Origin of the sequence: Sphingobium xenophagum (assembly GCF_002288285.1) — a bacterium.
In the GTDB taxonomy this organism is placed as follows: Bacteria; Pseudomonadota; Alphaproteobacteria; order Sphingomonadales; family Sphingomonadaceae; genus Sphingobium; species Sphingobium xenophagum.
Genome location: NZ_CP022748.1, coordinates 166,066 through 223,736 on the forward strand (window position 1 = coordinate 166,066; position 57,671 = coordinate 223,736).

40 protein-coding genes and 9 pseudogenes (2 of these 49 only partly in view) are annotated in these 57,671 nt (G+C 62.8%); 20 read left to right on the forward strand and 29 right to left on the reverse strand.

Annotated features, from left to right (window positions below):
• Together CJD35_RS23240 and CJD35_RS23245 are read left to right on the forward strand one after the other, a co-directional pair.
• Positions 1-145, forward strand: partial view of a YncE family protein gene (locus CJD35_RS23240; RefSeq protein ID WP_244917321.1) — the end only. The gene continues 512 nt to the left of window position 1, outside the view; the window shows 145 of its 657 coding nt (coding positions 513-657); its start codon lies off the left edge, out of view; it ends in the stop codon at positions 143-145.
• On the forward strand, positions 121-501 hold the full coding sequence (locus CJD35_RS23245; protein ID WP_244917322.1) for a hypothetical protein: 381 nt from the start codon (positions 121-123) through the stop codon (positions 499-501). Before CJD35_RS23240 ends, CJD35_RS23245 begins: the two co-directional genes overlap by 25 nt.
• A 66-nt stretch (positions 502-567) precedes the next feature.
• On the opposite strand, the gene CJD35_RS20325 is transcribed toward CJD35_RS23245, so the two are convergent.
• Positions 568-1,626 carry a deazapurine DNA modification protein DpdA family protein gene (locus CJD35_RS20325; RefSeq protein WP_095687545.1) on the reverse strand — a complete coding sequence of 353 codons (1,059 nt, stop codon included), beginning with the start codon at positions 1,624-1,626 and terminating at the stop codon, positions 568-570.
• A gap of 28 nt (positions 1,627-1,654) precedes the next feature.
• On the opposite strand from CJD35_RS20325, the gene CJD35_RS20330 reads away from it, so the two are divergent.
• A complete protein-coding gene (locus CJD35_RS20330) occupies positions 1,655-2,149 on the forward strand; it encodes a hypothetical protein (RefSeq protein ID WP_017183276.1) in 495 nt (164 codons plus the stop codon).
• Between the two features lie 272 nt (positions 2,150-2,421).
• Here the strand turns inward: CJD35_RS20330 and CJD35_RS20340 are convergent, their stop codons facing one another.
• From CJD35_RS20340 to CJD35_RS20435, 20 genes and pseudogenes are all read right to left on the reverse strand, one after another.
• Complete coding sequence (locus CJD35_RS20340) at positions 2,422-2,928, reverse strand: thermonuclease family protein (RefSeq protein WP_017183278.1); 507 nt, start codon at positions 2,926-2,928, stop codon at positions 2,422-2,424.
• Positions 2,925-3,131, reverse strand: a complete 207-nt coding sequence (locus CJD35_RS20345; RefSeq protein WP_017183279.1) for a hypothetical protein — start codon at positions 3,129-3,131, stop codon at positions 2,925-2,927. Before CJD35_RS20345 ends, CJD35_RS20340 begins: the two co-directional genes overlap by 4 nt.
• A gap of 40 nt (positions 3,132-3,171) precedes the next feature.
• Positions 3,172-3,783 (reverse strand): DUF6927 domain-containing protein, encoded by a 612-nt coding sequence (locus tag CJD35_RS20350; protein ID WP_017183280.1) that lies wholly within the window; start codon positions 3,781-3,783, stop codon positions 3,172-3,174.
• 53 nt (positions 3,784-3,836) lie between these two features.
• Positions 3,837-4,073 (reverse strand): annotated as a pseudogene (locus tag CJD35_RS20355) (zincin-like metallopeptidase domain-containing protein); the annotation flags it as partial.
• A gap of 56 nt (positions 4,074-4,129) precedes the next feature.
• On the reverse strand, positions 4,130-5,032 hold the full coding sequence (locus CJD35_RS20360) for an ArdC family protein (RefSeq protein ID WP_095687529.1): 903 nt from the start codon (positions 5,030-5,032) through the stop codon (positions 4,130-4,132).
• Between the two features lie 44 nt (positions 5,033-5,076).
• A pseudogene (locus CJD35_RS20365) lies at positions 5,077-7,301 on the reverse strand (site-specific integrase).
• Complete coding sequence (locus CJD35_RS20370) at positions 7,298-9,088, reverse strand: hypothetical protein (protein ID WP_095687530.1); 1,791 nt, start codon at positions 9,086-9,088, stop codon at positions 7,298-7,300. The pseudogene CJD35_RS20365 and the gene CJD35_RS20370 overlap by 4 nt, the downstream one beginning before the upstream one ends.
• The gene (locus CJD35_RS20375; RefSeq protein WP_244917351.1) at positions 9,085-10,476 is read right to left on the reverse strand and encodes a tyrosine-type recombinase/integrase; all 1,392 of its coding nucleotides are present in this window, start codon (positions 10,474-10,476) and stop codon (positions 9,085-9,087) included. Before CJD35_RS20375 ends, CJD35_RS20370 begins: the two co-directional genes overlap by 4 nt.
• Before the next feature lie 160 nt (positions 10,477-10,636).
• Positions 10,637-11,380: pseudogene (locus CJD35_RS20380) on the reverse strand (ArdC family protein); the annotation flags it as partial.
• An 84-nt stretch (positions 11,381-11,464) separates the two neighbouring features.
• Entirely contained in the window at positions 11,465-13,543 is a 2,079-nt protein-coding gene (locus CJD35_RS20385) for a ParB/RepB/Spo0J family partition protein (RefSeq protein WP_017183287.1), read from the reverse strand.
• 214 nt (positions 13,544-13,757) lie between these two features.
• The gene (locus CJD35_RS20390) at positions 13,758-15,449 is read right to left on the reverse strand and encodes a strawberry notch C-terminal domain-containing protein (RefSeq protein ID WP_349304025.1); all 1,692 of its coding nucleotides are present in this window, start codon (positions 15,447-15,449) and stop codon (positions 13,758-13,760) included.
• Between the two features lie 203 nt (positions 15,450-15,652).
• The gene (locus tag CJD35_RS20395) at positions 15,653-16,657 is read right to left on the reverse strand and encodes a tyrosine-type recombinase/integrase (RefSeq protein WP_093067947.1); all 1,005 of its coding nucleotides are present in this window, start codon (positions 16,655-16,657) and stop codon (positions 15,653-15,655) included.
• Positions 16,654-17,568 carry a tyrosine-type recombinase/integrase gene (locus CJD35_RS20400; RefSeq protein ID WP_095687466.1) on the reverse strand — a complete coding sequence of 305 codons (915 nt, stop codon included), beginning with the start codon at positions 17,566-17,568 and terminating at the stop codon, positions 16,654-16,656. Before CJD35_RS20400 ends, CJD35_RS20395 begins: the two co-directional genes overlap by 4 nt.
• On the reverse strand, positions 17,562-19,109 hold the full coding sequence (locus tag CJD35_RS20405) for a tyrosine-type recombinase/integrase (protein WP_095687465.1): 1,548 nt from the start codon (positions 19,107-19,109) through the stop codon (positions 17,562-17,564). Before CJD35_RS20405 ends, CJD35_RS20400 begins: the two co-directional genes overlap by 7 nt.
• A 145-nt stretch (positions 19,110-19,254) precedes the next feature.
• A complete protein-coding gene (locus CJD35_RS20410) occupies positions 19,255-19,536 on the reverse strand; it encodes a methylase (protein WP_262503706.1) in 282 nt (93 codons plus the stop codon).
• Positions 19,537-19,665: 129 nt separating this feature from the next.
• Positions 19,666-20,670: a site-specific integrase gene (locus tag CJD35_RS20415; RefSeq protein WP_095687245.1), complete on the reverse strand. Its 1,005-nt coding sequence runs from the start codon at positions 20,668-20,670 to the stop codon at positions 19,666-19,668.
• Positions 20,667-22,022, reverse strand: coding sequence for a tyrosine-type recombinase/integrase (locus tag CJD35_RS20420; RefSeq protein ID WP_008832422.1), 1,356 nt, complete (start codon positions 22,020-22,022; stop codon positions 20,667-20,669). Before CJD35_RS20420 ends, CJD35_RS20415 begins: the two co-directional genes overlap by 4 nt.
• Positions 22,019-23,251, reverse strand: a complete 1,233-nt coding sequence (locus tag CJD35_RS20425; protein ID WP_008832423.1) for a site-specific integrase — start codon at positions 23,249-23,251, stop codon at positions 22,019-22,021. Before CJD35_RS20425 ends, CJD35_RS20420 begins: the two co-directional genes overlap by 4 nt.
• 104 nt (positions 23,252-23,355) lie before the next feature.
• Positions 23,356-25,536, reverse strand: coding sequence for a strawberry notch-like NTP hydrolase domain-containing protein (locus CJD35_RS20430; RefSeq protein ID WP_338057792.1), 2,181 nt, complete (start codon positions 25,534-25,536; stop codon positions 23,356-23,358).
• Positions 25,537-26,169: 633 nt separating this feature from the next.
• Positions 26,170-27,015: a DUF7146 domain-containing protein gene (locus CJD35_RS20435; RefSeq protein WP_026002420.1), complete on the reverse strand. Its 846-nt coding sequence runs from the start codon at positions 27,013-27,015 to the stop codon at positions 26,170-26,172.
• A 541-nt stretch (positions 27,016-27,556) separates the two neighbouring features.
• On the opposite strand from CJD35_RS20435, the gene CJD35_RS20440 reads away from it, so the two are divergent.
• From CJD35_RS20440 to CJD35_RS22805, 4 genes are all read left to right on the forward strand, one after another.
• Positions 27,557-28,753, forward strand: coding sequence for an AAA family ATPase (locus CJD35_RS20440; protein WP_017183333.1), 1,197 nt, complete (start codon positions 27,557-27,559; stop codon positions 28,751-28,753).
• Positions 28,750-29,817 carry a ParB/RepB/Spo0J family partition protein gene (locus CJD35_RS20445; protein WP_017183332.1) on the forward strand — a complete coding sequence of 356 codons (1,068 nt, stop codon included), beginning with the start codon at positions 28,750-28,752 and terminating at the stop codon, positions 29,815-29,817. The genes CJD35_RS20440 and CJD35_RS20445 overlap by 4 nt, the downstream gene beginning before the upstream one ends.
• Positions 29,818-29,900: 83 nt before the next feature.
• Positions 29,901-31,019 (forward strand): replication initiator protein A, encoded by a 1,119-nt coding sequence (locus tag CJD35_RS20450; protein ID WP_017183331.1) that lies wholly within the window; start codon positions 29,901-29,903, stop codon positions 31,017-31,019.
• 1,255 nt (positions 31,020-32,274) lie between these two features.
• Positions 32,275-32,598 carry a hypothetical protein gene (locus tag CJD35_RS22805; RefSeq protein ID WP_017183330.1) on the forward strand — a complete coding sequence of 108 codons (324 nt, stop codon included), beginning with the start codon at positions 32,275-32,277 and terminating at the stop codon, positions 32,596-32,598.
• Between the two features lie 338 nt (positions 32,599-32,936).
• On the opposite strand, the gene CJD35_RS20460 is transcribed toward CJD35_RS22805, so the two are convergent.
• Entirely contained in the window at positions 32,937-34,145 is a 1,209-nt protein-coding gene (locus CJD35_RS20460; protein WP_017183329.1) for a hypothetical protein, read from the reverse strand.
• A 467-nt stretch (positions 34,146-34,612) separates the two neighbouring features.
• Here CJD35_RS20460 and CJD35_RS20465 point away from each other — a divergent pair, with 467 nt between their 5' ends.
• Positions 34,613-35,530 carry a recombinase family protein gene (locus CJD35_RS20465; protein WP_095687534.1) on the forward strand — a complete coding sequence of 306 codons (918 nt, stop codon included), beginning with the start codon at positions 34,613-34,615 and terminating at the stop codon, positions 35,528-35,530.
• Positions 35,531-35,806: 276 nt separating this feature from the next.
• Here the strand turns inward: CJD35_RS20465 and CJD35_RS20470 are convergent, their stop codons facing one another.
• Positions 35,807-36,409 carry a TetR/AcrR family transcriptional regulator gene (locus tag CJD35_RS20470; protein ID WP_095687535.1) on the reverse strand — a complete coding sequence of 201 codons (603 nt, stop codon included), beginning with the start codon at positions 36,407-36,409 and terminating at the stop codon, positions 35,807-35,809.
• Between the two features lie 266 nt (positions 36,410-36,675).
• Here CJD35_RS20470 and CJD35_RS23255 point away from each other — a divergent pair.
• From CJD35_RS23255 to CJD35_RS20480, 3 genes and pseudogenes are all read left to right on the forward strand, one after another.
• Positions 36,676-37,152 (forward strand): annotated as a pseudogene (locus CJD35_RS23255) (TonB-dependent receptor plug domain-containing protein); the annotation flags it as partial.
• A gap of 285 nt (positions 37,153-37,437) precedes the next feature.
• On the forward strand, positions 37,438-38,202 hold the full coding sequence (locus tag CJD35_RS23260; RefSeq protein ID WP_001389365.1) for an IS6-like element IS6100 family transposase: 765 nt from the start codon (positions 37,438-37,440) through the stop codon (positions 38,200-38,202).
• Positions 38,203-38,499: 297 nt separating this feature from the next.
• Positions 38,500-40,902, forward strand: a complete 2,403-nt coding sequence (locus CJD35_RS20480) for a TonB-dependent receptor (protein ID WP_095687537.1) — start codon at positions 38,500-38,502, stop codon at positions 40,900-40,902.
• Positions 40,903-41,137: 235 nt separating this feature from the next.
• Here CJD35_RS20480 and CJD35_RS20485 read toward each other — a convergent pair whose 3' ends face one another.
• Positions 41,138-43,873, reverse strand: coding sequence for a winged helix-turn-helix domain-containing protein (locus CJD35_RS20485; protein ID WP_095687538.1), 2,736 nt, complete (start codon positions 43,871-43,873; stop codon positions 41,138-41,140).
• Between the two features lie 250 nt (positions 43,874-44,123).
• Here CJD35_RS20485 and CJD35_RS20490 point away from each other — a divergent pair, with 250 nt between their 5' ends.
• From CJD35_RS20490 to CJD35_RS20495, 3 genes are all read left to right on the forward strand, one after another.
• Positions 44,124-45,491 (forward strand): aromatic ring-hydroxylating dioxygenase subunit alpha, encoded by a 1,368-nt coding sequence (locus tag CJD35_RS20490; RefSeq protein WP_095687539.1) that lies wholly within the window; start codon positions 44,124-44,126, stop codon positions 45,489-45,491.
• Between the two features lie 45 nt (positions 45,492-45,536).
• Positions 45,537-45,707, forward strand: coding sequence for a nuclear transport factor 2 family protein (locus CJD35_RS22545; protein WP_157742349.1), 171 nt, complete (start codon positions 45,537-45,539; stop codon positions 45,705-45,707).
• Between the two features lie 121 nt (positions 45,708-45,828).
• Entirely contained in the window at positions 45,829-46,650 is an 822-nt protein-coding gene (locus tag CJD35_RS20495) for an IS5 family transposase (protein WP_043153120.1), read from the forward strand.
• 84 nt (positions 46,651-46,734) lie between these two features.
• Here CJD35_RS20495 and CJD35_RS20500 read toward each other — a convergent pair whose 3' ends face one another.
• Complete coding sequence (locus CJD35_RS20500) at positions 46,735-47,274, reverse strand: hypothetical protein (RefSeq protein ID WP_053556452.1); 540 nt, start codon at positions 47,272-47,274, stop codon at positions 46,735-46,737.
• Entirely contained in the window at positions 47,271-47,900 is a 630-nt protein-coding gene (locus CJD35_RS20505) for a recombinase family protein (RefSeq protein WP_053556453.1), read from the reverse strand. The genes CJD35_RS20500 and CJD35_RS20505 overlap by 4 nt, the downstream gene beginning before the upstream one ends.
• Positions 47,901-47,995: 95 nt before the next feature.
• Here CJD35_RS20505 and CJD35_RS20510 point away from each other — a divergent pair.
• The 5 genes and pseudogenes from CJD35_RS20510 to CJD35_RS23265 all read left to right on the forward strand — a co-directional run bounded on the left by CJD35_RS20510 (position 47,996) and on the right by CJD35_RS23265 (position 53,652).
• Positions 47,996-50,892 (forward strand): annotated as a pseudogene (locus CJD35_RS20510) (Tn3 family transposase).
• Between the two features lie 33 nt (positions 50,893-50,925).
• Positions 50,926-51,228, forward strand: a pseudogene (locus tag CJD35_RS20515) (TrbG/VirB9 family P-type conjugative transfer protein); the annotation flags it as partial.
• A 1-nt stretch (position 51,229) separates the two neighbouring features.
• On the forward strand, positions 51,230-52,111 hold the full coding sequence (locus CJD35_RS20520; protein WP_244917352.1) for a TrbI/VirB10 family protein: 882 nt from the start codon (positions 51,230-51,232) through the stop codon (positions 52,109-52,111).
• A gap of 11 nt (positions 52,112-52,122) precedes the next feature.
• The gene (locus CJD35_RS20525; protein ID WP_004213228.1) at positions 52,123-53,301 is read left to right on the forward strand and encodes an LPD7 domain-containing protein; all 1,179 of its coding nucleotides are present in this window, start codon (positions 52,123-52,125) and stop codon (positions 53,299-53,301) included.
• Positions 53,302-53,340: 39 nt separating this feature from the next.
• Positions 53,341-53,652, forward strand: coding sequence for a hypothetical protein (locus CJD35_RS23265; protein WP_244917359.1), 312 nt, complete (start codon positions 53,341-53,343; stop codon positions 53,650-53,652).
• Here CJD35_RS23265 and CJD35_RS23270 read toward each other — a convergent pair.
• A pseudogene (locus tag CJD35_RS23270) lies at positions 53,598-53,825 on the reverse strand (Tn3 family transposase); the annotation flags it as partial. The gene CJD35_RS23265 and the pseudogene CJD35_RS23270 sit on opposite strands and share 55 nt — an antisense overlap.
• Between CJD35_RS23270 and CJD35_RS20540 the strand changes: the two are divergent.
• Positions 53,824-56,115, forward strand: a pseudogene (locus CJD35_RS20540) (Tn3 family transposase); the annotation flags it as partial. The pseudogenes CJD35_RS23270 and CJD35_RS20540 overlap by 2 nt on opposite strands.
• Here the strand turns inward: CJD35_RS20540 and CJD35_RS23595 are convergent.
• Together CJD35_RS23595 and merA are read right to left on the reverse strand one after the other, a co-directional pair.
• Positions 56,112-56,264: pseudogene (locus CJD35_RS23595) on the reverse strand (DUF4158 domain-containing protein); the annotation flags it as partial. The pseudogenes CJD35_RS20540 and CJD35_RS23595 overlap by 4 nt on opposite strands.
• Positions 56,265-56,355: 91 nt before the next feature.
• On the reverse strand, positions 56,356-57,671 hold the 3' portion of the coding sequence (gene merA, locus CJD35_RS20550) for a mercury(II) reductase (RefSeq protein WP_046765853.1). Its footprint extends 103 nt past the window's final position; only the last 1,316 of its 1,419 coding nucleotides appear in the window; the start codon falls outside the window, past its right edge; its stop codon occupies positions 56,356-56,358.

The following is a 57,671-nucleotide window of genomic DNA, read 5'->3' on the forward strand; positions in this document are numbered from 1 at the left end:
GGTATCGCTCGCCGGCCACCCCGAGGAATTCCGGCTGCGGGCCTCCCGTGCCTGGATCAACATCCCCGATCGTGGAGCGATCGTGGTGGCTGACGTCGATTCAGGCGCTGTCCTTTCGTCATGGCCGACGGGATGCACCGCCTGAACTTTCCGCTGGCGGTCGAACCGTCCGGTCGCGAGGTGGTCGTTGGCTACCGATTACCCGCTGCGCTTCAGCGCCGAGATGCCGTTACGGGAGCCGTCATCGATACGCTGCCCGCCTGCGGCGACGCCGACGATCTCTTCCTCGATGGCGACCGTCAATATCTCGTCTGCGGTGCTGGCCACATCGACGTTTCGATGCACTCACAGCCTGGGGGAACGGGCCTGCGAGTTATTACCGCGCCGGGCGCTCGAACGGGCCTGTTTTCACCTGAGCTCGCGAAGCTGTTCGTGGCGGTGCCTGCCAGAGGCAGGCCTGCGGCGATCTGGGTACTGGATACGGCAATCGCGCGTCATTGAGCGGGACCACAGGTTTCGATGACGTAGTAATTGGCCAAGGATTTCGATGCACCGCGTAGAGAGGGATCAGGCCGACCACCGCCAGCTCTTTGGGTTAGCGCGGCGGTCGGCCTGATCCCTCTCAATGGACGCCGCTAAAAGGGCAATCTGATCCGCAGGACCTAAGAGATCACCAAATTCGATCAGTTCGCGGATTTGCTGCCGCGCTTCCGCGATGGCCGCCTCCCATGGGTCGTCGGGTCGCGCGGGTTCAGCTACAGGCACCTGCATCGGAAGCTGGCGCTGCGCTTGGCGCATGCGCGCATGCTGGGAGCAGACCCAGAGTTCCATATGGTCCGCCACGATGGCGTCGCTCTTCGCAATGCCGCCGCGTCGCGCCGCATTCCTGGCCGCTACGCCGTAGGCTTGGCTGTCGATCGAGGCGATCCGATGCGCGAAGACCGTAAGATAAGGGATGGCCTCGCCCTTCACGCCGAAGAGGTGGAGCCGGATGCCCGGCGGTAGCACGCGATCGAGATGATCGACGACCGCCATCAGGCCTTCGGGCCCGTGGATCGGGCGCCGGCACATCGACCCGACACCGACCAGTCCGGCCCGTTCGATCGTGCCTGAAAGCGCGTCGGCGCAGCGCTCGTAGTCGAACGGCAGTCGTCCCTGGATCACCGGCATGAAATTGGTCAGGATGCCTTGATCTTCAGCGCGCAGGCGACACTCGACATTGGCGCGAATGGTGCGCGAGATCCGGTCGAGCACCTCGTCGCGGTCGCCCGCGACCTGATGCTCGACGCAGTAGTCCAGACTCGCCCACCACTGGAAGGGAAAGGCCGCGGCGAGGCGAATGTAATCGTCGATTGTCCACGGATAGCCGCCATAGGTCACCATGGCGCTGAAGCCGGCGCTGTCGAGGCTAAGGCTCTTGAGGCCGGTGGCGTTGGCGAGCGCGCTGATCCGCCAACCCGCCCACTTGCGCCAGCCGCGCTCCTTCGTCCAGCGCGAGAGCGCGTTCGCCGAGATGAGGACCGGCTGCTGCAACCGCCTGGCACGCTCGAGCAGCTTGCCGTCGGCGAGGTGTGGCAGACCCACCATGACCGTGATTGATCTTTTCTTTGGGAGCGGATCGTTCATATAATGTTCCTCATGAAGGAGAATCACCGTGTCCGCTTCGACCGCCCGCTATCTTGACCATTTCGATCTGGACGTGACGCTGCGCGATGCGGCGATCGACGAGCAGAACCGCCCGACGCGCCGGATGATCGCCAATGCGGCCATCGGCATGCATATCGAGGACGCTTTCTATTCGGTCCGCGAGCTCCGCGAGGCGGTGAGCTGGATTCACGAGGGCGAGCCGGGCGGCAAGCGCAAGCTGGCCTCGATCCTCAGCAATCCGGTGGGCGACGACTTCCAGCGCTGCATTTATTATTGCCTCGCGGGCCGCGGTGTCGTCGAGATGATCGACGATCTCATGTGGCTCGAGGAGCTGCTGGAGGCGCGCGGCCGGATCGCCGGCGACATCCATCGGCGCCGCATTAAGGCGCGGCCGCTCGTCTCGCCCTATGTCGCGGACGAGCCCGATGGGCCGATGGTGTCGGCAGCGGACGATTTCCGGCAGGGGCGTTCGTGGTGGGCGGATCCGGAGCTCGGTGTCTGAACCCGGGCTTGCCTCGCTAGATCGAGGCTTGGCTTGACCCATCGGACCGGGTCGGGTGGATAATGAGCTACGTCAGTCGAATCGAGGTTGGCCCATGGCCGGTGATTGCTGCGGAGGCGGATGCGGCGAGGAGCGTTCGCGGGACGAGAGGTGAGAACGCGTCCTGCTGATCGCCCTCGGGCTCAATGCCGGCATGTTCGCGGTCGAGATGATCGCGGGCGTCTCGGCGCAGGCGGCTTCCCTGATGGCCGACGCGCTCGATTTCCTCGTCGCTATCGCTCGCAGGTGAGACGACGCCCACGTCGCCACTGGGTGGGTTCGATCCATTCGCCCCCGAAGGCTCCGGCGCCGCGGCGCTTGGCATCCGCGAAGACTGCCGCATAGCGCGCGGCACGATCGGGATCGGCCTTGAGGAACTGGGGCTGGGGAATGGCGAGTCCCGAGCCGATCATGACTTCGCCGAGATCGCGACCGTTGACCGTGACGACGGCCACCGGCCGTCCGTAGCTTGATGGCGAGGACAGGCGGATATTGGCATCGCCGCCATGCAAGGTGCGGGCGGCAAGATCCTGCGCCGCCTTCCCGCACTCCCAGCACGCGCCCGCCTTCTGGCAAAGTTGCCGTCGCTCGAAGGCGTCAACGCCGAGAAGCCGGAAATCGGCCGCGACCGTATCGCCATCAAGCGCCCGCGCGGTAGCATTGAAGGAGGTGTCCTCGGCGGCATCGCTCGGCGTGCAGGCGGCGATAAGCAGGAGAGCCAGGGTCGGAACGCGCGTCATGCGACCATTTCAAGGACGACGAAACCCGGCGCCGACGGATCGGTGGATACGCGAAAGGGCTGGAGCGGGTCCGCCGTGCGCAAAATGCTCACTTTCCTTGGGTAATGATCGAAGATGCGCCCAGCGACGCGCATGGCGTTCTCGCGGCTGCAGAGCAGCGCGCGTTTGGGAGAGAGGCCGTCCCTGTCGATGCTGATGGTCATAAAATGATCCCCTTCGTCACGAGGATATATCGATTGAGGTTCAGGCGAACACCGTCTTGTGGACCTTGGTGACGGGCACGACCGACCAGGCGCGCTCCATGAGGCGGCTGATCCGGTAGAAACTACCGTTGGTGGGATCGCGAAGGAGGAGCTTTCGCCTGCGCTTGGACACCACGAACTCCTGCCCGACGTGACCGTCCGAGAAAGTCACCGGCGCCTCGAGCCGGATGCGATCACCGTCCGACAGTTTGCGTCCACGCCTCGCGAGATTGGCCCGGCAACGCTCCCGCCAGTCGAGAGCGTATTTGTTGTCGGTCGCCGTCAGGAGATCCAGGATATGCGCGGGACATCCATCCTCACAGGGACCCATGGATTCCTCCATATCCTTGTATCCGAGGATCATTCCCTCCTTGTCGCGAGGGTTCCATCGGACGAGGCAGACGATCGCGAAGATTTCGCCGCCGACACCGTTCGTCATCACCTGGGTCGCGGCGTAATAGACCCGGTTTCCGGGGCAGGCCGAAGCCAGGACCTTGAGCCCGCGCGAGCCGCCCTCCTCCTGCGGGCGTTCATGGGTGAACTGAGCGTCGAGATAGGATTTCGCGGATGCGTGTCCGCCGAGCGATTGGCGAGGCATGTAGAGCCAGCCCATGGTGGTGCTCCTTCGCGATATGAGTGGAATGGAAAATCGATCGGACGTGGCGATCAGGCGGCGAGAGCTGCCGCCGCCGTTGGCTCGTCCCGAACGCTGTCGTCGGCTGCGCCACCAAAGCTCTTCAGGTAAGCAAAGGCCTGCTCGGCCTTGGCGGCCGCGTGGATGATGGCGGTCTTGTCCCCGCGAAGGATGCCGAGCCAGTGTCCGACATAGCTTGCGTGGCTGTCGTGTAGGATATTCGGGAGATCCAGATCGGCGCAGCACAGCCCTGCCCCGATTTCCGCGACATATCCTGACAGTCCAGCGCTAATGTGAATTCCAGCGCCATTTTTGCGAACCTGTTTCACGCCGCCATCTCCTCAGCCTGAGGCTGCTGGGCATGCATCCAGTCGGCTGCGGCCTGGGCCTTGCTGGCAGCTGTGAAAATCGCACGTGGGTCATCCTTGAACACGCGCAGCCAGGACGCGACGTAGGCGGCGTGATCGGGCCGTGGGTGATGGGCGATACCGAGATCCGCGAGGACGAACGATGCGGTAAGTTCGGCGCAAATTTCCTCGATCGCGAGGCTGTCGCGCTTGAACCGTTCGGCGAAGTTGCGGTCGAGCCGGTGCTTTGCGCCAGTGGCGTGACCACATTCGTGCAGCAATGTGCCCATGTGGGCCGACGCGTCGCGGAATGTGGCAAAGGTCGGCATGAAAATCTGGTCGAGATCGATCCGGTAATGCGCGTCGTATGCCCCCTCGGTGACCGGAATCTTCAATGCAGAAACGAACGCCTCGGCGTGCGCGAACCGTTCGCTCTCGGGCAAGACCGCGACCGGTGCAGGCTCGTAGCCTTCCACCTGAGCGAGGTTGAACACGGTGAACGCGCGGGCGAACATGCGCCCGGGGCCGGCTTCGCCCTCATCATGATCATCGGCGGCGCGCGATGTAGCCTGCTTCCAGAATACGACCGTGGTGCCGTGCTCCCCTTTGCGAACCTGCGCACCGAGAGCCGCCCACTGACGGTAGGTGCCCCACAGACCGCTGGAATAAGCAGCCGCTTCGGCAGCAATCCAGAGCGCCAGCACGTTGACGCCCCGATAGCGCCGACGAGAGGTGACATTCTGCGGCCGGGTGGTGGCCGCGCAGTCGTGATGCCACGGCATGCGCCAGTCACCGGCACCGGCTTCGATGGCATCAACGATCTCGGCGGTGATGCGTGAATAGACGTCGGCGCGCGCCGATGCTGGGTGGGATCGGGTCATGGCAGGTCTCCACGACGGTCGGAGGGAAACTCTCTCCCCCTCCTTCAGTCCGTCACCCCAAAACCGGCCTCCTCTTCCTCTCCCGCCACACCGGCATGCGGTGTGGCGGTACCGGGCACGATCTGAGCGAGAACTGTCTCGATCCTTGCGACTTCGGCCTGAAGCGTGATCCGCTGCGGCTCAGGGAGCCGCTTCTCGCGCAGCAGCAGGCGCGCTTCGTCGGCCCCGCGCTGCCAGGACGCGCGATGCCGCGCGGTGACGCAGGCGTTGGGGCAGCGGAGCGGTTCGCACATCGAAATCATCGGTGCTGGCGGGCCGGGCTGTGTGATCCGGTTGAGACACAGGGCCGTTGCAGGATCGAAAAAGCAGTCGGCCAGCGGGCCAACATGCAGTGTTCGCGCGAGACTGGCGAGCATGGTGCGCAAACGCGGTCGGTCGGCGATCATGGCGGGCAGCGGCGCCAGCTCGCTTGCAACGACATCGAGCCCGGTCCCGACGCGGTTCGCGGCAGGGCCACCCAAGCGGGCACCAGCTTGCCGCTCGTCGAAATAGGCGAGGATGTCGTCGATCTGGCCGAGCGCGCGCTGCGCTTCGATCTCGCCGCGGAATCCCGACCGGCTGCTTCCGGCATAGCCTTCGAAGGCGGCAACACTGGCGTGCTTGTACTGGATCATGCCGGCGATCGTCCCGAATGGCCGGTTGGCAATATGCCAGGCAATCGTGCGGCGGAACTGACGGGTGGTCAGCCGCCAGGGTGCGCCATCGGGTCGTGAAGGAATGACCGGCGCATCAGGCGATCCGAACTGCTGGTTGAGATGGTCACGAAACCGGTTGATCTGGCGGACGATCTCGGCAGAGACATGAGTCTTGGTGTTGGCGCGAAGTGACAGCACAGGCCAAAGCGTCGTAGTGCCCCGCGCTCGTCCGGCCCGCTCGGACAGCTGCTCGAGCACGGCGATCGCGTCGGCAACGGGCGCGATCGTAACCCACTCCGCTTGTTCTCCGCCTCCGCGCTTGCCCTTGTACGCGACCGACTTGATGCGGTGACGCAATATAACGCCGTCTTCGTCTCTGACGATGGACAGGCAACCACGCTTCATTGCCTGGATCTCGCTGTCGCGCATACCCGACAGATAGGCGCAAACAATGTAGGCGGCGGCCTGTAGCATGACCTCTTCCAGGGCCAACGCCTTGACATCGAACCGGCTGCGCCAGGGTTGGAGGGTCCCGGGATCCACGGCAATCGGTGTATCCATCCCCCGACTTCGGTGCCGAGTTCCGTGATGGCGGCAGCGATCAGGTCTGGTGCACCGGTCGTCAGACTGAGGTGCATGGCGGGCTCTGCCTGCGCATCGACGCCGGCGTGGAGATGAAGGAGATGGTAGTTGATCGGTGGCAGCTGCTCGCCGGTCAACGGATCGGTGCGGACAGCAGCGTTGTACAAGCCGGTCCAGATGGGAACGCCGCGGCCCTGCCGCCGCAAGCCCGTGAGGTATGCGGTCAGCCGTTGCCGTTGCCGCGCGCGGCGTTCGGCCTGATCGAGATGAGCCTCGCGCGCAATCAATCGGCTGCGCCTGGCTTCGAGACGCTCAAGCTCCCGGCGCGCAGCGAAAATGTCGGGCGCGAAGTGGGTCACATAGCGCAGCGACCATGCCAGCAGCGGCGTCATGATCTCTTCGGGAATGCGCGGCGTCCGGTTCTCGCCAGGGATGTACCGGGCACCGGCAACCGAGAACGGGCTGCGCCCGGGCCACGGATCGATACGAAGACGAGCCGTTGGAAGGTGGCGGCGCAACTCGTGAAGGTCGAAGATGACGCGCAGCAATACTGCGACCGCAACCGGACGTAGCCCCTCACGGCGCTTCGAACGGGCAAAGCGGTCAAGCAGAGACTGATCGACCCGCTCAAGATCGAAGCGCCCAAGGTCGGCCTTCACGAAGTTGAAGAAAAGCAGAGCCCGGTTGGCCTCACCCCGCACCGCTGCCGGCTGAAGCCGGGGGCGATGGCCCGGCAGATCGACATTGAGCCGCGCATGGAGAAACTGGCGCAGGGCATCGGCAATGGCTGGGCCTTCGATGCTGCTAAAATGCACGGTGACATGGCAGCGCCTGGCGTTATCGCGAAAGACGCCCGGCGACAGATCCCAGGTCTGATCGCCGTAACGCGAGAGATCGGCGCGGTTGTAGCCAGGCCGCAACGGAACCGACATGAGTACGGGAAGCGTCTCGCGCGCCCCGTCGTCATGGGCCGGCAAGGATACGGCAGTCATGCCCGGGCCTCGGGCGGCAGATAGACAATGGGATGCTGGGCGGCGAGCCGCGCGCGAGCCTGAGCCACCGCGTCATCGCCAAAGGCAGGCAGGATCTGGCGGACGATGCGTTCACGGCCGTGACCAAACTTGGCCGCCCACTCGTTCGTGTTCATGCCTGCGCGCTGCTCATCGATAAAGGTGAGAAACGCGAGGATCGCTGGCAACTTGCGCGCAGTGATCACCGCGTTTTTGCAATCGAGGCAGCCCCAGAACGGCGTGGGACATGGAGAGCCGACAGCTGCGGCAAAAGGGCTTGCGTAGAAGCCGCCGCAGCTCGCCAGCCATACGTCCTGTTCTCCGTCGAGCACGGCAACCGATGGCGCATCGGCAATCTGGTCCGCGCTTGCGGCTCGACTGCGCAGATGATCTTCCTCGGAGGGAGGAATGACTCGGGGACCGGCGACTGCCTCCTCGAGGGCGTCGGCGACGGTCTGCTCATGCAGGGGTCTGAGCGAGGGAACATCGGCATAGTGCCGCGCTGCGATCTCGATCGTGTGGCCGACGGCGAACCGTGCCATGTGCCCTTCGGTCTTGAGATACCAGAGCGCCTTGTGAGTTTTGCGGAGCCGGGACAGGCGCAGATACAGCGGTCTGCCCGCGTCATCGGCAATGGCGTGGCGCGTGGTCCATGCATCGATGGTCGAGCGCGGATGGCGAATGCCGTGGACGATCTCACCGGTCTGGTAATAGACCCACAGGCAATCGCTGGAATTATGGGCCCGCGCGCTTGCCGAGAGTGCGATGATGCGCCGGATCAGCCCTCCCGGCGTCGACGAGGCACCGTCTCGCACCCTGATGGTCTTGTGTTCGGCGCCATGTGCGCGAAGCTTGGTGTAAGCGATCTCCACCGTACCGCCCGAGGCGTTGCGCAAACAATCGACGGTCAGCGTTTTGCAGCACTCGAGCTCAAGCCCGGTCTCCAGCGAAAGCAGGACCAGCAGCGGCACGATATCGACGGACGTCAGGTAATGAGCGCTGTGCAGCGTCATGCTGAAATCCGCGTTCCAGAGGCCGCGCTTCCAACGCCTGGCATAGAGTGCCATCCACTCAGGGTCGCGATGCCTGAGGACCCCACGCGCCTCTATCGCGGCGTGCGCCTTGCGGGCAGTTGCCTCGATCTCCCGGATCTCGCCAAAGCATGGGCCAGCCCGCAATCTGGCCTCGATCGCGACCAGATCGATGCGGGCCGCGTCACGGAGCTGGCGGGCAATGAACGGGCTGTAGGCGTCGCGTGGGCGTGGCGGGGCGTAAGGTTGCGAGCTGACGTAGCGAAGCCGCTCACGCAAGCCCGCCTCGATGACATCAGGCTGATCGGAAGCGATCCGGCGAAGCACGGAAACGACCTTGGCGACAAAGGTCGGCGCGTGGCCCCGCGACTTGCCCTGAGCTTCGAGCCACGCTTCGTATCCATCGATGTGGCTGGCTCGCAGGTCGGCCGGCCCGGAGATCCGATCACCAGTCCCGGCAAGATAGGCAAAGAAGCTCGGCAGCTGGGTCATGTATGTCTTGATGGAGGAGCGAACCGCTACGGGCCCGCGTGGAGCGACCAGCATGAACAGGCCTCGGGCAAAGGCGAGTGCCAGTCCCCGTGGGTGCAGTCTGGTGAAATCGACAAGAACCTCGCCCCCATACGGCGGGGCGATCGTGAAGCGCAGCGTGCTGATCTGCAGCCATGGGTCGGGCTCGGGCTCTGTGGTCTGGCCCTCGAACCCGACCTTGCGACCTTTACGAGGAGCGGCGGTCATGGCCGGAGATAGCCCGGCACACGCGCAAGCAACTCTTCCACCGCCGCATCGACGGTATCGGCACGAGTGGCAATGTGATCGAGATAGATCGACGTGGTGGCAAGGCTGGAATGGCCGAGCAGGCGTTGCACCTGCTGCAGCGGATCACCGAGCAACTGGCGATAGCCGTCCATGGCGCCTGCCGGTGCAGCAACTTCGCCGAGGCGCCGCTGGATCAGCATCGCCAGCATGTGCACGGCGAACGAATGCCTGAGCTGATGGGGGCTGACGCGAACGGAAATACCGGCATCCGTGCATCGACGGCTCGCCCGGGCAAAGATCGCTTCCCACGAGTTGGGCAGCACCGGTTGCCCGACCTCGGTGAGCCAGAGGACTGCCCCCTCACCTGGCGTGCCATCGTCGGCACAAATCACGAGCCTGGCCCGTTCATCCGGTGTGACGACTTCCATATCCATCATGCCGCCACCCACGAGGTGCAAAGCGGTCGGTGCGGTGGGTGGGCGGTGTATGAAGATCGGGCGGTCGATGGCCTCCCAACCTCGACGTGAGGCGAACTTGGCCACCGCCGATGCGCGCTCGACCGCAATGTATGCATCGAATGCGGGCAGCAGGCGACGCGGTAGCAGCATGGTCCGGCCCCGGTCGCCCTTGGTCAGGGCCGCCGGCAGTTCTACCCGGCGTTGGCGCTCTACACGAACATCGCTGCCGGGAATCTCCGCTGCGAGAAGGAAGGATGCTTCCTCGAGACGCAAACCGGTGGTGACCAGCAGGTCAGCGAACAGCGCGTTGCGTGCACCATTGCGGTCGCGCGCTCCCGGGCGCTCAGCTCCCTCGACGGTCAGGCCGCGCAGGCCGACGTCTCGGAATACATGGTAGGCGGGAAGATCGACGAAGCGCACATCGGACCGGCGCGCAGCCCGCTCATAAGCTTCGTTATGCCCGGCGATGGCAGCGCGCCGACCGCCGTGCGATCTTCGCCAGATCTGCCGATGGGTGAATGGCGTACGCTCGACCAGGCCCTCGCGCTCGGCCCATCGATAGAGCTTGTCCAGCGATGCAACCGCCCGGTTCCACGACGAGGCTGATATCCGGAACTCGGCGTCACTACGCCGGCGTGCCCGATGATACGCACCGACATCATCGGTATCGGCTTGCCAGACGGTCTTGCGGCGAGCCGAACCCAGAAACCGCAACCAAACCAGGACATCGTAGCCGTGTGCCCGCAGCGAGTGGCGCGAACGCGCGCCGTTGAGCGGCAGATCGAGGAAGTAGCGATCGAGATCAGGATCATAGATCGTACCATCGCGCAGGATGATCGGAATGTGGGCGTCCAGTCCATCTGCTTCGCGGCGTTCCTGGATGGAGATCGGTTCTTCTGAAATATCCACAGCTTGCCAGTCCCTCCCCCGGACCCCCTCCCGAATCCAGAACGCACCCATTGCGCGCCTGCGGGACGGTGGTCATCAGGCCGGACTACGCCAGCTTATTGGGAGCGCTTCATCCGGCCTGATGCCCCCCTGCGTCGCGCCCGGACGATACCCTTCAATGAAGCGTCAGGCACGGTGCAGACTGTCCAGATAAGGCGACAAGCTCTTCAAATGCATAGGCTTTGTCGCCGAAGCGCTTGCCGAAGGTGCGAGCGAGTCTGTCGGCATGGCCCGACCAGTGGACTGTCTCATGGCACCTTGTCGATGCGTACAGATCCATGCTGCGGAACGATGTCCGATTTGGCATCTGGATATAATCAAAGGTCGGCGTGAAGTAGGCTTGGTTGCCGCCATGGCGCACATCGGCGGGGATGCCGGCGAAGAAAGCATCGATTGCCGCCTGGCGGAGGGAGGGCGCCACCGGCATCTGCGGCTCGTCTGGCGCATAGAAATAGGCGGGCAGCGCATCGATCTGGTCGGCGTTGAAGACGATGTAATGGCGAAGGAAGCGGATGTTGCGCTCCACCTCCTTGCCCGTTTCGGGATGCTCCTCCAGCTTCTTGAACGAGGAATAGTAGACCGAGATTGCGCCGGTTTCGCCGCGCCGAACATTGGCCCCGAGCGCCTCGGCCTGGCGATAGGTCATCCAGAACCGGGAACGATATCCCATCGCGTCTCCGAGCGCCCATAAATAGAGCGTGTTGATCCCCGTGTACGGAGTCCCGCAATGACGGAGCGGCCGACCGCCGCCGCCGCTTATGCGCCACGGCCTCGACCACGGTGGGACGCCTTCCTCGAGCTTGCGGATGATGAGGTCCGTGATTTCCGCGGCAACATCGCGGCTGGATCGCCGAGAGACTGGCATGGCGGGGACTCCCGAGTGGAGAGGAAAAGGAACCGCCGACGCGGGAAAGCACGCCGGCGGTCAGGACATCCAGAAGGCGAGGCTTCAGGCCGCGAGCGCGCCTTGTTCGTCAGCGTGCGGTTCGAGCCCCGTTTCGCTCGCTTCAACCGCGTCGACGGTCTCGGCATCGTCCGGCTGTTCGCCGGCACCCTCCTCGAGGTCGAGATCGTCGACGTCCACCTGGTCGCGGAACCTCATCGCGTTCGGTACCCAAGCGAGCGCCGTATCCCGAACTTCCGGCTCGACGATCGCCTCACCTGCGAAGAGCTTCGCGCAGGACTGCGAGATCTCCGTCTTCTTCATGGTGGCGTGACGGGCGGTCAGCGCGGCGCCGCCGACTTCGGCGAGCAAGGTCAGGATCGAGCCCTTGCTGACGCGGTCGAAGAAGTTCTCCGAGGTCGGCCGCCACCAGCTTGCGACGTCGACTCCCATGATCGTCGCGAGACGGTTCTGAAGCGGGCACTGATCGGCACGGTAGCTCGGCGCTTCGAGCGACATCGCGACGATATAGGCGAGCCAAGCCGCCTTGCCGTCGTCGTCAAGCGCCCGGAACGCCTCGAACCGCTCGACTTCGCTGCTGTGCTCCGTCCAGACCGCGTCGAGCCCGTCATGGGCTTCGGCCAAATAGGCTCGGGCCCGCGTCGACGGCAGCTCGCCCGATACCGGATCCTGAGGGGAGCGGGCGCGAATGGTCGAGCCGTAGGCGGCGGAGCTGCTCATGCGGTCGTCGATCATGACGAACAGCGCATAGTCGAGCGCGAGCGCCGGATGGCTGAGCAGCGTCGCGGCCAAGACGTCGCGGCGCTGCATGGCGAGCTCATCGTAGAGGCGCGCGCTGAGCGGCTTGCCTCCGGGGGCCACGGCCTCGGGACGAGGGACTGGAGCGGCGCCTTCCCGGCCTCCCCCGGTGGGACGACCGATCGTGACGCTATCCTCGCCTTCCTTCGCCTCGTCCTCGGTGCCGCCGACCCGCACCGGCTCCTCGCTATAATATTCCGTGTCGAGTACCATTGCGCCCTTGGGCGTGAGCTTGAGGAAAGCGCCGACTTGCGGCCGCAGCTCATCGGGCAACGTGGGCGCCACGTTCCGGATCGCATAATCCTCGTCGGTGAGCGCGTCATATTCCTGGTCGAGGGCCTTGCAGGCATCCTCACCGATGGAATCGTCGGCCATCTCCTCGGAAATGGCCTGTTGCCGCGCCGAGATTTCTTCGAGCCGGGTCTCCTGCTCCTCGGTGAGTTCGGGTGCAGGCAGGATGACGCGATAAAGACCAGCGGCGGCGCTGTGCGTGAAGTTGGACGCGATCGGGCGGATCCATCCAAGGCCGAGTTCCTCGCCGACGCGCTTGGCTTCCGCCTCCATGATGTCCGCGGCGAGCCGCTGCGCGATCTCGGGATTGACCCACTTGTCGCCGCTGTCGCTGAAGAGATCGCGATCGACCTTGCCGCCGGCTTCCGCGTAGCGGTCTTCGCCCACCAGGATGGCGACGGGATCGGTCGAATTCATCGTCTCGTTGGCGATGACGCGGCGGATGGTGTCCGCGTTCGAATAGCTGCTGCCGTAGCTGCTCCAGACGAGGAGCTGTTTCTCCTGGTTCTCGGTCGATGCATAGGCCTTGGCGACGTCGAGCGTGATTGAGCCCTCGCTCAGCGCTTCGAAGATCGGCTCGGCCAGGGTCGCGAGGCGCAGGCGACCTTCGACGAACCGGCGGGTCAGGCCGAAGCGCTTGGCAACGCCGTCGATGTCGCCCTTGAGGCCGATGAAATACTGGAACGCGCGGCATTCCTCGGCCGGCGTCATCTTCAGCTGATGAAAGTTCGCCGCGGTCGAGGTCTCCGACAGCGTGGCTTCGTCGCCGACCAGGACCTTGACGGGAACATCGTAAGTCTCGGGGTCGATGACGCCGCGCTCGACGAGCATCCGCAGACCGCGCAAGCGGCGCCCGCCGTCGAACACCTCGAAGGTACCGCGCGGCTTCTTCAGCGGCGTGACCAGCAGGTTCTGCAGGACACCCCGCGCCTCGATATCGGCCGCCATCTGGGGGATTTCGAGCAGGTCGTCGGGCCGCTTGCGGACATTGATGGGCGAGAGCGTGAGCTTCGCGAGCTTAACGGAAGTGGTCATGGGAAGAGCTCCATCTGGCGTCCGGATCAGCCCGAACACCAGCTTCGCTTCCCCCTTCCCTCTCTCGAGCTTCAGGACTCCAACGACCCGGACACGGCCGGGAGCCGAGCGTCCGTTTGACGCTGATGCCAGGTACGACCAGACAAGGGCATCCCCCTAGCCAACTCGGATCGGCTCGACACCGTTCGTCGAGGATTCAAAGGGCGCGTAGTAGTCATCCGGGCTCGGCGAAAATCTGGGCCAGAAGCGTCTCAGCCGAGGCCATCGGCACGAAGATGCGGGTGCGGTACTGGATCACTTCGGTGAAGCAACCGATGGATTTGAGCCAGGCCAAGCGGTCATATGGGCAACCGACGAGCTCAATTCGCGGTGAACCGTTGACGACCGACCGCTTGATCGTGAGCGGAAACGGATGGGAGACGTCGATGCTGCGCCCGGCCGTCACCGCCCTGACCACGGCATCGGCCGGCAGTGTTTCGGACCGATCGATGCCCAGCTTGGTGAAAAGCTGGGGCACATGATCGTCGAACACCAGGCGCCCGAGCCAGGACCGCCCTTCCCCGTCGACGATGCGGTTGACTGCCATGTGATCGCTCGGCAGCGCCGACCAGATCGGCAGGAGCAGGCCCGTTGCGAGGCGGATGGTCTCACTGTCGACGGTCTCGCGTGCGATCTCGACTTCCGCTGACCATTCGGTGCAAAAGGCTTCGCGGTCGACCTCCTCCCAGGAGGATTCGTAGAGATCATCCTCGCGCATATATTCGTTGCGCGTCGGCCGCATCATCTCGACGCGCGGGATCGGCGTGCCCTCCTTCTCCTCCATGAGCGATCGCGCCCGCATCCGCAGCGCCGCCTTGCCCGACTTGCGGTTGATCATGAAGCCGGCGCTTCCGTCGCCATCGGCGATCCGCAGGATGCGCTCGAGCGAGACGGGATTTCGGCGCCGCGCGATCTCGATGGTGAGCAGATGCGAGGTGGCGCCGGTGCGCGCGTCTGTGCGCAACACCACGTCATCGATCAGCGTCGCCTTGTCGACCAGGATCGTTTCGACGCCGACATCGAGGCGCCCCGCTTCGCGCGCGGCAGACACGCGCGTTTCAATCAGGGAAAGGAACTCGTCGAAGATGCTGTTCTGGAGCGCGATCGGCAGCGCGAGGATGCGATTGAGCCAGCGCTGGATCGGTGGCATCTCGTCCTTGAGGACACCGTCCTCGTTGGCCAGTTCAAGGCCGGTGCGATGCTGGAAATCGTCGAGTGTGGTGCTGGAGAGCTTGCCCGCAGCCAGCAGGTCGAACCAGGAGAGAAGCGCGGCGCAGGCATATTCGCTTTCGAGGTTGTCGGCGGGATCGAACAGGCCCTGCCCGCCGGTCTGGCGCTGGCCGCGCGTGAGCGCCCCGAGGCTGTCGAGACGCCGTGCGATCGTACTGGTGAAGCGCAGCTCGCCCTTGCAGTCGGTGGTCACCGGGCGAAACAGCGGCGTGGTGGCCTGATGCGTGCGATGGGTCCGGCCTAGCCCCTGGATCGCGCGGTCGGCGCGCCAGCCCGGCTCCAGCAGCAGATGCACGCGCTGCTCCTGGTTCGCCACGTCGAGCGAGGCATGGTAGCTGCGCCCGGTGCCGCCGGCGTCGGAAAAGACGAGCATCCGCTTCTTGCCCGCCATGAACGCCGCGGCTTCGGCTTGGCTCGTGCGGGCCGACCGGTTCTCCAGTTTCTGCCGTCCATCGCTCGCGGTGATGAGCCTTTTGGTTCGGCCAGTGACCTCCGCGACATTGTCGTGCCCGAAATGCTCGAGCAGCGCGTCGAGCGCCGACTTGATTGGCGGCATCGCGCAGAGCTTCTCGATAAGCGCGTCGCGCGCTGCCTGCGCCTCGGGATTGTAGACCGGATGGCCGTCCTCACTCACCATCGGCAGCGATCGCGGCGTGCCGGTGTCGTCCTTGAAAACGCGCATCTGGCGGGTCGGAAAGGCGCGTTCGAGGTAGTCGATTATGTATTCTTTGCAGTCGCAGTTTATGTCGAGCGTGGCGGCAGGAGGCGCAGGTTTCCTTCGGTTTTCCATGATTTCACTCCAGATAATATATGAGGATCAGGGGAATGTCTGGGGACGGGTCAGGCCAGTCTTCGAACGTCGGTAAGCATGGTGATCAGAGCGTCGGATGGCGGCTTGAAGCGTCCGGGCATGATGGCGGGGGCGCCGTGGGCCGCGAGAATCTGCAGCTTCTCCTCGGGATCGGCGCGCAGATAGGCCTCGGTACTTTGGATGCTGGCGTGGCCGAGCCACAGCGCGACTTTGCGAATGTCACCTGTCGCCGCCAACGTGTGCATGGCGCAGGAATGGCGCAGCACGTGCGGCGTGACCCGTTTTCCGAGGATCGAAGGCTGCTTGATTCCGGCAATCTTAACGTGTTCGGCCAGTCGGAATGCGAACCCGTCACGCGTCATGGGCTGCCCGTTCGCGTTGAGAAATATCTCGGAAACCTGCGCTTCGGGGCGGATCGCAAGCCATGCGCGCAATGCGATCTGGGTCTCTTTCCAGAGCGGCAAGACCCGTTCGCGGCGGCCCTTTCCCATGATGTGCATGGTGGACAGCGAACGGTCCGGGAAATCGCGCTGTTGCAGCGATACGAGTTCCGACACCCTGAGCCCGCCAGCATAGGCCAGGTGCAACATAGCGCGGTCACGAGTGCCGAGGCGGGTCCGGGGATCAGGTGCATCAAGCAAAGCCTTGATCTCTGCCCGGTCGAGGTAGTCGATCAGTGCCTTGTCGGTCTTCTTGGTTGGAATCGCACGAATGCGCAGGGCCTGATCGAGACAGGCAGGCACGCGATACTCGATGTACCGGAAGAATGATCGGATCGCTGCCAATCGGCCATTGCGGGTCCTCACGCAGCTGCCGCGTCCGTTCTCAACATGGTGGAGGAAGGCCAGGATGAGGTCCGTGCCGAGATCCTCGACCTCAAGATCGGTTGGCCGACGCTTCAACCGGTCGGCAGCGAACCGGACCAGCAGCACGAAGCAGTTGGCGTAGGTCTTCACCGTGTGCGGGCTGACGGCGCGGTCGCGCGGAAGATGTTCGCGCAGGTACGCCGAGAGATAAGGGGCGAGTGCCGTCATGCCGCTTCTCCCAGGTAAAGGTGTTCGCTGGCGACCGCGATGTCGCGCAGCAACACCGGGGTGGCCTCGACATACCAGTAGGTGTTGGCGACCGACGCGTGTCCCAGATAGACGCTGAGGCCGGCCATGTGATGTGCCACGGCCTCCCTGTCCGGCGGACAGGACTCCAGCGAGCGCACGGCGAAGGTATGGCGCAAATCGTGCATCCGCATACCCGCTGTTCCGGTCGGTCCGCGGTATCCAAGCTGTCGTGCCAACCGGACGAACACGATGTGGGCGCGAACCTTGTGGGGTGCCCGTCCTCGGATGGTGACGAACAGGTCATTGCCCGTGGCGCCGAGCCTCGCTCGGGTCGCGAGATATGCTTCGAGCGCCTGCCGGGTCGACGGTTGCAACGCGACGAGGCGCTGCTTGCCGAACTTGCCATTGCGAATGATCAACCCGTCTTCGCCCAGATCGTCACACTGTAGCGCGAGGGCTTCGGAAATCCTCAGGCCAGTCGCTGCCAGCAATCCGAACAGGCAATGGTAGGTGTGGGGGCTGATTGTGCCTTTGGGCGGCAGGTCCAGCGCCGCGGCCATGATGGCGCGGATCTGTTCGGGCTCGATGATATACGGGGTCGGGCGTGGACGCTTACCCCGGCCGAAGACGCCAGCAGGAGGCACTTCGTGGGCGGGTTCCTCGGCATGGGCGAAAAGGCTGAAGTTGCGAACGGTGTCGAAGCGGGTCTGTGCCACATATTGCGAGCTCGCCGTGTGGCACCAGTCGTAGATGCGCTGGACCTGGGTGTGTTGGTCACCGAAATGCCCTGCGTAGGCTGCATAGAGGCGGAGCAGCCGATCCTGTTCGTCATACTTCCGGCCAAGACTGCGGTGCAGTGCAACGTAGCGGGAAATGTGCGTGTTCAGCATGACGGTTCTCCTGGCCATGGCTGGGCGATCTTCATGAGCATCGGCAGATCGACCTTGGCGTAGATGGCGGTGGTCTCGGGTGAGCTGTGGCGCAGGATGGTCCCGACGGACTCCAGCCCCGCGCCTGCGCGCAGCAAGTTGGTGGCAAGCGAATGCCGGAAGATGTGCGATCCGGTCGGCACGCCCTGGATCCCGCCGCGTTCACGCGTGCGCGCAACTATGCCGGCAATCTCGGCGGACGAACGGAATGGCCGGAACGGGGCTTGCGCGCGTACGAACAAGTGCGGATCGGCGGCCTTGGGACGGGCCGTGGCAATGTAGTCCAGGATCGCGTCGCCAACATCCTGGGGTAACGGCAGCCGGTCTGGCCGTCTGGTCTTGCCCTTGACCGTCAGATGACCGGACCGCCAGTCGATGTCTTCGAGGTGCATATCCTGAATATCGCCGGCACGCAGGCCGAGCCTGGCGAGCAGAAGAATGATGGCCTTGTCCCGAACTTCCACTGGGCGGCCTGTCGGACAGGCGTCGATGATCTGCTCGACCGTTGCCGGGTCGACGTGGCGGGGCAGCGTCGACAGGCGGTATCGCTGGACCGAAGGGATCGCGTGCAACAGTGCCGGTCGACACTCGCCTTGCCCAATCAAAAAGCGGATGTAGCTCCGCATGATCGTGACGATCAGCGAGACGGATCCCGGCGTCTCCTTGCTTCGTCGTTCAAACGCCCGCCTGAGCGCCGCCGCATCCCATTGCGAAGGCTCGCCCAGCATGGGCATGAGCCGACGAATGTCGGCCCGGTAGCGGCGGATCGTCTCTTCGGTGGCGCCGCGATGTTGCCGAAGCCAGGCAAGGTAAGCCGCCATGTGCGGGTCAGCATCCGCCACCGGTTCGACTGGTGGGATGGCACCCTGCCGCCGCAGAAACTCGACGAAGTGCCGAGCGCACCGCCGTCGACGCTTCGCACCTGATGCAACGAGCTTGCCTCGCTTGCGCCAGACCGGACAGCGACAAACATGCGCGCCGTACTGGTCGATGATCGTGTCGTCGATATCGGCCCACCGCCGCCGCACAATGCGAAGCCAGGCCGCGAAATGCTCGGCCTCGGATCGATAGGACTGGGCCGGTCCTTGCGCGAGTTGCAAGCGATCGATCCCATCGAAATAGTCGGCGAGGTACCGTGGCAGATCGTCCATCCCGTCGTCGACATCGACGTAGCCTTGATCTTCCAGGAAGCGGACGAAGCGCCTGACCCGCGCTGCAATGTCCGCCTTATAAACTGGCTGCTGCGCCGAATACCGGTGGCAACGGCACCGATGCTTCTCGAACCGCCGAACGGTCCGATCGTCGATCGTGCGGATCGCGATCCCGTGCAGTTCCATCCAATGCAGGAAATGACGGGCCGCAGCGCCAAACAGAACCGCACTGCCTGACCTCTCGTCGAGCGACAGAGAGGAGAGGAATGCGGTGAGTAGAGCGTCGTGACTGGGCGGGTCGTCGACCCGGAGCGGGGCCGCTCGAAACGGCAATGATGATCTTGATCGCATGTTGGTTCCTTCGACTTGTTGAGGTCGAGGGAACCGTAATTATCTGGAGTGAAATCATGGAAAACCGAAGGAAACCTGCGCCTCCTGCCGCCACGCTCGACATAAACTGCGACTGCAAAGAAGCGATCTAATGTTGAGCTCAACATTACACGTACTCCCGAGGACTCAGATCAATTTCCAAGTTCGCGCGCTCATCCGGCGAGAGCTCGCCCAGCCGCCGGTCGAGGATCGATTCCGCGGTCGTCACCAGCTGGAGAACGACCGATTGTCCACCGGCCAGGTGCGCCTTCACCGCAGCGATCACGGTCGGAAGCTTCATGCTGAGGAGAAGCTGGCCGAAGAAGCGCTGCTTGGTGGATTCGAAGCGAGATCGCGCCGACGCCTTGGCCCCGCTGTTGAGGGTCGCATTTTCGATCCCGTCGACCACGGCCGTCAGTTCGAGCGCATGTTCCATGTTGCGGTGAATGATGCCTTATCGCGAGGTCGCGATAATGCGCAGGAACGTGGCGAAGGCCCGCAAAGCTGCTGAGCATTTCGCCACGTCCTTCACATTATTTCACAAGGCATCGAGCCACTCCATCAGGCTGGCTTCTCGTTTCCACGAAGGTGGCACGTTGCTCGCCGCCGGCGCCCCTACCTGCTCGAGCGCCTTTCGTTTGGTCTCCAGATTGGCCTGTGCGTAGTGGTTGGTTGTATCGAGGCTGACGTGTCCCAGCCAACTGCGGATGACGGTGATGTCGACCCCGGCAGCGACAAGGTGAACGGCAGTCGCGTGCCGGAAGCTGTGCGGCGTCACATTTTTGGACCGAAGCGACGGCACGGTTTCTGACGCCTTTCCTACATAGGAGGCGAGTTTGAACCGCACTCCCGAGGCGCCCAGCGGCTCACCATATCGATTGACGAAGATCCGCTGATCTGGCGCGCGCGGGTGACGTTCCAACAACTTCCTGAGCAACGTCACGGTTTCCGGCCAGAGTGGACAGATACGTTCCTTGCGACCCTTGCCGTAAAGACGCACGAAGTTCGGTGCGTCGAACCGGATCGCCTCGGGACAGAGGTCGAGGGCCTCCTGGATGCGCGCGCCGCTGTTATATAGGAACGAGAGTAGCACGTGGTCGCGCATTCCCTCGATTGTCGACCGGTCGGGCTGAGCAAGGATCGCTTCGACCTCCTCCGGCTCGAGATAGCAGGGTGCAACGGTAGGCTCCCGCTTGAGCGGGACGGTCAGGATCTCGGCGCATTGCGCGATGTATTCGGGATCCTTGTCAGCCACGAAGCTGAAGAAGCTGCGGATCGCGGCGAGCCGGCAGTTGCGTGTACCGATCGTGCCCCTGCGCCCATGCTCGGTGTGGTGGAGGAACGCGCGAACCTCTCCGGCCGAGACGTCGGCCAGCATGATCCGCGCGACCCCGCCGCCCTTTCGCTCCGCGATGAACCGAAGCAACAACCGCCAGGTGTCGCGGTAAGACCGGATCGTATGGACAGATGCACTGCGTTGCTCAGCCAACCATTCCTGAAAGAACGCCCGCAACAATGCGGGGAAGAGATTGCCCTTCGTCATGACCGCGCCTCCATCGTGAGGCATCGGGCGCCGACGGTCCGGAACCGCTCGCTTGCTTCCTGCAGCAGGTCCTGCGTGACGGTGATGTAGACCAGCGTGGAGTTGATGTCCCGGTGGCCCATGTAGGTGGAGAGGAAGCGCAGTTTGTCCTGCGGATTGACGCCGGATCGATACCATTGAAGGATCCGGTTCACGACCATCGAGTGGCGCAGGTCATGAACACGCGGCCCTGTCCGCCCGGTCGGGGCCTTGAACCCGGCACGGCGCATGACGTTGGTGATCATCGTTGAGACCGTCACCGGGGTATAGCGATCATTGAAGTGCTCGTGCCAGAAGAGCCCGGACCGAGGATCCTGTGGGGCGCCAGCGCGCCGCCTTGCATCGATATAGGCCCGTAATTCGGCCATGACGCTGCCGGTTAGCGGCAATATCCTGGTCTTGTAGAACTTCGTTTCCCGCACTGTGATCGTGTCTGATTGAAGATCGACGTCACCCAGATCGAGCCCGGCGAGTTCACTACGGCGCAGTCCGGCACAATAGGCCAGAACCACCATGGTGTAGAGAACCATCGGCCGCAGCGGCGCGTCCGGCGACGGATAGGAGCGGGCAACGTCGAGCATCTGCCGAACGTCGGCCGGGCTGAAGATGTGCGGTCGTCGATGCTCTCGTGCCACTTCCCGCTCGGGACGGGCGTTGAAGCGTTTCGGTGGGATGCTGGGATCAAGGCGATACCGCGCCTTAGTCAGGAGGCGCCCGAGCTTCTGGCATTCAGCCGCGTGATTGCGGGTCAGCTTGGCAGTTGCCCAGCGCGCCAGCATCGTCTCAAGCGATGCCCCTGTCAGTTCCGGGGTCGCCTGGAGGAACCGATCGAACCGCAATAACCAGTGAGCCTGAGTCTCATACTGATACCCCCGGCTCCGCATCAACGCGACATGCTCACGCATGAAGTCCCCCAGCGAGCTGCCGAAGGGCGCGGGGCGTCGCAATGCGGCCAAGGCTCCGTCGGGATTTGCGGAAGCCAGCGCTCGCCAGATCGGCTTGCTTTGTTTGACGTTGTATTGACGGCGAAGCACGGCAACGGGATTATCTGCGATCAGCCCGATTTCGACGAGGTGGTCGAGGAAGCGATCGACAATGCAGACCTGGTTGAGCAGCGTCGGCATTCGCCAACGTTTTTCCATTTCCTTCAGCCAGACTTCGAGCATCTGCCGGTCGACCGCCGGATGACGCTGGGCTACATTCTCGAAGCTGCGAAGGAACCAGCGATAAGTCGGCCTGCTTCCCTGCCGGAACTGCGATTTTTCCAGGAAGGCGTCGATGACCGTGCGATCGGGATCGTGCCAGGCGCTCATGGCAGCACCTCCGATCCGGGCACGTCGAGCGCCACGGCTCGGAGATCATCTGTCGCCAGCTTGAGATAGGCGTTGGTGGATTCGGTGGATCGATGTCCGAGCACGTCGCCGATGATCTTTTGCGGGACCGACGCCCGCAGCATTTCGACCGCCCGCGCGTGGCGAAAGACATGCGCTCCTCGCTTTCCCGGCGGCTCGACGCCAGCGGCTGACAACCGCCCGCGGATCATGCCATACAGGTTTGTCATTGCGATATAGGGCGCGCAGGACCGGATGAAGATTTCCCGCCCCTCAACCTGGGGGCGCCCATTACGCAGATAGTCGAGGAGCGCCTCACCAACGGGCGCCAATAGCGGCAAGTAGGAGTACGCATTGGTCTTGGTGTGACGGATACGCAGGGCTTCTCCGCGCCAGTTCACGTCTTCAAGCCGAAGGCGACAGATCTCACCTTCGCGCAACCCATATGTGGCAAGCAGTTGAAGTACCGCAAAATCGCGCAGTCCCCGCGGCGATCCATCCTTCTTCGTCGCCGCCAGCACCGCGGCGATTTGGCGCCTGTCCAGCGTCGAGGGCACGTCTTCATAGGCGTAGAGCATGGGGCCGATGATGTGCGGCGTGAGATCCATCGGGATGCGCCTCGTCCGATGCAGATACCGCACCACCGACCGGAGCCGCTCAGCGACATCGGCCAATGATTTGCGCCGTAATCCAGGGGCGCGCATGTCCATGTAGAGATCGACCTCCCCGATGCTCAAGGTGTCGAGGCTGGCCGCCCCGCCCCGTTCGAACTGCCATCGCAGGAAGTTCCGTGCCTCCCACAGAAGCGCCGAGATGGAAGCGCTTGCCAGACCGCGCTCGTCGCGCAGCCATGCCTCGTATTCGCAGCAGATCGCCTGCCGATACGCGGTTTCCGGTTCGGTCATCTCTGGCTCGGGCGGCCATTTGCCTTGGGCAAGCCGGAGCAGTTTGTTGATCGATGTGCGGGGCAACATCTGCCAGCGCGCACAGGGAGGCCGCCCGTACTGGGCTTCGAAATCCTGAACTGCATAGGCAAGATACTGATCGACCTGCGCCAGCGTCACAGTTTCCACCTGCACGCCGCACTCGGCCAGATAATCGAGAAACGCGCGGGCGTACAGGCGATGGTTCGCTACGACCACCGGGTTATAATTCTGCGTCGTGAGCAAATTCGAGAGTTCGGCGATCAACTCGTCGTGCAATTTCAACATGCTTTTATCCTCAGCTGGTCCAGAGACCGCCGAGGTTCGCAATCAAAATAATGCGCAGCAACATCGCCCCGCATTAGGAGAATCCACGTCGCTGCCGCGTTCCTTCACATTATCGCGACCTCGTGATAAGCAATCTTATGCGCAGCTGCGCATAAGATCGCCCAGGCGTCGGCATAGGCATCGTAGATCGCGATCTGCTCGGAACTGAGCTCGTGGCGCAGAATCTCATATTCGACGCCGGCGAAGCTGAGCGCCCTCGCCGTGTAGAGTCCGAGCGCCTTGAGGTCGCGCGCGACCAGCTCCATCGCCGCAATGCCACCCTTGCGGATGCCCGAGATGAACTGCTCGCGATTGCTGAAGGCCGTTTCCGGGCCCCAGAGGCCCAGCCGCACCGCATAGGCGAGATTGTTGACGTCGGACGCCCCCGTCGCCGACGCATAGAGGACGCGCGCGCCGGGAAGATGGTTCTGGAGCAGCACGCCGCAGATTCCCTGCTGCGAGCCTTCCTTCTTGCCCAGCGCGCCCTCGCCACCGGCGACCCCGCCCATCTCATGGGCTTCGTCGAAGCCGATCACGCCCTCGAAGTCCTCTCCCGCCCAGTCGATGATCTGCTGCAGCCGGCTATGATCGCCACGCGCCGAGCGGAGCGTCGGGTAGGTGACGAAGAGCACGCCCTGTTCGAGCGGGATCGCCTGATCGATCTTCCAGTTGGCGAGAGGCTGGATGTCGGCGGCGAGGCCGCCCAGCGCGGTCCAGTCGCGGCGCGCGTCTTCGAGCAGCGCCTCGTTCTTCGAGATCCAGATGTTGCGCCGGCGTCCGGCGAGCCAGCTGTCGAGAATACAGGCCGCGACCTGCCGCCCCTTCCCCGCCCCGGTGCCATCACCCAGGAAATAACCTTTGCGATAGGCGCGGCCGTCCTCGGCATCTTCGAGCCCGACGCCCTCTTTGGCGGGCCTGAACTTGCCCGGCAGGAACTGATCCCAGGCGTGGCCGGCATAGACCACGGTCTCAAGCTGCGAGGCTGAGAGCAGGCGCTCCGATACGGTTCGTTCGGGAAGATTGGGGACATAGGCCGGGATAGGTGCCGCGATCGAGCCCATCGCGACGGATTCGACCAGCGCGGTCGGATGCTCGCCGGCGGCATCGAAAGCGATGCGGCTCGGACGATAGGGAAGATAGACGCCCACCTGTTCGAGCAGCGGCGCAGGCGTGTCGAGCGGCATATAGTCGACCGGCAGCACGTTGTTGCGCACGGGAGCATGATACGGACGGGGCTGAGCGCGGCCGCTTTTCATCGCTCGGAACAGCGAAGGACTGCTCGACCGCTTTGGTGCCGGTGCCGAGGGTGCGCCAAGGGGCCCGCGTTCGTGGATGGTGAGAGCGCTGATGAGCTCGCGGATGGAGCTGCGCTGGATCGTTGCGGGGATGGCTGTGCCGGGCATCTTGTCGATGACAAAGAGCCTGACGGCGATCGACGTGCCATGCTTGAGATAGCATTTCTCGAGACGCACGGATGTCCGGACGCTGACGTCGCGCAATGTCGTCTCGAAGAGATCGCGCATCCGCGCATTGGGCCCGAACCAGTCGGGCATGATCGCGACCAGCCGTCCGCCGATCTGCAGCCGCCGCAGCGCCGCCTGGAGATGGCGCACCGCGGCGTGGGCGTCCGCGCCCAGTCCTACCGAGCGGGAAAAGGGCGGGTTCATCAGGATGAGGTTGGGGCGCGGCGCATCGGCGAGGGTCGAGTTGATCGTGGCGCCGTCATGTCCGGTGACGACCGCGTCGGGAAAGACGTCGGCGAGCCGCGCGCGGCGGGCGGGCGCATATTCGTTGAGCTGGAGCGCGGAGAAGTCGCGGCAGTGTGCTACGAGGAGACCGTTGCCGGCGCTGGGTTCGAGAATGACATCGCCGGTCTGGACATTGGCGAGCAGGACCGCGACCGCGGCGAGATCGACGGGCGTCGAGAATTGCTGCCATTCGATCTGGTCCTCGCTGCGCACGGTCTGGGTGGGCAACCGGTCGAGCAGGTCGCACGCCGCCGCGACATCGCTCAGCGAGCCGAGCGGATAGGGCCTGAATTGGAGGTAATGCGCGAGAACGTGCTCCAGGATTTCGAAGCTGTCGCGCTGGGTCCAGAGGCCATCGGCATCCGTTCCGCCATAGCCCTCGACCATCGCGGCGTTGAGGTCGGCGCGGGTGATCGGCTCGGTCGAACGCAGACGATCGACGAGAATCGTGGCCGCGCGGCGCTCGGCCGCGGTGGTGGTATCGAAGAGATCGGACATGGTGGGGTCTCCGGACTGGCTGCCCCATCGGCAGCATCAATCCTTCGCTCCCCCTTCCCTTTGACTTCTCCGCCGCGGTGCCCGACCGCGCCGGCTGCACCCATAGGGTGGCAGACGCCCTGCCGAACAGCGCGCCGCGTCAAGGTTATTGATGTTTCAAACATCAAAACTCGCATCTTAACGATGCAGGCAAGCGTTTCGTATAAGGATAGGGCCAAACGATGGATCATGCCGATCGGACGGCAGTCCTGTGGGAGTTCGCCTTGCCTGGCCGGTTCGCGTCACCGTTCGATCCCCAATCTCTCGATAAAGAGGAGCGGAGCAGCGATGACACCGACACGCGCGCTCCGCGTGCTGGTGTCGGGATCCTACGCCGGCTGCGCTGGCCACGTCGATCGGGCGGGCGCCGCGCGGCCTGATGAGCACACCATCACACGCCTGCATTCCCACGCGTTCCGCAAGAAGGTAATCATGGTCATTTTCGCGATCATCGTCGTCTCGATCCTGCTGCTGATCCTGTGTTTCGCGGTCACTGTCGCTGGGGACGCGCGCATGACCGGCAAAACGCGCGCCGGAAAAACGATGACAGATAGCGGCAGCCTGCTTGCCAACCGGGCATTCGTTCAGAGCGCGTTAGAGGGATGTGCTCAGCTCGAGTACGCGTGCCCAATCCTTGATGCGGGGCGGCGGCGGCATCCGCTCGATCACGAGACCGGCCCTTGCATAGGCGTCTTCGGCAAGATCGGCGGCTCGGCGACCCTCAGCATCATTGTCCTGCGCAAGAACGAGCGTGGTGACGTGCTCCGGTAGCAGGATCTGGTTGAGGCGCCGCGCGCCAAGGCTCGCCCAGCAGGGAATCGCATTGAGCAGCGTGAATGCGCGTGCGGTCTCGAACCCTTCGGCGAGCGCAAGCCTGCCCTCCTGGGTCCCGCCGCATTGCCATGCCCCCCGCAGCGGCCTGCCGAGCATCAACTTCATGCGGTAGCGCGCCGTTTCCGGAACGAGGAAGATCCGCTGCACCGCCGTAAGCGTCCGACCTTCCCGCACGGCCACGAGTAGGGCTGGATGATAGGTGGTCCAGGGACGCGGTCGATAAGGGCAGCGCGGATGGAAACGCAGGTCGCCAGGGATCGGCAGCAAGATACGGCCGCTCAGATAGCGCTCGGCCAGGGTTCCTTCGACCGGCAAGGCTTCGTCCCAGAGACGTAGCGCATTGCCCGCGACCGTGGTCGGCGTGTCGGTGTAGGCGAAACGGCGGCTGATCGGTATCCGGCGCAGCTCGCGAAGCACGTCCTCCCGGCTGCAGCCAGCAAAGCAGGTCACCAGGATTCCCCGATCCCCCTGCCTGATCGACAGGCTTGGTTCCCGGTCGGCATGGGCGGGGCAAAGGCACATGGCAGTACGACCGTGCCAGCTGCCTCCGAGGCTGCCGACGAGATCGATGAGGTCTTGGGTTGGTCGTATCGCGGTGAGAGCCATTGATCAGCTCCTTTCACCAGCGGGTCTCCCCCTCCCCTTTTTCAGAGCGCCAAAGATCGCACATGGGCAGCATTGAGGATGGTGGAATGTCGGAACGCCAGGCTCTTGGGCGAAAAAGGCGCTCAACCATCGAACCACGCTCCTCAATTCATGTCGTGCGTGCAAGGATCAGGCGTTTCCCCACGGTGAGTCGCAAGACATCGATTTGCGCGTCTTGGGCCTGCGCGATTCGGACGAGGTTCGTGATTGGGATCGCTGGTGGCTGCGGTCTTCTTTGGATAGGGGCTCGCGGAAATCTATACGCCGCGCCGCATGGCATTTGTGAGTATTGCCTGCCGTGTGTAGATTTTTGGGGTTATTTCGGCTGCTGGACGCGTCCTGAAAGACTCAGCCGTTCTCGGGTCTGTACCGGCTCGTTGACCCGCAATGGCACCAATTTGACTAACCACCCTCAATTTGGCATAGTTGTCCCGAATTATGGTCATTTCAGGGTCCGTTTTCACGAACCCCTGCCAAATATTGCTGAGAAGGGGACATCACGATGCTTTCGGGTCAGATTCTCGACGCGATGATCACCTCGTGCGAGAATGCCAAAAGCGTGCTTCGCCAGGCGGCGATCGACCCCTCCGACCGGAAGACCTTGAACATCTCCATGGGCGCTACGGTCGCCGCGGAATTTCTCGGCCGCACGCCTGAGGCGTTGTCCAAAGCGGAAGCGCGCGGGCGGCTTCCCGCGCCCAAGACGGCGGCCAATGGACGCCGTTTCTATACCGTTGAGGACCTGATCGCGATTCGCGAGGCCCTGGGTATCAAAATGGGCAAATTGCCCGAGGAACGGGCGGTCGTGCTCGCCACGCAGAACTTCAAGGGCGGGGTCAGCAAGACCACGACCGCCAAGCATCTTGCGGATTATCTCGGTCTGCGCGGATACCGCGTCCTAGTGGTCGACTGCGATCCGCAGGCCTCCATGAGCGTGATGTTCGACGTCAATCTCGAAGCGCTGGTCGACGAAACGCACACGCTATCAAACTTCCTGTCGCCGCGCATCGACGAGGCCGATTCGCTCCGCAAGACGATCCAGAGGACCTGCTGGCCGAATATCGACATCTGCCCGGCGAACCTCGGATTGCAGGATACCGAGTGGGAGTTGACGGCGACGATCGAGGAGGGTCCGACGGCCATCGCCGGGGCTTTCCGGATGCTGCGGATCGGGCTGGAAGAGGTTCGCTACGACTATGACGTCGTCATTCTCGATCCGCCCCCGGCAATGGGGTTCCTCGGCGTCAACACGCTGACCGCGGCTGATGGCTTGTTGATTCCCGTTCCCGCGAGGCAGCTCGACTATCTGTCGACCATTCATTTCATGCAGACCTGCCGTGAGGCCATGGAACTGGTGTCGAAGTTCGATTCTTCGATCGACTACGGGTTCATCCGGATCGTCTGCACCATGTTCCAGCCCAGTCGCACCAATGAAGCGCAGATGTTGCAGGTCATGGAAAAGACCTATGCCGGGCAGATGCTCTCGACACCGATCCTCCTCTCCGAAGAGGTCAAGAACGCCGGGCTCTCAATGTCGTCGATCTACGAGATAAACAAGCCCTATGGCTCGCACCAGACCTACACGCGTTGTCGGGACAACCTGAACATGGTGTTCCGGGAGATTGAGAAGGATATCTGCAAGCAGTGGCCGTCCCGGATGGCGCAGCTTGGCACCGATCGGCTGACGGAGGCGGCATGAGCAGCGCGGGCGGCAAGCGACGGAGTCTCCTGACAAACGCCATCGAGAGCATCGGCACGACGCCGGTGCCAACCCCGATTGCGAAAGACGATGGCCAGGACCTCGCGGTCCAGGAATTGCCGGGCGAGGAGCCCGCTGCCCCGTCCTTCTTGGAGCGGCGCGGCATCGCGTTCGATGAGATCGCCCGCACCGTCAAACGGCCCACGATTCGCCTGAAGCCCTCGGAATGCTCGATCTGGCGCGGCAACGCGCGCGATTACGCGGCGCTCAGCTACGATCGTTGTTCCTCGTTGATCGAATCCATTCGGGAAGAAGGCACGAACCGCGAGCCGGTGGTCGTTCGCCGGACTCCCAATAGCGATCGGCCCTACGAGCTCATCGTCGGAACGAGGCGCCATTTCTGCGTGTCCTGGCTCCACGCCAACAACCACTCGGAAATCGAGTTGGTGGCGCGGATCGAAACGCTCGACGACGAAGGTGCCTTCCGGCTAGCGGACCTTGAAAACCGCGAACGGGAGGATGTCACCGATCTCGAACGCGCGCGCAACTACCGTCATGCCGTCGATGCCTATTATGGCGGTGTCCGGACGCAGATGGCTGACCGGCTCGCGATCCCCAAGCAGAACCTTCACAACCTCCTGCAGCTCTCGGAGCTCCCGGACGAAGTCGTTTCCGCCTTTGCTGATCCAGGCGATATCAAGGTTCGTCACGGCATGCGCCTGGCGCCTCTGCTGAAGGACGAGCGGCATCGCGATGGCATCGTTGCAGCGGCGATCGAGATCGCGGCTGAGCAGGCCGCCTTGCGTAATGCCGGTGCCGACCGGATCGAAGGCAGCAAAGTGTGCGAACGCCTTGCCGGCGCAGCGCAGCCGACCAAGGCGCAACCGGCTCGCAGGGCAAAGGCGGCTCTGACGATGGCCGGCGGTGCGCAGATCGGGCAGATCCTCGTCGACACCAGGGCCAAGGGGATTACGGTCAATATCAATCCGCGCGGCGCGGCCTCGATCGATGAGATCCTCGAGACCCTGCGGCCGGTTTTGGAAGCTGCGAAATTCACTCGGTGACGACGGACGGATTTAGGGATTATATTTGTAAAACAATCAGTTAGATGAGAGTAAAACGTGTTTTACTCCGCCCAGGACATGCGATGCCAAAGAACGCCCGCGAAGACGGTCAGGTCGACCTCTTTCTTCCTCAGCTCACGACGCTGCCCCTCCGGGACCAGCGCGAGACGATGGAGCGGCCGTTCTTCTCTCTGTCCAAGCGCAAGCGCCTGAAGCCGATCGATTATGTAAGCCCCGACCGGAAGATCACCGTGCATGTCACGGCGAACTCGGAGTATGGGCTGGCGACGATCTACGATCTCGACATTCTCATCTACTGCGCGTCGGTGCTCATCGAACACAAGCGCCGCGGAACGAACGACATTCCCCAGACCCTGCATGTCGTGCCCTATGACATGCTCCGGACGCTTAAGCGCGAAGTTGGCGGGCGCGCCTATGATCTCCTCGGCAATGCGCTCGACAGGCTGCAGTCGACGACCGTCAAGACGAACATCCGCTCGGGAGACTCGGTCGAAACGACATTCTCCTGGATCGATAGCTATAGCCAGCTGAAGGATCGCACGGGCAATATCCGCGGCATGCGGATCACCCTCGCCAAATGGTTCTATGACGGCGTGCTCATGGAGGGCGGCGTCCTCGCGATCGATCCTGCGTATTTCTCGCTAACGGGCGGACGCGAGCGGTGGCTCTATCGGGTTGCCAGGAAGCATGCCGGCGGCGCTGGTTCCGATGGATTTGCCATTTCCATGCCCACCTTGTTCGAGAAATCCGGCGCTGAAGGCGACTACCGTCGGTTCAAGTTCGAGATGACCAAGATCGTGAAAGAGGATTCCCTACCCGGTTATTCGCTCGAGCTGGAATCGCGGGATGACGCTGAACCCTTCCTGCGCATGGTCCGCCGAGACCTGTCCCAGGAGGCAGTAGGAACCCCCTCCCCTGCCCCGGTCCCCGCGCCAGCTTCCAAAACCGTGTTGAGCAAAGCTTCGGCCGACGAACGGGAGATCGTCTTCCCTGACGGTCATATTGCGCACACACCGTTCGGCGCGATCGCTCGCGCCAACCTACCGAGCCCGCAGCGAGACTACGGCCTGGTGGCCAGCGACTTTCGTGCGTTCCTGCGTCAACGCGAGATCGCCTACAACGCCAAGAACATCACCCAGATATTCGCGACGTTCTGCTCCAAGCAGCGCCCTGCCCTCTAGGTCAACAGCCGCAGACCGTGGAACTGCCCGACCGACCGTTCCTGTAGTACCGCGTCAAACCCGCCGGCATCGCGGCTGACCAATCACCCTGCCCGGCGGCCCACCCTCACCTGCGGATTCTCCGCCCGATCCGTACGCCGTGATCGCAATAGGGTCCTCGCAATGGCGACGGTCAGTGAGACGTCCAGCGCCCGGCACTCAGAAATCTGAAAGCAGAACAGCACAACAGAGCGCGACCGCAAGATATCGGTATATTGGGAACGCGCGCCAGACGCCTGCAAGACGCGCCGAGGCCGGATCAGGCTGCACGACGTCAATGTTCAGGCTCGCCCGACGGTCACGGGAGCCACGCCGAGCGGGCGGGTAGGGGGCCTCTCCATGTTGACCAACAGATGCGCAAGGCCCTGAGCGCAAGGCCGTTCCTGAAATACCGTGAGAATGCCCCACACTGGCGGAGCCGGCGCCCAACTCCGTTGCGGGGCCACTGGAATAGCCGTTCCCCAAGTACCGTGTACGGCCCGATGAATTCGGTCCAAAGGCCAGGAGGGCGCCCGAACGGCCGGACGAAGTCGCTGCCGGCACGCACCTATGAGCCAGTCTCGCGCCATCGATTTAACCAAACGGCGATGTCCTACAGCGGCGAAGCACCCCAGAGGGCACCTCGGCGTTCCTGAAATACCGTGGCGAGTCGCTATTGCGAATCTGGGGTCGCCGAATCGATCCGTAAGCCGCTAACCCGCGGACGCAACCGCCCGCCAAATGAGGCAATCTGAAATAGCCTGAACGCTGGAAAAGACCCTGTTTTCCGGTATATAGGTCCCGGTAAAACGCATTTTACTCACAGGACAGCACGAGCCGAGGCACGGTATTTCAGGAACGCAGCACGGTACTTTGGGAACCGAATCACGGTTCAATGGGAACGGATAGCTAGGTACTTCGGGAACGGCCGAACGGTATTTTAGGAACGGGGCAATGCGCGCGACTCGTGATGAATCCGTGAGTCGCAGGCAAGCCGTCCACAGGCTAACTTTTGAACCTTAGAGTCTAAACGAAGTAACGCCGCCTGCGGCGCTTCCTCTCTTTGAAAGAGATTCAAGAGGGAAGGGGAAACGAACTCGGAAGGCTGCAACACAAGCGAGAGCATCATAGCAAGGCCGGTGGTGACGAATTCCAACGATGGTAGCGCCAGCCTGAAGAGTGTTTCGATTCGTGGCTTGACCGGATCGCGCGGCGCCACGACACCTCGCGCAGAACCTTGTTCCGCTATTTCGATTTCGATACCGATCCGGAAGATTATGATCCGGCGCGCGGCAAGCTCGACCTGCCGACGTGGCATCATGCGGCCATCGACGAACTCGTTACCGGGCTGGGATGGGCAGTGAATATCGGCAGCGCTGCGGTGATGGACGGTTTTTCCGCGTGGCCCGCGCATTGGTTGTTGCCACCCGCCCTGCGCCACTATGGGTGCGCATGCTGCTGGTCCGGCATGCTAGCCGAAGGGCGGTCGCTTCATATCGCAAGGAATGAATATCGAGCGCCAACTTGTGGTGTCACGAGCATCAATTGCCCTTGTCGGTGATGCCGGCATCCGATGGGTCTCGCCGCGATGACAGGCTTGCGACGTCGCTGGCACGCCTCGATAAGGCCGCGCGCGACTTGGCGCGTGCGGTGCGCCCGACGGGGCGGTCCGATCGGTCGCCATGCGGCGCGCGATTACGGACATGGCTTGTTCGGCTTCATAGGCAGCTCATTGGTGCAAAATTGGGTGGATGACGGTCGGCGTGGCGCGCTCGGCATGTAAATTTGCCCTGAGAAGCCCGTACAGCGCGATTTGAGGCCCTTGCTATAGTCGTGCCTGGCTCAGTGTCGTTTTGGCGCTGTAAGGGGCATTTGCGGGGACGCGATTTTCGCCGGATTTCAGCTTTCGCCGTCCGATCGATCGTCTCGATCGTCGTAGCGCGCCAGCAGGGCGTCGATCTGCGCGAGCGCGGCATCATAGTCCTCGAGCGCCTCACTCGAAAAGTGGCCCGGTTCATCGGTCAGCGCGGATGGCGCAAGGGGCGCCCGAGTGTGCGTAACCGAATAGAGCTTGACCCCCGACAGGGTTTCGATGGTCAGGTCGCCTGCCTGCGACAGGGCGGCAAGCATGGTCCGCACCCCGAGGCGGGTGGCGCCCAGCACGGCTTCGATCTGGGACGAACGCAGCGGGCCAAAGCCGGAGAGGAGGCCGTAGAGTTGCGGGGCACGTGAACTCGCGCGCTTCCCGCTATAACGATCGGCGAGGTCTCTGCATATGTCGCGGGCCTCAACCAGAAGGCTGTTGAGGTGATTCAGGGCATCGCGCAGCGCTTCGGACTGAACGATGGCGGCATGTGCCGGTTTTTCGTCGACGTCGGCCGCGCGCACCGTATCGAGCCGGATCAGGCCGTTCAGCGGCAGTACCGCACTCAATGCGCCGGTGGCTCGCAGATGGGCGGCAAAGGCGTATTCGACCGCCCAGCGCGGCGAGGGCGGCCGCGCCCGCTCAATCGCCACTTGTCGCCCACCGAGCGTGATCGGCTCGATTGCACGCTCGGCGGGGGCAAAGCGCGGACTTTGGCCGATGGCGCGGTGGAGGGCGGCCAGGGCCGCAAAGGGGAGGGGGGCCGGCTCCAGATCTGCCACCAGCGCCGCGGCCTCGTCGATGGCGGCCAGCGCGGCTTCGACGGCCGGATGGTTGTCGAGGTCCCGCAGGGCCAGACAGGCTTTTTCAAATCCACGTGCCGCGTCCGCCAGCGGCGCCCAGCTGCTGCGGGTCATCTCGGCGAGCAGGGTGGTCACCAGAGCGCGGGGGGCGAGGGCGAACTGGAGCGGTTCGTCGGAAAGTGGTACAAGCCCCGCGAACCAGGCATGGAAGCGAGCGTCGGTGAACGCATGCCCTTCCTGCCGCAGCGCCGAGATCAGCGTCTCGCGAATGAGACGCGCAGCGAGGATGGGATATATGTCGGGCGGACACCACGTGAGGGCGGCATCAAGCTGACCGAGGGCGCGGGCCGCGTGCACCTGGGTTGCGCACAGCGCCTCGATATCCGCGGGGGAGGGCGGTTCATCGGGTCCGTAACACGGAAAGGCCAGCGGTGAGGTCATAAAACCCCGTCAAATCAATGCGCTCTCAGATATGTATAGCAAGCAAGCAATAACTATACAACCAGTCGGATGCTTTCGGATATTAACCCTTGATAATTGCAGTTATCACATAAGCAAATTTGACCGTTCGTTATAAGGTGTGTCGTTTTCAGGATACGACTGGACGCTCCGGCGCCGCCCAATTTCTGGATCCTGCGTTGAAAGAATACGGCTGGATTCAGGGAAGAATACCGCCGGACGCCTGGATGCTGCGTGGCTGATCTCCAGCGTTTTTCGGCGACACTTTCTTAGCGCATTCACAGGCTAGGACAGGCGGGGCAGGGGGCTTCTCTCAACGTCCGCACACTCGGTTCAAACGGGATGGGTGCCAGGCATCTGATCCGCCTCGGACGATGGTCAACCGGGGCTCAAGCGATTACCATACGGGGACAACCGGTCGGTTGTTCCCATTAGATGGATTGTGACAAATGCCCCTTATTGGTTACGCCCGCGTATCTACCGACGAACAGGATACCTTCGCGCAACTCACTGAGCTCCGGCGCGCCGGCTGCATGACCATATTCGAGGACCGGGCCAGCGGCGCTAGCCGGAGCCGACCAAAACTAGCCAACGCGCTCGCAGCGGTAGGGCAGGGGGACACCCTTGTGGTTGTGCGGATTGATCGCCTCGCACGATCGTTGTCGCATTTGCTGGAAATGGTCGAAGCGCTTCGTGAGAAGGGCGCGTATTTTCGCTCGATCAACGATCCGATCGACACCAGCAGCCCGCAAGGCATGCTGATGACACAGATGCTTGGCGCCTTTGCAGAGTTCGAACGGGCGCTTATTCGCGAGCGTACGCGCGCCGGCCTCAAGGCGGCTGTCGCGCGCGGCGCTAAGCCGGGAAATCCGAAAATGCGCGCACGGGATCCGTCAGCAATCGATAACTTGCGTCACAGCCTGAGGGAAAAGCATCTCCACGAACTGATTGATGGCCGGCGGGGTTGGCTGCCGCTCGTTGAGCGCTTGCGGCCGCAGTTGCCTTGGGCGTTGGTGTTGCGGCACATTCGGACGCTCAAGCCCCCGGTGCGCTCGTTTTCTGAACGCACGCTGGTGAAGGCGTGCCGAACGCTTGTTGATGCAGGGTACGCAGATCCTGTGATCCTTGAAACGGCGCCGCGCCTTTCGCGTGATAGCCGCGTTGCTCTACTTGTCGCCGACAAGCTCAGAACTGAGCCAAACGCCACGCTGCGCGGCATTGCGGCTTGGTTGAGTAAGGATTTGCGAGAGCCAACCCCGCGAGGGGGGATGCAATGGTCACCTGAGGGCGTGAGACGCATCATCGCCCAGGCCCAAGGTCTAGGCGTTCTTCCTAATAGGTCGCCGGCCCAGGAGATTGGCGAATGAGCGTAGAGGAGGAGCACGAAATAAGAATTCCGTTAGCGGTGCGCTGCCCGCCTCGGGCGAATCAAGCAGACCGATTCTAACGTGATCTGGGACAAAACCGACGTTCGCGAGCTGGGCCGGGAATGACGGGTCCCGATCCAACATCCGCCATTCCCGAAGCCCCAACGATCGTTTCAGGAACGGCCGGCGCTGGCCGATAGATAAATAGCCCGTCTCGGAGACGAATTTGCCTCGGCAATTTGTCGAATCAGGGCGGTATAACCGTTCAAATAGCCCCTAAATGGTCAGCGGTGGCAAGGGGGCCAATATCGCCTGGGTGCCCATCAGGATTGCGTCTTCGATCTGCAGATCGAAGGGTGGGCCGACGAGCTTTTGCTCGCTCGCCCGTATGAGGTTGTGGAGAAATATGACTACTGCGGTCATGGTTCGGTGCGAGACAATAGCGCGGTCCATGTAGTGTAGGCGGGCATCGATTAGCGACAGCGTCTGCACAAGGCAGGGCACCAGATTGGGCTGCGCGTCGAACGGGTGCGTCGAAGCCGATGGTCCGCGATACCGCAGCATGAAATCCAGCAGGAACTCACCGAAGGGGAAACGCCCGGCGTCATCGCGTAGGGCGATGTGAGGCATGCACAGGATACGCAGAAGAGTCTCGAGACTGCCGAGTTGGCCGTTACTCTCTGCGGTCGTCAGCATGGCGGCGCGAGCCGGTTCCATTTCGATGACCCGGTTCAGCATGATCTCGCGGACCAGGTTGTCCTTGTCGGCAAAGTGGTACTGGATGACGCTAGCGTTGCTTTGCCCGGCGGCGGTTGCGATCTGGCGGAGGGAGGGGCCGTTCATGCCCTCTGCGCCGAACAAACGCTCGGCGACGCGCATTATGCGCAGCCGGGTTCGGTCCGAGCGGGACGGGGGGGGTCTGTGGCAAGCTCGTTTATGTCCATTTTTCAGATCTAACCGCTTGTCCCGATCTGGCCAAGCTGGCCGAGAAATTTATCTTTCGAATTATATTTTCGCGAAGTGGCGCTGAAACCCGCACCATCTGATCAAATAGATAGGTGTTTTAATGCGCGTTATAAATTTAACTGTTGTCAGAACCACCCGCTCCCGCAAACCAGACGGGAGGATGGCGAAGGGAGAGATCGATGACCAAGCGCTTGAAGGGCGCGGCGAGCATTCTTGCCGTTGCTGCCGGTCTTGTTGCCGTGACGGCACATGCACAAAGTTCCTATGGCGGCGATGCTACGGCGGCTGATGGCCAGCTCAGCGAGATCGTGGTGACCGCGCAGAAGCGCTCGGAGAACCTTCAGGACGTGCCGCTTTCGGTCTCGGCGTTTTCGGCCGCCGATCTGGCCAAGCAGAACCAGCGCGACATTCAGGATCTGGCCGGGCGGGTTCCGTCGCTGACGATCTCGCCTTCGCCTTCGGGGCCGGGCGCGGCCAACATCAGCCTGCGCGGCATCTCCTTCCAGGACATCGAAAAGAGCTTCGAGCCGGGCGTCGGCGTGGTGATGGACGGGGTGTACTTGTCCACTTCGACCGGCCAGCTATTGCAGTCGTTCGATTTTCAGCAGATTGAAGTGCTGCGCGGGCCGCAGGGCACGCTGTTCGGCAAGAACACGACCGGCGGCGCACTCAACGTCACGCGCACCCGGCCAGAGCCGTCCGAGCCGCTTTCCGGCCGTGCGCGGGTGGTCGTCGGCAGCTATGGCCGACATGACTTCGAAGGCTCGGTATCGATCCCGGTGGTGACTGATCTGCTGGCGGTGAAGGTGGCGGGCTTCTCGCTCAACGATCATGGCACCTTCTACAACCGGACGCTGGACCGCCGCGTAAGCCGCAAAAACGGCTCTGTTGCAAAAATCGTGAAGCTTGAGCATGCTTGGCGGAGATTGGACGACGGAACGATGACGGATTTCAAGTGGCGCCATTTCCAGGGTGATGTGATCCTGTGGGCGGTGCGCTGGTATTGTCGCTATCCGATCAGCTATCGCGACCTTGAGGAAATGCTGGCGGAACGCGGCATTTCGGTCGACCATACGACGATCTATCGCTGGGTCCAGTGCTACGCCCCGGAGATGGAGAAGCGGCTGCGCTGGTTCTGGCGGCGTGGCTTTGATCCGAGCTGGCGCCTGGATGAAACCTACGTCAAGGTGCGGGGCAAGTGGACCTACCTGTACCGGGCAGTCGACAAGCGGGGCGACACGATCGATTTCTACCTGTCGCCGACCCGCAGCGCCAAGGCAGCGAAGCGGTTCCTGGGCAAGGCCCTGCGAGGCCTGAAGCACTGGGAAAAGCCTGCCACGCTCAATACCGACAAAGCGCCGAGCTATGGTGCAGCGATCACCGAATTGAAGCGCGAAGGAAAGCTGGACCGGGAGACGGCCCACCGGCAGGTGAAGTATCTCAATAACGTGATCGAGGCCGATCACGGAAAGCTCAAGATACTGATCAAGCCGGTGCGCGGTTTCAAATCGATCCCCACGGCCTATGCCACGATCAAGGGATTCGAAGTCATGCGAGCCCTGCGCAAAGGACAGGCTCGCCCCTGGTGCCTGCAGCCCGGCATCAGGGGCGAGGTGCGCCTTGTGGAGAGAGCTTTTGGCATTGGGCCCTCGGCGCTGACGGAGGCCATGGGCATGCTCAACCACCATTTCGCAGCAGCCGCCTGATCGGCGCAGAGCGACAGCCTACCTCTGACTGCCGCCAATCTTTGCAACAGAGCCCTCTGCCTTGATCCAAACCCTCTTGACACCATCAGCTGTATTAGACCAAATCGGTCAGCAAGACTGAAGAGGTACTTTGCTGACAGCATCGCCGATGTCGCTAGGTAGTGATTTGCGCTCAAGACTGATTGTCCCTTGAGCAAGCACGGAACCAGACGAAGTTTGCGATAGTTGTGAGATGGTACCACTCGGCAATCGAAGCGACTGCAACAAGTAGTCGACTAATAACTTGGCAGGAGAGGTATGATGCTGACGAAGCACAATTCGATGATGTTCACGGTGTCCGCGATCTCGCTGGCGCTGTCTGTGCCCGTGGCCGCGCAAGAGGTGTCGGGCGACGCTCAAGTGGCCACGCCGGTCGACAACGCGGTGAATCCCGTGCCTGAGGCGCAGGCGTCATCGCGCCAGGCCACCGTCGCAGACGGAGAGATCATCGTTACGGCGCAGAAGCGCGACCAGCGTCTGCTCGACGTGCCGTTGTCGATCACCGCAGCTTCGGGTCAGCAACTCGCGAGTGCAGGTATCACCAGTACTGCCGATCTGGGTAAGATTGCCCCCGGCTTTACTTTCCAGGAAAGCCAATACGGTACGCCCGTCTTTGGTATTCGCGGCATCAGCTTCTTCGACTTCTCGAGCGCTGCGAGCCCCGCCGTCAGCGTCTACGTCGACCAGATCCCGCTCCCGCTTTCCATTCTCACCAACGGCGCTTTGCTTGACGTGGAGCGGGTCGAGGTGCTCAAGGGCCCGCAGGGTACGCTGTTTGGCCAGAACTCGACCGGCGGTGCGGTCAACTACATCGCTGCCAAGCCGACTGATGAATTTTCGGCTGGCCTTAACGCCACTTACGGCCGTTTCAATGAGAAGAAACTTTCGGGTTTCGCCAGCTTCCCGATCACCAGCACGCTGGGCATCCGAATCGCGGCGCAAGCCGAGGATCGCGGGGATTATCAGTACAGCATCACCCGCGACGACACCGCTGGGCAGCGCAGCTACTTTGCCGGCCGCGTTATCCTGGACTGGAAGCCCACCGACACCGTACGCTTCGAGCTGAATGCTAACGGCTGGCTCGACAACTCGGATTCTCCCATCCAGCAGTTCAAGGGGTTTGCACCGCAGTTCCCCGGCGCCAACCCGCCGCTTGAGGCAGCGCTTTCCGCGTCGCCGATCGCGCCGAACAACAACCGCGCCGGCGACTGGGATCCAGGTTTCAGCCTGAAGCGTGACAATCGCTTCCAGCAGATCTCGCTGCGCGGCGACATTGACCTGAGTTCGGACGTCACCCTGACCTCGCTGTCTTCGTACATTGACTTTAAGGGCTTGATCCCGACTGACAACGACGGTTCGGCCGTGCGCAACATCGCGACGCGCAGCATGCAGAACTTCAAGATCTTCAACCAGGAACTGCGCGTCGCTGCCACGATCGACAAGCTGCGCCTGATGGTCGGTGGAAACTACCAGCGCGCTAATCTTAACGAGACGCTGTTCCAGTTCGGCAGTGCCACCAACACCGTTCTGGCTCCGATCCCGGGCGGTTCGTTCTTCGGCCTGCGCCAGCAGAACGACCAGTTGATCAAGACCAAGGCCGCCTTTGGCAGCGCGGAGTACGAGATCACGCCCGAACTGACCATCCAGGGCTCGGTCCGCTACACGGACCAGAAGAACGACTTCGTGGGCTGTACCGCGGACCAGGGCACCGGAGACGCGGCGAGCGCGTTCGGCATCCTCTCGACCGCGCTGCGTAGCCAGCTGCCCGGCTTCAATGGCGTGCCGACCACGATCGCGCCGGGCGCGTGCGTCACTCTCGGTGACGACTTTCGACCGGTCGATATCGTCAATTCCGACCTGGACGAGACCAACACGTCCTGGCGCGGCGGCATCAGCTACAAGCCGAGCTCGACCAGTCTGATCTACGCCAACGTTACCAAGGGCTTCAAGGGCGGCTCGTTCACGCCGGCGCCGTTCATCCGCACTTCGCAGATCACCCGCGTGCAGCAGGAATCGGTGCTGGCGTACGAGGCCGGTTTCAAGACCAACCTGAGCCGCCTTGCCCAGATCACCGGTGCGGCATTCTACTACGACTATCGCAACAAGCAGATCACCGGCTTCGTCGACACGTTCCCCTTCGGCAACCTGCCCGCTTCGGTGAACGTGCCCAAGTCGAGCATCAAGGGCGCTGAACTGTCGATCGAGACGCGTCCGCTCGAAGGGCTGCGCGTCACGGCTTCGGGCACTTACGTCGATGCCAAGGTCGATCGCTCGTTCGTCACCGCGACGCCTCTGTCGCGTCCCGTCGACATCAAGGGTGAGCAGCTTCCGAACGCACCCAAGTGGCAGCTGAACGGCGATATCGAGTATCGCCGCGAAGTCAGCGTCGGCACCGAAGTGTTCGTCGGGGGCTCGGTCAGCTACCGTTCGGACAGCTACGCGCTGTTCGGTCGTGAGCCGCAGTTCGAGATCCCCGGCTATGCGCTTGTCGATCTGCGTGGCGGTATCGAGCTGCAGGACGGCCGCTGGCGTGCGGAGGTCTTCGGCCGCAACATCACGAACAAGTACTACCTGAACAACGTCTCGCGATCGATCGACTCCATCACGGCGATCGCAGGCATGCCGAGCACTTACGGCGTGACGCTCGGCTTCCGCTACTGATCGACCACGAGCGGGCGGAGCGATTACTTTCGAAAATTCGCGGACTCCGCATTGGAGACGCACACGGCTTCCACCCCACTGGCCTGCCGATTGCCTAGCAGTCGGCAGGCATTCTTTTTGAGATTTGACGCACGTTCCTGAGCAGAACGGAGTCTGGCTATCAGCGCGGTAGGCATGGCCTGCCAATCAGGGCGGACATCATGCCGGTCCGTGTTTGCCTGATCCGCCAACCTCATCATTGAAGCAGTTGCAGGCTCCGCGCGCGCGCCAAGGCGGAGGTGCGGTTCTTCACGCCCATCTTGGCGTAGAGATTGTGCAGGTGCCATTTGACGGTGCGCACCGAGATGCCGGTCGATCCCGACATCTGCGCATTGTCGAGCCCCGCATCGAGCATCCGCAGCAGCTCCAGTTCGCGGCGGGTGAGCGGGTCGGACAAGTGAATGGCCGCGCCTGTCGCCGGCAGTTCTTGCGCGCCGACTAGCGCTACCACCTTGTCGTACATGGCCCGCGCATCGTCGCTGGCCAGCGCCAAGTCCTTCACCCGCGAATGGCGCAGCACGTTAGTGACGAGCAGGCGCTGTTCGTAAAACGGCCGTGCCGAGCCACAGGTCGCGGCATGGTTCAGCGCTCGCGACAGCGCGCGCGTCGCCTGCCGCTCGTCGCCGCTGGTCATGTGCAGCCCGCATTGCGCCAGATGCAGGTCGATGATCGCACCGCGACGGCCTGCACGCCTGGCTGTCGCAGTTTCCTGCTCGATCAAGTCGCCGGCAGCCTTGTGCTCGCCCGCCGCGGTCAGCAGCGCGATGCCCGCCATCGCCGCCGCAGTGCGCTCGTTCTCAAGCACGATGTCGTCCAGAGTAATGTATCGGCAATCCTGGCTCCAGATACCGACCCGTCGGCCGAGCGCCTGCGCATGAGCCGGATCGCCGACAGCGCAGTGAAGCCGGATGAGCGCAAGATCGAGCAGGCTGGTCAACCGCCGGGGATAGTCCGAGGCGACGCGCCGCAACTGCTCGAGGGCGATCGGCGGCGGCGCGTCCTGCGCGTGGACGGTGGCGGGGAGGAGCACCTCCAGTCCCAGCCACACGAAGTCCAGCAAACCGCAGGTCCGGCCGACCGGCAGCGCCTGCGCGGCAAGTTCGAGAGCCGTGGCCAGTTCGCCACGCTCGTAGAGCAGGCGCGCTTTGACGCAGGCGGTCACCGCGGCGATCAGCGTGTCCTCGTTCCGGCTCGCCCGCATCTGTGCTTCGAGATCGTCCAGCACGTCGCCAACGCTGTCGATGTCGCAAGCGGCAATCTCGATGGCCGCCGCGATGTTGGAGGCCCAGGCCCGGCCGTAGATGCTTGTGGTGGGTGCAACGGCGGACATCGACGTGCGTGCGGCGCTGCGCCCGGCGGTGAATTGGTTGTCGACCATAAGCGCCAACGCGAGCGTTCCCGCCGCCGCGCCGCGTTCGAACGGATCGGCGTCGGACGCGTGCTCTAGCCACTGGGGCACGATCGCCTGCAGCGCGCGCATGTCGTCCATGTGCAGCTTGAGCACGATCCTTGCCAGGCCGGCTTTGGCGCGGGCGAGCCGCTTGTGCGCATCTGACGACGAACTCGTCTCGATTTTCGCCTCCATGTCGGACACTGCCGCCGAGGCGTCTTCGTAGCGGCGTTCGAAGACGAGCGCCCACGCCAGCCAGAAGCTCGCTTCGGTGCCCGGCATGCCGCCCAGGCGCGTCACCTTGTCGGCCCAGGCGATGAACGAGGGCAGGTAGCCGTTGCGGCGCACCAGACTCCACGACAGCTTCTCGAGCAAGCGGACCGACAATGTCGAATCTTCGACCTGCACCGCAAGATCGAGCGCCGGCTCGATGAAGCCCTGGCGCTCCAGCCACTGCGCCCCGCGCCGGGCGACGTGCTGTCGGCGCTCGGCGGGCACCACCGTGTCGGCGATCCGCAACAGGTAGCGGCGGAACAGCGCGTGGAAGCGGAACCACTGGCCCTCTTCACCCAGCGTCACGATCAGGATGTTCCTGTCCACAAGGTAGCCCAGGAACCCGGCCGCGCGAGGGCCTTCAACCGACCATGTCAGCAGTTCGGGCGAGAAGCTGGCGAATGGCGCGATCTCAGCCAAGAATTGCTGAAGCTCCCCCGGCAACCGGCTCATCAGGTTTTCGAACAGGCTATCGGCCAGTCGCTGGCCCTCGAAGCGAAAGGGCGCGTCCAGGCTGGCGGGGCCGTTGCCGGTGGATGCCAGGACCTGGATTAGACGGATCGCGGCCGGCCAGCCCTCGGTCTGGGCGAGGACCTGCGCGATCGTACGCGGCGTGTAGCCGTGCATACCGGCGTCGTCGAACAGCGCCGCCACCTCCTCGGGTCCGAAGCCGAGTTCGGCCGGACCGATCGACCGCAACTGCAGCTCCATCATCGCGCGGCGCATATCAAAGGGCGCGTCGGTGGCGCACGAGACCACCAGGTGGCAATCGAACCCGGCATCGAAAGCCAGTCTGTCGATCAGCTCCCGATTTGCGTCTGCATCGCCTAGATCCGCGTTGTCGATGAAGATCGCCACTGGCTCGGGCAAGGCGGCGAGGGCGCGCGCGATTGCCGCGATCCGCTGCCGGGTGGACGGTCCGCGCCGATAGTCAAAAACCGGAGGGGCGTTCGCGGTATCGAGGCCAAGATGCTGCTCCAGAGCGTCGATCGCAGAGGCCTGGCCGCTGTCGTAGGCATCGATGCCCACCCACAGACAGGGCGGGCCTGCCGCGGTGCGCAGGCGGAACAGCTCGGCCAGCATGACCGTCTTCCCATATCCCGGCGGCGCCGTGACCAAGGTGAGCCGGGGCAGGGCGTTGTCCTCAAGGAGCGCCAGCGCCTTGCTCCTGACCGCGGTGAAGGCATAGCGAGGTGGGGCCAGGCGGAACGCGTTGGTCGTCGACGTGCCGGCATCGACCTCATCTTCGGACGTTTCCTGTCCATCCACTGCGGTTCACCTCCCGTCGCAACGCCATTCGCGCCATCGTTGTCTCGTGAGCGGCAATAGGGGCACGCTCGCCAAAGGTGAAGCTATGCGCCGCCTCTCTTTGCGACGGCTGTGAGCCGGTCGCCCGCAAATAAAGCGCGGTCGGGTTTGTAAACCAATACTTTGGGTCGGTGCGACCCGCCCCCGGGCCTGTCAGAGTTCCTTCACAGACGGCGAAGAGCCGATGACGCGGCAAGTCGAGAGGATGCACATGCTCAAAAATCCCAACCAGGCCTCGCCCACGCCGACGTGGTCTCCGGAAGCGATCAAAGGCTTGTTCAGCGAAGACGGCGGGTTCGTCGATCCGCGCATCTACACCGACGCCGGCATCTACGAGCTGGAGCAGGAAATGATCTTCGGGCGCTCGTGGCTGATGCTGGGCCACGAGACGCATGTGCCCAAGCCGGGCGACTTCCTGTCCACCTACATGGGCGACGACCCGGTCATCATGGTGCGCCAAAAAGACGGCAGCATCCGCGTGTTCCTGAACCAGTGCCGCCACCGCGGCATGCGCATCTGCCGGGAAGACTTGGGCAACGCCAAGAGCTTTACTTGCACCTACCACGGTTGGGCCTACGACACGAAGGGCATGCTGGTCAGCGTTCCCTTCGAGGAGCGCGCCTACGGCAAGTGCCTCAACAAGGCGGAGTGGAGCCCCAAGCAGGCGCGGGTCGAGATCTACAAGGGCCTGGTCTTCGCCAATTGGGATCCTGAAGCGCCTTCGCTGGCCGAGTGGATCAGCGATGCCGGCCTCTACCTCGACTTCATGCTCGACCGCTCGGAGGAAGGCACCGAAGCGATCGGCGGCATCCAAAAGTGGATCATCCCGTGCAACTGGAAGTTCGCGGCCGAGCAGTTCGTGACCGACTTCTATCATGCCAGCACGGTGTCGCACCTCAGCGGCTTCACCGCAGGCCTGCCCGAGGGCGTCGAGCTGCATGAGATCGAGATGCCCACCGAAGGCGTGCAGTTCCGGTCCGAGTGGGGTGGCCACGGTAGCGGCTTCATGCTGCGCAACGCCGCGGTGCTGGCGGGCGTGATGGGCCGCGATGTCGCCGGGTTCTGGATGGAAGGCCCGCACGCCGAGGAGGCCGAGCGGCGCCTGGGAAGCGCGGAATTTGCCAAGCATCCGGTGGGCAACCACATCACGATCTTTCCGACGATGTCGGCGCTTCCGGGCGTGAATACGGTGCGCACCTGGCACCCGCGTGGGCCGGAGGAAACCGAGATCTGGGTGTTCACGGTCATCGATAAGACCGCACCGGCCGAGATCAAGGAACTCTACCGCCGCCAGAACATCCGTACCTTCTCGGCCGGCGGCGTGTTCGAGCAGGACGACGGCGAGAACTGGGTTGAGATCCAACGCGTGCTGCGGGGTCACCAGGCCCGCAACACGCCCTTCAACGTGCAGATGGGCATGGGCATGCGCGACACCGGCAACCCGGTCTATCCCGGCCGGACCGGATACGTCTTCTCGGAAGACGCCGCGCGCGGCTTCTACAGCCACTGGCAGCGCATGCTGACCGAGCCGAGCTGGGAGACGCTGGCGCCCGACACCATGGCCATGGCCGCCGAGTAAGCGATCAGCCGTACCTGCGGGGTACGGCGACGGGAGAGGATGCAAATGCCTACATTGTTGAAGGAGCCGGTCGCCGCGTTCGATCCGGCCAGGGTCGGAGTCGAGCTGCAACACGAGATCGAGCAATTCTATTATCGAGAGGCGGCGCTGCTCGACCGCCGCGAGTTCAAGACCTGGTTGTCGCTGCTGGCCCAAGACGGGGTCGGTTCCGGCTGAGGGCGAAATGACACCCTAAGAGCCCGATCCGAAATTAAGTTGAGTGGTATCAGCGGGTTAGCTTGACGCTTGCCGCAGTCGTTGATTCAGGGGTTTTGCAACAAACTTCCGGAGATCAACGATGTGGACCGATACCACTCGGGCGCAATATGCCCGCGCGGGACTGACTTTGCCAAGCGATTTGACCGATGCCGAATGGTCGGTGCTCGAACCTTTCTTGCCGCCACCCTCCCACGTAGGCCGTCCGCGCAAATGGCCGCTGCGACGGATCGTCGAGGCGATCCTGTATCTGCTGCGTGGGGGGCTGCCGTGGCGAATGCTGCCGCCCTGCTTTCCGCCGGTCTCGACGGTTCGGCGCTGGTTTTACCTGTGGCGCGATAACAAACTGTGGCTCTCGCTCAATCATACCCTGCTGTTGATGGCGCGTGAAGCGACAGGCCGCGAGGCTTCGCCCAGTGCTGGCGTGATCGATAGTCAGAGCGTGAAAACAACGGAAAGTGGCGGCCCTCGCGGCTTTGACGCGGGCAAAAAAATCAAGGGGCGCAAGCGCCACATCCTCACCGACACCGAGGGCCATTTGGTTCATGCGGTGATCCATACCGCCGACATTCAGGACCGCGACGGCGCGCCGCTGGTCCTGCGTGAAATCATCCACCGCTTTCCATGGCTGCGCCATGTCTTTGCCGATGGCGGCTATGCTGGCGACAAGCTCAGGGAAGCCCTCCGGCGTACCGGCAAATGGACTGTCGAGATCGTCAAGCGATCCGATGTTGCAAAAGGCTTCGTGGTTCTTCCGCGCCGCTGGGTCGTCGAGCGAACACTGGCTTGGCTGAACCGCAACCGTCGGCTCGCCAAGGACTTTGAACAGACCATCGCATCGGCAACTGCGTGGCTGTTCATAGCTTCCATCCAGCTATTCGCGCGTCGCATCGCAAGACTATGAAATTTCATCGGATAATTATGAATCAGGCTCTAAGGGAATAGCTGTCCTTGCCGTCGCCGCGGCTGCCATTGATCACAAACTGCGTCACTCTCGATGGATAGAACATTCCGTCAGCCACCTTGCAGGCATGACGTTGACCGCTGCCCTCAAAGGTATGCGATAGAAGTTCATCGTTCGATAGCTCCATGCATATGGCACGCAGTGCTTCATGACGGCGGTATGCAGGAAGAACTGAAATTCTTCCGGGGCATGCCGGACCGATTCTAAAAACGAGTGTTGGGTTTGCCGGTCAGCACCGAACTCGTTCAACGCCTTCAATCTCAGATTATCCGCATAAGCTCCGACTGAGAGTAGAGAGCCCGCCAGCGCCACCGCTACAAAAATGGGGCCTCGAACGATCGAAAACCGAGCCGGTATCAAAAAGCTGGTCGCTCCGACCGCGAAGCAAGCGGATACGATCCAGAGCCAGTGAGGCGCGCCCAGTCTATCTGACCAGATCGTCGCGAGGAATACTGGCTTCAGCAAGCTACCGAAGACGAAGCCTGCAATCGCCAGGTACGTAATGCATCCAAGCGCGGCGGTCTTCATCCTGTGCTTTCGTCCGACATCCGGCGCGACGCTCATGCCGCCACCTCGACCTTGTGATCCATGTCCGCCCTGGAGCGTCCGACGATTGCGGCGACAGTATTCTTGCTGAGGCCGAGGTCCCGGGCTATCCAGCGATAGCTGCGCCCCTCGGCAACAAGGGCTAGCACCTTGGGGGCAAGCCGATCCGACTTCGGGCGGACGCCGGTCTGCCGCCCGAGTTTCCGACCCCGCGCCCGTGCCGCGGCGAGGCCGGAGCGAACCCGCTCGCTGAGCATGTCGCGCTCGAACTGCGCAATGCCTGCGAGCATCGTCGCCATCATACGACCGTGCGGCGTATCGACCTCGAAGGTCATGCCGCTCATCGCGACCACCGACACGCGCCAGCCCGACAGCCGGTTGAGCGTATCGAGCAGGTCCTGCGTCGAGCGCCCCCAACGACTGAGTTCGGTGACAAGGATCGCATCAATGTGGCGCGCCTGGGCCAGCTTCATCACTTCGGCACGTGCCGATCGGTTGGCCTTCATCCCCGAGGCGGTTTCTCGAAAGACCTCGACCACCTCATAGCCGCCACGCTCGGCAAAACCGGCGAGGTCGCGAAGCTGCCGCTCGCACGACTGGTCGGCTGTCGAGACCCTGGCGTAGATGGCGGCGCGCTGTCCCAATTGAACCCTTCTGGAATTAGGCCTCGAAAAGCCTTGATCTGCGTGGGGTCAGTGTTGTCCAAAACAGACTTCTGTTCAATAGGGACAAGCCGTGCATGCCGAGACGCCATATCCTCAGCGCCCGACAGCGTTCGGCCCTACTCGACCTGCCGACTGACGAAGCGGCGCTGCTGCGGCATTATATTCTGGCAGCCGATGACCTGATCCATATCGACCGGCGGCGCCGACCGGAGAACCGCATCGGGTTCGCCCTGCAGTTGTGTGCGCTGCGATATCCAGGTCGGACGCTTGCTCCCGGCGAACTGATCCCCCACGCCGTGTCCGCCTTTCTAGGTGCCCAGCTTGGCATCGCTGGCGACACGCTCGCGTCCTATGCCGTTCGACGCCAAACCCGGCACCAGCACATGGAGGCGCTGCGCCGCATCTACGGATACAGGATGTTCCCCGGACAGGGACCGCATGCCAGGGCGTTCCGGGATTGGCTTCTCGCCGAAGCCGAGCAGGCACGCTCAAACGACGACCTTGCCCGGCGCTTCATTGCCCGCTGCCGTGAAACCATGACCATCCTGCCAGCGATCACGACAATCGAGCGGTTGTGCGCGGACGCGCTCGTCGCCGCCGAACGCCAGATCGAGAAGCGGATCGCAGCCCGTCTCGATCCCGTCGCCTGTGATGGGCTCGACCGACTGACTACCGAGATGCTGCCGGGGGCGATCAGCCGCTTCATCTGGCTGCGCCGGATTGAGCCGGGCAACAACTCCGCCGCGGCGAACCGGCTGCTCGACCGGCTCGAGTTCCTGCGCGCGATGAACCTCAATGATGGTTTACTTGCCGGTGTTCCACCGCATCGCGTCGCCCGGCTACGCCGGCAGGGCGAGCGCTACTTCGCCGATGGCCTGCGCGATCTCGGCGCCGATCGGCGCCGCGCTATCATGGCGGTTTGCGTCATTGAATGGGCCACTGCGACGGCGGATGCGGTGATCGAAACACATGACCGGATCGTTGGCCGCACCTGGCGCGACGCGAAGCAACTGCATGACGCGCGGGTCGTAGAAACCAGAGGCGCTACCACTGCGACTTTGAACGGCTTCACTGCACTCGGTCAATCATTGCTCGAAGCGCATGGCGACGGCGCGTCGCTGGAAGATGCGGTCGCGCGCGGGGCGGGATGGGAACGGCTCACCAGTCTCGTCGCTACGGCCAAGACGTTGACGGACACCTTGGGCGACGATCCGCTGGCCTATGTTGATCAGGGGTATCACCGCTTCCGTCGGTATGCCCGCGCATGCTGCGATGCCTCGACCTCAAAGCTGCGGCGGTTGCACGGCCTTTGCTGGACGCGGCTACCGCCATCGCTACCAGGGGCGCAGTTCCGGCGGCCGACGATTTCTTGCGCCCGCATTCCAAATGGCGGCGACAGTTGCGGGCGAAGGGCGATGATGATGCCCGCCTCCGGGAAGTCGCGGTCATGTTCCACCTGCGCGACGCGCTGCGCTCGGGCGACATCTGGTTCGACCGCTCGCATCGGTATGGTGACCTGCGCCACGTCCTCGTGCCGATGGCGGTCGCGCATGCCGCGAAGCTAGCGGTCCCGTCCGACCCGCATGTCTGGCTGGCTGACCGCAAGGTGCGTCTCGCCGATGGCCTTGCCCGGCTCGGTCGCGCCGCGCGCAGCGGTACAATTCCGAAAGGCAGCATCGAAGACGGCACGCTGCGCATTGATCGCCTCACCGCCGACGCGCCGGATGGGATCGAGGATCTGATGCTCGATCTGTATCGCCGCCTGCCGCCCGTCCGCATCACCGATCTGCTGCTCGAAGTCGATACCGCGCTGGGTTTCACCGATGCCTTCACGCATCTGCGCACCGGCGTGCCGTGCGGCGACCGAATTGGTCTGCTCAACGTCCTGCTCGCCGAGGGCCTGAATTTGGGCCTGCGTAAGATGGCAGAGGCTTCCAACACCCACGACTATTGGCAACTCTCCCGTCTCGCGCGCTGGCACGTCGAAAGCGAGGCGATCGACCAGGCGCTGGCCAACGTGGTCGCGGCGCAAGGGGCGCTGCCGATGGCCCAGGTGTGGGGTATGGGTAGAGCCGCATCGGCCGATGGCCAGTTCTTCCCCGCAGCACGGCAGGGCGAGGCGATGAACACGATCAACGCCCGCTACGGCAACGATCCCGGAATCAAGGCCTATACTCACGTCAACGACCGCTTCGCGCCGTTTGCATCGCGGACTATTCCAGCCACAGTCAGCGAAGCACCTTACCTGCTCGACGGGCTGACGATGAATGAGGCAGGGCGACGGATCGAAGAGCAATACGCCGACACTGGCGGGTTCACCGATCATCTGTTCGGGATCAGCGCCATGCTCGGCTACCGCCTTGTGCTGCGCATCCGCGACCTCCCATCCAAACGACTGTACGTATTCGACCCTGCCACCACGCCGAGCGAGCTGCGCCCGCTGGTGGGCGGCAAGGTTCGTGAGGCGCTGATCGTTTCCAACTGGCCCGACCTGTTCCGCTGCGCCGCCACCATGAGCGCGGGGCAGGTCGCGCCGAGCAGCATCTTGCGCAAGCTCGCCGCCTATCCGCGCCAGAACGATCTTGCAGCCGCGCTGCGCGAGGTGGGCCGGATCGAGCGGACGCTATTCATCGTCGAATGGATTCTCGACGCCGGTATGCAGCGCCGTGCACAGGTGGGCCTCAACAAAGGTGAGGCACATCATGCGTTGAAAAATGCCCTGCGCATTGGCCGTCAGGGCGAAATCCGCGACCGCACGACGGAGGGTCAGCATTACCGGATCGCTGGCCTCAACCTACTGACCGCCATCATCGTCTACTGGAACACCCTGCATCTCGGCCATGCCGTCGAAGCTCGCCGCCGCGAAGGGCTCGATACCCCCGACCATCTTCTCGCCCATATCTCGCCGCTCGGGTGGGCCCACATCCTTCTCACTGGTGAGTACCTTTGGCCCAAGGACTCCGCCGCTTAGGGTGTCATTCCGCCCTCAGCCAGAACTGACCCCCAAGGATCGACGGCCATCCAGCCCTCCGAAGTGTCTGACAATGGACAGTTCACCGTGATGCGCTTCCCCAACCAGCGTGAATTGCCGGCGTTCTTCGTCGTCAATCCTGATGGATCGGAAGCCATCGCCTCCTTCGATGTGCGCGATGAATATGTGGTGCTGCACGGGGTTTACAGGACAATCCGGCTGCGCCGGGGCCTCGAAGTGCTCTGCATCCACAATCAGAAAACCGACTATTACGGGCGCGATCCCAAAACTGACACGGCCTCTGGCCTAGTCGAGCGAACCACGGGGGTTCAATAAAATGGCTGCGAACGATCATGACAACGCGCCGCATGGCGACAACATCATCTCGCAGGGCGAGACGGTCGAAAACCGGCCCCTCGCGTCTGAGCCGGTGCCCGATCCCGAAGATATTGAGCGGCAAAGCGAGCGCCAGGCGAAGATTGCCGCTCTGCCGAACAGGTCGATCGACCCCAAAAAGGCGGTCGTTCTCGCGGCGGTTGCCTGCGGCGCGATCGTTCTCGGTTTCAGCACAATCGACGCGATGCGGAGCGATCCAACCGAAAAGGCCGAGAAAGCGGAAAAGCCGGATGAAAGGCAGCTCGCCAACTACGATCCCAAGTCGATCATAGCGCCCACGCTTGCCGATGCGCCAAATGATCCGAACGCGCCGGTGCCCATGACGGAAGTGCCGGCGCTTGATGGAAGCCAAGCGCCCCGCACGGGCGGCGCGAATGGCCGCCCCCAAAAGTCTGAGGGGCAAGTCATCGCTGAGGCCCAACGCCGCGCCGGGATCATGGCTTATGGTGGCGAAAACGGCGGCGGGGTCGGTGGAGCGGTGGCAGCTGCCACCGGCCTGCCCATGGGCGGCGGCACAGGAGCACAGGGCGCGCAGTTGATTGGTGCGTCGGCCGATGGTGATGGGCAAGGTGGATCGCGCCGGACAAATCTCGAAAACATGCGCCAAACCTCGCAAATTGATCGGGTGTCAGGCCGCGACATTGGCAACCGCGATATGCTGATCCTCGCAGGGTCGTTCATTCCGTGCGTGCTGCAAACGGCGATGGATTCCAGTCAGCCCGGATATGTCAGCTGCATCATTCCCCGCGACATTTATTCGGACAACGGCCGCGTCGTCCTGCTGGAAAAGGGAAGGCCAGCGCCGGGATCTAGTTCTAAGTGAAGGAGAAGAATATGGCCGATGATGACACAAGCCAGCGCGGTGCATCTGAGCCACGCCCTTTCGAAGTTCGCGGCGGACCGGGGAACAGCAAACAGTCGTTCGCTACTCTTCCCGATGCGATGCAGGCTTACGTCAAGGCGGACAATGGCGATCATTCGCTGACGATGCAGAAAGGTGGCAAAACTGCTTGGCTAGCATCCACGGACTGGCAGAACGATGGCTCAACGCCGGTGGGGCAATACTTAAGCCCTGCTATTAGGGACTATCATAGCGCCGTAAAACGCGGGGCGCCTGCCGCTGAATTGGAGCCCCGCGAGCGCGCCGCGCTGGCCGATGTTGAGGCTTGGCCTCGGACGGTAAAGCGCGAAGCGGCACCATCGGCCCCGGCCGACAAGGCGCTGAATATTGTTGAGGGCGAACGGTCGAAGGCGGAAAAATCAGAGCCTGCGCCCTCCCGCGCCGACGCTCCGTCGAAGACGGCGAACCAAGACAAGAAGGTCGAGGATACAACCTTGGCCCTTCCGGCGCAGATCGAACGCAAATATCTGCGCGTAGGCGACGATCTGTTTCGGAGCGGCCGCGATGAAAAGCCCGATATGTCGATCAAGGGACAAGATGGCATTCGGATCAACAAGGACCATGCGATTGGCGATGCGGTCGCCATTGCGAAGCATAATGGCTGGCAGTCGATCCGTGTTCATGGCAGCGATGATTTCAAGAAGGCGGTCTATCTGGAAGCCGCCCGCGCCGGTGTCGCCGTCAAAGACTTCGAGCCTTCTCCCCAGCTGAAGCTTGAGGGAGAAAGACTGGCGGCGCGTGACAAGGCGCGCGAAGCTCAAGACCCTACGAAAAGAGCGAGCATGGCAAAGCAAGACCCTACCGAGTCTCGCGCAGCGGCCGAGCAATTCCGCCGTAACTCCCACCGCGAGAATGCGACCGATCCGCAATTCAAGGCCGCGCAGTCGCACGTCCTGGCGGCCTCAATCGAAGCTAAAACGCGCTTTCCCAAAAAGGAGGATCAGGCGCGCTACATCGAGAACGCGAAGGAAACGGTGGCCAAGCGGATTGAGAACGGCGGACCGATTCCTGCGGCCCGTTTCGAGCAACAGCGCCAGAACGAGGCTACCCGCATAGCGCGCGAGGATTTGACGCTTCGCCAGCAGGAGCGGAAGCCGTCCCGCTCGCGCTAAGTGCATGGCACATGCCTTTTGGAAACAGGAAACCGCACGATGAACATTCCCCGGTCTGATCCGGTGCCATCGAGAGGCGTGTCCGATCTCGATCGTCACATTGAAACCTTGCTTCGCGTGATTCATTCCAGAAACCTCGCTTGGTCTGATCTAAGCGAAGTGGGTAAACAGGTGGAACGCCCTCTGACGGACGTTGAGCAATTGCTTACAAATGTGGGCGACGACGCCCATGAAATCACCCTTGCTACCGAGACGATCATAACAGCTCTCAAGCTGCAACGTGATGCGCTCGCGATCCAAAGCTCTCGCCGTAGAACACGCTTCGCCTCGCCTTTGTTGAGACCGGCCTGACAGGCACGTCGCAGTTCCGGTTGTTCAAGCCAATCGAGCGTGAACAAAGTGCGCTCGATACGGCCCAGTTCAGCCAATGCAAAATCCAGCCTGTTCTGGCGTTTGTAGGCGGCAAGTTTTCGCAAGATTACTGACGGCGCCACCGTGCCATCCTTGATTGAGGCGACAATCCTGGCTGCACAAATCGCTTTGATGCGACATCCCGGCTTTGGTCTGCAACCCGAGATCGGGCTTCCCGACGTCATTCTTCAGTACCTCGCGGCACAGTTATTCGTCGATCCTTCCTCCTTCTCTGCATATGGTCAGCGCGCGCAAACCCGTACCGATCATGCCGATCTCGTGGCGCGTTATCTTGGCATACGCCCGTTTCGACGCGGCGACCTGGCACTTGCCCTGAATCTTGCCGCGCAAGCCGCCGAGTATACAGACAGAGGTGAACCGATTGTTCGCGCCCTCATGGTTGGCCTGAAGGGTGAGCGGTTCATTCTTCCGTCAGGCGACACACTGGAACGCGCCGGTCTTGCTGGCCGGGCACGCGCACGCAAAGCTGCCGCAGCCGCAATCGTCGAAGGCCTCAGCTCTGCTGAACTGACACGGCTAGACGAACTCGTAATCAACAACCCGGATTTCGGCATGACACCGCTGGCGTGGTTGCGTAATTTCGAAGAAGCCCCGACTGCGGCCAATATCAATGGCTTGCTTGAGCGCCTGCGCTATGTTCGCGGCATAGGTATCCACCCGGTAGTTGGGGGCGCCATTCCGGAATTCCGCTTTGCCCAATTTGTCCGCGAGGGCGGCGTGGCACCGGCATTCCTGCTTTCGGATTACAGCGTCAATCGCAGGCGGGCGACGTTGACGGCCGCAGTGATCGACCTTGAGGCCAGACTTGCCGATGCCGCGATCCAAATGTTTGACCGACTTATCGGCGGCATGTTCACGCGCGCGCGGCGTGGGCGCGAGCGTCGCTACCAAGATAGTATTCAGTCGGTGGGGCAACTCATGCGGCTGTTTGGCGCCACGATTACAGCACTTGATGAGGCTGTCCAGAATGGCGGCGATCCGCTCGAATTGATTGACGAAGCGGTGGGCTGGCACCGGCTTGTTGCGGCAAAGGCCCAAGTAGATGCCCTTGCTGATCTTGCCGGCGAGGACGCACTGGTAACGGCAACCGAGCGTTACGCCACGCTACGGCGTTTCAGCCCGGCATTTCTGGACGCCTTCACCTTCAAGGCGTCTGGAACAGGGACGGCACTGATCAAAGCCATCGATGTCATTCGCGATGCGAACACACGAAAGTCGCGCGACCTTCCCGATGGCGTTCCACTGCCATTCCCCAATCGGCAGTGGAAGCGTCTCATCACCGAAAGCGGCCGTATCGACCGCCGACGTTATGAAATTGCGATCATGGCAACCTTGCGTGATCGTTTGCGCGCCGGTGATGTATGGATCGAGGGAACCCGCAACTATCAGCGCTTCGATGCCTATTTGCTGGGTCGGCGCGACGCCGCCAAAGTGGCGGATGTGCTTCCGTTCGATTCAAATGCTGCATCCTACCTCGCTGACCGGGCACGAAATCTTGACTGGCGGCTGCGCCGATTTGCCAAGCAGTTGAAAACAAACAAGCTTGAGGGAGTGTCGCTCGAACGAGACCGGCTCAAGCTTCAGCAAATGCCGCCTGTCACCCCACCGGAAGCTGAAGCCCTCGATCGCAAGCTCGATACCCTGCTTCCCCGCGTGCGCATCACCGAGCTGCTGCTTGAAGTCGCCGAACGCACTGGTTTTTTGAACGCATTCCGTGACCTGCGCTCAGGCAAGGAGCACGACAACCCCAGCACGGTACTCGCCGCAATTCTGGCTGATGGCACCAACCTCGGGCTGGAGCGGATGGCCAATGCCAGCGAAGGCGTCAGCTATGCCCAACTCGCATGGACCCACAACTGGTATCTTTCACCCGAGAACTATCAGGCCGCGCTGGCCATGATCATCTCAGCCCATCACGAATTACCCTTCGCGCGGCATTGGGGCGCTGGCACCAGTTCGTCGTCCGATGGCCAGTTCTTCCGGTCGGGGCGGAGCCGTTCAGGGGCGGCGGACGTCAATGCCAAATATGGCGCCGAACCTGGCGTGAAAATCTATTCTCACCTTTCCGATCACTTCGCATCATTCGGATCACGGATCATGTCCGCGACGGCAGGTGAAGCGCCTTACGTGCTCGACGGGCTTGTCCTGGGCGCCGGCAACCTTCCGTTGCATGAGCACTATACCGATACCGGCGGCGCCACCGATCATGTTTTCGCACTCTGCCACCTACTCGGGTTCCGCTTCGCGCCCCGGCTGCGCGATATTGGCGACCGCAAGCTGGGTTCGATCGCTGCGCCATCGACATACAAGGGCATCGAAAATCTGATGGGCCGCACCATCAAAACGGCAGCGATCGAGGCCGATTGGGATGACATCGTCAGACCGAGGCGATTTGCTGGACCATAGCGGCGCCCAACCAATTCAACATCTTCCGCAGAAAGGGTATAATGCCCAATGATCGCGGTTTCTTGGACAGGAGGATCGAACAGGCGCCGGCGCTCGTCTCCGGTCAGAAGTCGGCGTCGTGCCATTTTGCTCTCCCGCTGAGGCGAATAACAAAATTGACACCAAAGCGGCTTGCACTGGAGGGAGGCCATTCGTTGCCGGTTGATCCCCGAGCAATCACCCGGCGCAGCAAGACAGTTTGGCGACATCCTTATCAAACGTTTGGGCCGCCAGTTTGAGGCCTTCCACAGTGGTCAGGTAAGGAAATATCGTTGCACCCAATTCCAGGGTGGTCATGCCGTGTTTGATCGCCAGCACCAGTGTCTGGATCGAATCCGCGCCTTCGGGTGCCATGATCTGGCCGCCCAGCAAACGGTCGTTCGCCTTGTCGGCAATCAGTTTGATGAGACCCCGCGTATCGCGTGCTGCCAGTGCCCTTGGCACAGCATCGAGCGGGAGCAGCGAAACCTTGATGTCCAGGCCTTGCGCCCGTGCTGTCGTTTCAGTGAGGCCGGCGCTGGCGACTTGCGGGTCGGTGAAGACGACGGATGGCATGGAGGAATTGTCGTAGCGGTATTGGTTGCCCGTCACCGCGTTGCGCGCGGCCAGTTTTGCGCCATAGGCGGCCATGTAGACGAACTGGTCCCGTCCCGTTACATCGCCCGCCGCGTAAATGCCTGGAACCGACGTTTCGAGGTGGTCATCGACGACGATTCCACCATTACGGGCAAGCACTATGCCGCGCTCCTCCAGCCCAAGCCCGTCGCTATTGGGTCGGCGTCCGGTGGCGATGAGCACCTGTTCCGCCGCGACGGTGTCACAATGCCCCTCGCAGGTCAATTCGACCCCGCTCTGTGTTTGGGCGATACGCTGATAGCCGACACCTGCGCAAACCCGCACGCCCTCGGCTTCCAAATAGTTTTTCAGCGCGGCACTCACTTCCGGGTCCATTTCGGGGAGCAGGCGGCTTCGGCAGCAGATGGTGACATCAACGCCCAGACGCGAAAACATCTGTCCCAGTTCTACCCCGATCACCCCGCCACCGATCACCAGCAGCGATTTGGGCAAGCGATCCAGCGCCAGCGCCGATGTGCTGGTTAGGTAGGGCACGCTGTCCATCCCCGGAATCGGCGGCACGGCGGCGTGCGCACCCATCACCAATATGACCTTGCCGACCTTCATGGGCGCATCGCCGACAATCAGCGCACCATCGGCAAAGCGTGCCTTGCCCTCGATATAGCTCACACCGTCATAGGCGGGCAGCAGATCGACATATTTTTTTTGGCGCAGCGTCGTGACAAGATCGTCCTTCGACGCCGCCAATACGGACCAGTCATCCATCTGGACAGCGCCCCCAAGGCCGGGAAAGCGCGCGGCGGCAAGCCCACCATGCACCGCTTCGGCGGCGCGGATCAGCGTCTTGGAAGGAACGCAGCCAACATTGACACAGGTGCCGCCAATCGTGCCGTGACCGACGAGCGCCACTTTCGCGC

Excerpts from the sequence above, each read along its gene's own strand:
- CJD35_RS23245 (WP_244917322.1), top strand. The coding sequence starts at position 121 with ATGGCCGACGGGATGCACCGCCTGAACTTTCCGCTGGCGGTCGAACCG.
- CJD35_RS20325 (WP_095687545.1), bottom strand. The coding sequence starts at position 1,626 with ATGAACGATCCGCTCCCAAAGAAAAGATCAATCACGGTCATGGTGGGT.
- CJD35_RS20340 (WP_017183278.1), bottom strand. The coding sequence starts at position 2,928 with ATGACGCGCGTTCCGACCCTGGCTCTCCTGCTTATCGCCGCCTGCACG.
- CJD35_RS20345 (WP_017183279.1), bottom strand. The coding sequence starts at position 3,131 with ATGACCATCAGCATCGACAGGGACGGCCTCTCTCCCAAACGCGCGCTG.
- CJD35_RS20350 (WP_017183280.1), bottom strand. The coding sequence starts at position 3,783 with ATGGGCTGGCTCTACATGCCTCGCCAATCGCTCGGCGGACACGCATCC.
- CJD35_RS20360 (WP_095687529.1), bottom strand. The coding sequence starts at position 5,032 with ATGACCCGATCCCACCCAGCATCGGCGCGCGCCGACGTCTATTCACGC.
- CJD35_RS20370 (WP_095687530.1), bottom strand. The coding sequence starts at position 9,088 with ATGACCGCCGCTCCTCGTAAAGGTCGCAAGGTCGGGTTCGAGGGCCAG.
- CJD35_RS20385 (WP_017183287.1), bottom strand. The coding sequence starts at position 13,543 with ATGACCACTTCCGTTAAGCTCGCGAAGCTCACGCTCTCGCCCATCAAT.
- CJD35_RS20390 (WP_349304025.1), bottom strand. The coding sequence starts at position 15,449 with ATGGTGAGTGAGGACGGCCATCCGGTCTACAATCCCGAGGCGCAGGCA.
- CJD35_RS20395 (WP_093067947.1), bottom strand. The coding sequence starts at position 16,657 with ATGACGGCACTCGCCCCTTATCTCTCGGCGTACCTGCGCGAACATCTT.
- CJD35_RS20400 (WP_095687466.1), bottom strand. The coding sequence starts at position 17,568 with ATGCTGAACACGCACATTTCCCGCTACGTTGCACTGCACCGCAGTCTT.
- CJD35_RS20405 (WP_095687465.1), bottom strand. The coding sequence starts at position 19,109 with ATGCGATCAAGATCATCATTGCCGTTTCGAGCGGCCCCGCTCCGGGTC.
- CJD35_RS20415 (WP_095687245.1), bottom strand. The coding sequence starts at position 20,670 with ATGACGAAGGGCAATCTCTTCCCCGCATTGTTGCGGGCGTTCTTTCAG.
- CJD35_RS20420 (WP_008832422.1), bottom strand. The coding sequence starts at position 22,022 with ATGAGCGCCTGGCACGATCCCGATCGCACGGTCATCGACGCCTTCCTG.
- CJD35_RS20425 (WP_008832423.1), bottom strand. The coding sequence starts at position 23,251 with ATGTTGAAATTGCACGACGAGTTGATCGCCGAACTCTCGAATTTGCTC.
- CJD35_RS20430 (WP_338057792.1), bottom strand. The coding sequence starts at position 25,536 with ATGTCCGATCTCTTCGATACCACCACCGCGGCCGAGCGCCGCGCGGCC.
- CJD35_RS20435 (WP_026002420.1), bottom strand. The coding sequence starts at position 27,015 with ATGGCTCTCACCGCGATACGACCAACCCAAGACCTCATCGATCTCGTC.
- CJD35_RS20440 (WP_017183333.1), top strand. The coding sequence starts at position 27,557 with ATGCTTTCGGGTCAGATTCTCGACGCGATGATCACCTCGTGCGAGAAT.
- CJD35_RS20445 (WP_017183332.1), top strand. The coding sequence starts at position 28,750 with ATGAGCAGCGCGGGCGGCAAGCGACGGAGTCTCCTGACAAACGCCATC.
- CJD35_RS20450 (WP_017183331.1), top strand. The coding sequence starts at position 29,901 with ATGCCAAAGAACGCCCGCGAAGACGGTCAGGTCGACCTCTTTCTTCCT.
- CJD35_RS20460 (WP_017183329.1), bottom strand. The coding sequence starts at position 34,145 with ATGACCTCACCGCTGGCCTTTCCGTGTTACGGACCCGATGAACCGCCC.
- CJD35_RS20465 (WP_095687534.1), top strand. The coding sequence starts at position 34,613 with ATGCCCCTTATTGGTTACGCCCGCGTATCTACCGACGAACAGGATACC.
- CJD35_RS20470 (WP_095687535.1), bottom strand. The coding sequence starts at position 36,409 with ATGCGCGTCGCCGAGCGTTTGTTCGGCGCAGAGGGCATGAACGGCCCC.
- CJD35_RS23260 (WP_001389365.1), top strand. The coding sequence starts at position 37,438 with ATGACGGATTTCAAGTGGCGCCATTTCCAGGGTGATGTGATCCTGTGG.
- CJD35_RS20480 (WP_095687537.1), top strand. The coding sequence starts at position 38,500 with ATGATGCTGACGAAGCACAATTCGATGATGTTCACGGTGTCCGCGATC.
- CJD35_RS20490 (WP_095687539.1), top strand. The coding sequence starts at position 44,124 with ATGCTCAAAAATCCCAACCAGGCCTCGCCCACGCCGACGTGGTCTCCG.
- CJD35_RS22545 (WP_157742349.1), top strand. The coding sequence starts at position 45,537 with ATGCCTACATTGTTGAAGGAGCCGGTCGCCGCGTTCGATCCGGCCAGG.
- CJD35_RS20495 (WP_043153120.1), top strand. The coding sequence starts at position 45,829 with ATGTGGACCGATACCACTCGGGCGCAATATGCCCGCGCGGGACTGACT.
- CJD35_RS20500 (WP_053556452.1), bottom strand. The coding sequence starts at position 47,274 with ATGAGCGTCGCGCCGGATGTCGGACGAAAGCACAGGATGAAGACCGCC.
- CJD35_RS20520 (WP_244917352.1), top strand. The coding sequence starts at position 51,230 with ATGGCTGCGAACGATCATGACAACGCGCCGCATGGCGACAACATCATC.
- CJD35_RS20525 (WP_004213228.1), top strand. The coding sequence starts at position 52,123 with ATGGCCGATGATGACACAAGCCAGCGCGGTGCATCTGAGCCACGCCCT.
- CJD35_RS23265 (WP_244917359.1), top strand. The coding sequence starts at position 53,341 with ATGAACATTCCCCGGTCTGATCCGGTGCCATCGAGAGGCGTGTCCGAT.